The organism is Prosthecobacter sp. (genome assembly GCF_049294395.1).
Classification (GTDB): domain Bacteria; phylum Verrucomicrobiota; class Verrucomicrobiia; order Verrucomicrobiales; family Verrucomicrobiaceae; genus Prosthecobacter.
In genome coordinates, this window is record NZ_JBAQCR010000212.1 from 56,162 (window position 1) to 113,405 (window position 57,244).

A 57,244-nucleotide genomic window follows, 5' to 3' on the forward strand; every position below is an offset into this window, starting at 1 on the left:
ACCTGGGATGCTGAAAAAGATTTCGCCGCGCAGCCGCGCTCTCAGCTCAATGGCTGGGAGCAGTTCGTTCAGGTGCTGATGCTGGCCAACGAGTTTATGTTTGTGGATTGAATCTTATCTTATGACACCCATCCTTACCCGCCGTGATTTTCTGCGCCGCTCCGGCATGGGGATGGGCATGCTGGGGCTGGCGGACCTGCATGCGGCCGCGAGTGCTAGGAGCAGTGCGCACTTTGCGCCGAAGGCGAAGCGCGTGATCCATTTCTTTCTCAATGGCGGGCCGTCGCATGTGGACACGTTTGACTATAAGCCGGCGCTGGCGCGGTATGAGGGCAAGGCGGTGCCGAGCCATCGGCTGACGGAGCGGAAGACGGGCGCGGCGTTTCCTTCGCCGTTCAAGTTTCAGCGCTATGGGCAGAGCGGGATTGAGGTGAGCGAGCTGTTTGCGAAAACGGCGGCACACATTGATGACATCGCGGTGATCCGATCCATGCAGGCGCAGGTGCCGAACCATGAGCCGTCGCTGATGCTCATGAACTGCGGTGACTCAGTGCAGCCGAGGCCGAGCCTGGGATCGTGGCTGACGTATGGGCTGGGCAGTGCGAATGAGAACCTGCCGGGCTTCATCGCCATGTGCCCTGGCGGCATGCCGATCAAGGGAGCGGAGAACTGGCAGTCGGCGTTTTTGCCGGGGGCGTTTCAGGGCACGTATGTGGACTCGAAGCACCAGCAGGTGGATCGTTTGATTGAAAACATCCGCAGCCCGCATGCTGATGCGCGAGTGCAGATGCGACAACTGGAGCTGATGCGGAGCATCAATGAGGCGCACCGGCAGGATCGTGGCGACCCACGGCTGGAGGCACGTATTCAGAGCTTTGAGCTGGCGTTTCGCATGCAGATGGAAGCGGCGGATGCGTTTGATGTGACGCAGGAGCCAGCGCACATCCGTGCGATGTATGGCGAAGGTGTGCATGGGCGGCAGACGCTCATTGCCCGGCGGCTGCTGGAGCGCGGCGTGCGCATGGTGCAGCTCTGGCATGGCGCGGGCCAGCCGTGGGACAACCATGACAACATTGAGACGAACCACCGCAGGCTCGCGGGGGAGATCGACCAGCCCATCGCGGCGCTGCTGCATGATTTGAAACAGCGCGGTATGCTGGAGGACACGCTGATCATCTGGGGTGGGGAGTTTGGCCGTACGCCGACGGTGGAGCTGAGTGGTGGAAAGTCCAAGCTGGGGCGCGATCACAATCACTATGGGTTTAGCGTGTGGATGGCGGGTGGGGGCATCAAGGGAGGAACTGTGTATGGCAGCACGGATGAGCTGGGCTTTGCGGCGGAGCAGGACCCTGTGAGCGTGCATGATCTGCACGCCACGATTCTGCATCTGCTGGGGGTGAACCACGAGGAGCTGACGTACCGCTATGCGGGCCGGGATTTCCGGCTGACGGATGTGCACGGGGAGGTGCTGCGGCGGGTACTGGCTTGATTTGTCTGTCGTCCGCGAATGCATGGCTGGGTGCGTCTGCTTTGGCATCGCCGCACTGGCTACTAAGTACACGATCAGGCTGCGTAAGATGGCTGCTTGATTCGACTTTGGGAGGCTGCGAATCTTGGGCATTGCCTTACGCTGGTGGACGGGCGGGCTGTCGCCACGCCCATCCTACGTCCGCGCATGCCGCGCCAATTGTGGAACTCGTTTGTTCGGGAACATGTCTACTGCTTCAAGTACGCGATCAAGTCTGCCATCTGCTGGGGGGTGATGGCGGCTTCGAGGCCTTCGGGCATGAGGGAGATGCCGGGGCTGGTGAGGGATTTGATTTCGCTGCGGAGGACGGTGTCGGTGCCGCCGTCGGCGCATTTGAGGGTGAGGTTGCCGGCGGTCTCGCTGGTGATGAGGCCGGAGAGGGCGCGGCCGTCGTTGGTTTCGACGATGTAGAGCGCGAAGTTGGGCGAGACTTCGCGGTTGGGGTCGAGGACGTTGGTGAGGATCTGTTCTGCGGTCCAGGCTTTGATGGTGCCGAGGTTGGGGCCGACGTCGTTGCCGCGATCAAGATGGCGGTGGCAGACCATACAGAGGGTTTCGTAGATTTTGGCGCCGTGGGCGGGGTCTCCAGTCATGGAGAGCACAGGCTCATACTTGGTGATGACTTCCTTGCGATTTGAGGAGCCGCCATCGCCGATGAGTTTGGCGATGCGGTCGGCGAGGGCGGGAGCTTTTTGGCGGCCGAGCGTGGCTTTTGTGGCGGCACTGAGCTGCGAGGGGAGGATTTTTTTGGCTTCGATGGCGTCCAGCAGCTTTGCGATGCGGTCGGTGCGGGAGAGGAGGATTGAGGCGGCTTTGTCGCGCAATGCTGGCGTAAGTTTCGGCCATGCGTCAATGAGCATGTCTGCGACGGCGGGTTCGCGATAACTGCCAAGGGCTTCAAGGGCGGCGAGTTGGAGCTCTGGAAGCTCGTCTGGTTTGATCAGCGACATGAGTGTCGAGATAGCCTTATCAGGAGGAACCATTGCCAGAAGGGGGATCTGCCGATTTCGCTCATCCATGGACTCTGCTCGATTGCTGAGCTTGGACACTGCCATTGACGCCCTCGCGGCCATCCAAGCTAAAACTCGTTCCGAGGGATTCAATGATTGCAGCTTTGCACCCTTGGATCCCAAACCCACGCTTAGTCCGACAAGAATGTGTTCGATGATCGCGTCAGGGACAAAAGCATGCCCTTCGACAGGCTGGCGGTCGGCACACACGTGGTCGAGGAACTCAAGTACAGATTTGCAGTCCTTTGGCGACCGAGCGATTTGGGCAGCCGAATTTCGGATGATTCTGTAGTATGCAAGTGGCGCGCCGGTAGCTGGTCCAAAGGCGAACAAGCCAAGGACTTGGGCAGGACTCATCGAAGCAGCAGAGAGTTCTGCTGCAATTCCAAGCCACGGATCACCTCTGCCGTTGCGAATGAGATAGATAAGCCGCTCTGGATAGTAGTCACTTGCAAAGCCAGCTTCACCGAGAGCGAAGGCAGCCCACATGAGTGCTTGAGTTCCCGGTTCGATCCTTGAGGTTCGCATGACGAGAACTTCATCGTTGAACCTTTGGTAGGCTGGAGGTGTCTTGGCGACAAATTCAGCTTTGAGATTCCAAGCGCTCGACGCAAGGTGCTCATTTGTATCCTCTGCATTCAATACTTCATCAAGCAGGAACTGAGGGAGTTGCCCAAGCTGCGCTTTCTTGCGATCTATGCCTTGTGGATCACTCCCTTCCGGAGGCAGAGGTATTGTCCATTGCTGAGATGCTCCATGGTCAAGCCCGTGAAGCCCCCAAAGTGCATGCTCTTTGCCCTGTGGCGTCTTCCCTACTTTCACCATCGCCCGCAAAGGCTCCACCGCCGCTTTGTCCTGCTTCTCAAACAATAAGCGCTGGGCGGTTTCGCGATGCCAGGCGTTGGGATGATCGAGAAGGGCGACGAGGGCTGGGGTGGTGGCGGTGCTGAGTTTAGGGGTGGGGCGGGGTTGGAACGTCTTTGGGGCGAGGCGGAAGAGGCGGCCTTGGTCGCGGCCGCGGAGGAGGTCGACGGCGGCGTGGATGTCGTCGGGGATGCTCCAGGGGTGCTCTATAATTTCGCGGTACATGTCGCAGACGTGGAGGCAGCCGTCGGGGGCGTTGACGAAGTTGACGGGGCGGCACCAGAGGTCGTCGCTGGTGCAGAAGTTTTTGTTTCCATCCACCTGCACGGCTTTGAAGGTGACGCCGTCGGGGACGAGTTTCATGCGGTAGAAGAGATTGCCGGCGACGTCGGCGACGAAGACGAAGTCGTGATACTCGGGTGGATAAGCATCGCCACGATAGACGGTGATGCCGGCGGAGGAGGTGACGACGCCGGCGCCGACGAGTTCGCTCTTGGGCAGGGTGCTGCCTTCCTGCACCCAGCGTTTGGCGCGGAACTCGCGCCAGGGCTCGGGGGGGCTGGTGCGATAGACGGGGAGCTGATCGCCGGCCTCGGCGCAGTCATTGAGGGCGCTGGGGACGACGAGGTAGGGATTGCGCGCGAGATAGCGGTAGGGCAGGACGACGTGCTGGCAGGGGTTGCGGATGTTGCAGAGGAAGCGGTTGCCCCAGTCGTCGAAGGTGTTGCCGAAGCGTGCGCCGCCGCTTTCGAGGCGGACGTCTCCGGTGCTGGGATCGAAGCTGAAGTCGTTGCGCTTGATGGACAGGGGTTTGAAGTCTGCGGGAAGCGGCATGACGGACTCGCTGCCGGGGGCACGCTGGATTTCGCCGCCGTTGCTGCCGCCTGCCACATAGATGCGGTGGTCGAGGCCCCAGATGGGATTGTTCATCACGGCCTGGACGTTGAGCTTTTTGAAGCCGGTGAAGACTTTTTGCCGCACATCGGCCACGCCGTCGCCATTGGTGTCCTTGAGGTACCAGACGTCGGGGGTGGCGGTGACGAAGATGCCGCCTTTCCAGCAGGCGGCGCCGGTGGGCCAGGAGAGGCCCTCGGCGAAGACGGTGGCTTTGTCGAAGACGCCGTCGCCATCGGTGTCGGTGAGGAGGCGGACTTTGCCGATGGACTGATCGGTGGGGTTTTCCTGCGCGTGCTTGTGATGCTCCTTGTCGGTGTAGGGGTAGTCGTTCATCTCGCACACGTAGGCGCGGCCATCTTCATCGTAGGTGATGGCGACGGGATCGGTGACGAGAGGCTCGGCGGCGATGAGCTGCATCTGGAAGCCGTCGAGGACATGGAAGGTCTTCGCGGCGTTTTGCGGCTCGGTCGGCGGCGTGGTGGGGAATTTTAATTCATCCGCAGCCTGGCAGATGAAAGAGGCACACGATGTCAAAGCCAGCCACGCGATCAGTCTTCTTTGCATGCAGAATGGACGGCACAAAGGTCCGCTTTCTTGCCTGACGGAACCGCCTGCGATACAGAAGAGGCGTTATTCGGCCTCGCCCGAGACATCCATGACGCACTGCACCCAGGTGAAGACGGGGGTCTTGGGCGCATAGAGATGCTGCAACTGCGCGAAGCTTTTATTCCCTGGAAGGCTGTAGGGGCCGGTCTCGCTCATGGTCAGGTCTTCGCCGGGGCAGTGCTGCAGGCCCAGCACGTGGCCGATCTCATGAGGGAGCCATTTGGTGATGGGATCGCCGATCAGAGCTACTGATTTGGTGCTCCACCATTCGGAGGGGTCGAGGTAGATGTGGCCGCGGTCGCGGCTCCATGGGAAGGACGCATGGCCCATGCTGCCGAGCTGGCCATCCCAAGCTCTGCCGGGAGGGGTGCCAAAGCTGATCTTGATGTCAGCGGTTTCCCCGGCCTTGGCCTGAGCAAAGGTGAAGACACCGGCGGCCTCCCAGCTTTTGAAGCTTTCGTCGATCTCGCGCTGGAGCTCTTCCGCAGACAGACGGGTGGGGATGGGGGTGGTGGTATCGAGCTGCCAAGTGAGGTGCCGTTTGTTCCAGAGCTGAGGCTTGGTGTAGCTGACCGGCTTGCCGGTGCCGAGAGGATGGGAAGACGGGCTGATCTCATTCTTCTGCCAGGCGACCTCATGATAAGCACAGTTGCTAATCAGGCAGGCGGCCCATAAGGAAAGACTTAGAGAGAATGCATTTTTCTTCATGGCAGATTGAGATTCGACAATTTTGAATCTCAACCTTGATATGCTTTCTCATATGTAAGAATTGTAAATGATTATTCAGGGCGATGTCACAGGTTCGACACTGTTTCGACGCTCTTGCATCCCAGCCACGACTCGCCACACTGCCCGCCCTTTTCCCCGCCATGGCCTACATCAACGAAAACTACAACAAGCTCAAAGCCGGTTACCTCTTCCCTGAAATCGCCCGTCGCGTGAAGGTGTTCACGGAGGCCAACACGGAAGCGGCCAAGCGCCTGATCCGCTGCGGCATCGGTGATGTGACCGAAGCGCTGCCAGAGGCCGTGCGCACGGCGATGCACAAGGCCGTGGATGAAATGGGCGACCGCGCCACCTTCCGCGGCTACGGCCCGGAGCAAGGCTATGATTTCCTGCGCAACGCCATCGCCGAGAACGATTTCAAGGCCCGCGGCATCCAGGTGGAAGCCGATGAGATTTTCATCTCCGACGGCAGCAAGTGCGACACTGGCAACATCCTCGACATCTTTGGTGCTGGGAACAAGATCGCCATCACCGACCCGGTGTACCCTGTGTATGTGGACACCAACGTTATGGCTGGCAATACGGGCGATGCCGACGAAAGCGGCGCCTACGCGGGCCTGCACTACCTGAAATGCACGCCTGCCAACGGCTTTGTGCCTGAGATCCCCAATGAGCCGGTGGATCTGGCGTACCTGTGCTATCCGAACAATCCGACGGGAGCGGTGGCCACACGTGCTCAGCTTGAAGCCTGGGTGAAATACGCCCTGGCCAATGGCACCACGATCCTCTACGACGCGGCCTACGAGGCCTTCATCCGCGATCCTGAGCTGCCGCGCTCGATCTATGAGATCGAGGGTGCGCGTGACTGCGCCATCGAATTCCGCAGCTTCTCCAAGAACGGTGGCTTTACCGGCGTGCGCTGCGGCATCGTCATCATTCCGAAGGGCCTCATGGGCAAGACCAAGGCCGGAGGCAAGCAGGCGATCCATCCGCTGTGGAGCCGCCGCCACAGCACTAAGTTCAACGGCACCAGCTACATCGTCCAACGCGGTGCGGAGGCGATCTACTCAGCCGAAGGCAAGGCGCAGGTGAAGGCGCTCATCGAGCACTACATGGGCAATGCGGCGCTGCTTGTCGAGGCCTGCAAAAAGGCCGGTCTGCAGGTGTTCGGGGGTGTCAATGCACCCTACGTGTGGGTGGGCTGCCCAAACGGCCTGACGAGCTGGCAGATGTTCGACAAGATGCTGAATGAAGCGAATGTGGTGATCACCCCTGGCAGCGGTTTTGGCAGTGCTGGTGAAGGCTACTTCCGCATCAGCGCGTTCAACAGCCGCGCGAATGTGGAGGAAGTGTGCCGCCGGATTGCGAAGCTGTGATTTGAGGCCTCATTCAATCCACCATGTCGGTTCTTGAAGCCATCGAGAATGACATCAAGCAACTCCCGCGTGATGCAGCGCTGGAGCTGCGTGACTGGCTGGCGGATTATCTTGATGATCAGGAGGAGCTTTCTCCTGAGTTTGTGGAGTCAATTAAGCGTGGAAAAAGTGATCTTGAAGAAGATCACGTGCGTGTGTTTCGTTCCAGCAACTCTTGCACTCAGTAAGTGTACTGATCGTGTTCTGTGGAAATACCGGGTGCGCTCAAATCCTGGGCAGGTGCGCGGCGTAGCTGGTTGCAGACGCTGCTGGTAAGCGGTGTGTGCGGCGGTGCGATGGGTTTGCTTCCCGGATTGAACTGCCAGTACCCAGGGTCGCCTCGCTGAGGCTCGCCTGACCCTGGGCTGTATTACGCAGCTCCGTTGGAGCTGGTGTGCAGCGGTGCGGACTGACGGAAGATTGCTTCATCCTGTTTACAAGTCAGACCCAATGCCGGAAGCGAACCCGAATCATCTATAATTTAGGTCTTTGGAACATGTGAGCTATCTGATGGCGATGAGACACCATCGTGAAGCTTACATATGACCTCTCTCACACAAAATCCGTGATGGAGCCGAAGTCTGCGTCGAAGAGGCGGCGGTAGGTGCGGAAGGCGAAGTGGTCGGTCATGTTGGCGATCCAGTCGCAAACGAGACGGGCACGGGCGGGTGCATCGGCTGCGGCTTGGATGTCTTTTTCGATGGCGGCAGGCATCAGGTGGAGGCCTTTGGGCTGCACGGTGTCGATGTAGCGTTCCTTGAGCACGCCAAAGACGCGGGTGAGGATGAAGTCGGCCTTGTGATCGAGCTGCTGGAGCTGGGGGCTGAGGAAGACGAGCTCGAGGGCGATCTTTTTGTGGAGGTCCGCACGGCGGCGCAATGCGGGGTCGATTTCCAAGGCAAACTGATGTCTGCGGGTGCTCTGGCCGAGGAAGTTTGCGGCGGGCACCAGTTTCGTGGCGCGGATGCACTCACCAATGAGGCGGTTCAAGCGGCCTTCGACGCGGTTTTCACGGACAGCTTTGCAGAGGAACTCCAAGTCGGCCTGATCGGCCGCTGAAAGCTCCTGATCCCCTGCCCAACGCTCCATCCGCTGCACGTTGATGAATCCAGCGTGGATGCCGTCCGCAATGTCATTGAGGGAGTAGGCGGTGTCATCCGCCCAGTCCATGATCTGGCATTCGATGCTGCGGAAGCCGTTGCGCACTTTGCCGGGGGTGAGTTCCAGCGGGAAGGCCTGGCCGCCGAGGGTGAAATCGAGCCAGCGTTCCTGTTCGTCGTAGAGGTAGTGGTGTTTTGCCTGCGGGGTCTCGGTTTGCAGGGTTTTGTATTTCAGCACGCCGTCCAGCAGCGCACGGGTGGGGTTCATGCCGCTGCGGCCTTCGCTGAAGAGGGTCTGTGTCAGGATACGAAGGGTCTGCGCATTGCCTTCAAAGCCGCCGTAGGGGGCCATGAGGTGGTGGAGGGTGCGCTCCCCGGCATGGCCGAAGGGAGGGTGGCCGAGGTCATGGCTGAGGCAGGCGCTTTCGACGAGATCGGAGTCGATGAAGCACTCATCATCCAGATACTGGCTCTGCTGGGTGAGCCAGCCGCAGATGCTGCGCCCGATCTGCGCCACCTCGATGCTGTGGGTCAGGCGGGTGCGGTAGAAATCGTACTCGCCGGACAAGAAGACCTGGGTCTTGTTTTGCAGGCGGCGAAAGGCGCTGCTGTGGATGATGCGGTCGCGGTCGATCTGGAACGGGCTGCGATACTCACCGGGGTGAGCAGGGCGTGAATCGAGCGTTTCGAGATCGAAGGAATTGTAAAAGCGGTTCGCGGGCATGCGGTGGGTACCGCGATGCTAGCAGGTCGTGGCGGGCGGGCAAGGCTGCTGCTTCAGCGAGGTCTGCGGAAGGCGAACTGCTCAGGAGGCACCTGGTTCTCGTCGGTTGCATCTCTTTGGCGACGTTTGCCCTCCACGAAGGCCGGCTTGAAGGGCAGGTGCTGGACCTTTTCGATCTCTTCGTCGGTCACGCCTTTGGCACGCAGACGGCTGCGTTCGTAGAGGCGGAATTTTTGGATCTCTAACATGGGGGTTGTTGACTTAGACTCCCAAGCGAGGAGCCGCGTTCAAAACTGCCCCGTGTTTAGCAGCACCAAGGTGCAGGCTTCCTCGCAGGCAACTCCGGCTTTTTGCAAAGCGTCTGCCAGCGAGGCATTTTCTGCGCCAGGATTGAAGATGATCCGACGCGGCTTGAGCGCGATCAGCTTGTCCTGCAATCCGGATGAGATGGCTGCGCCAACATACATCGTCACGGTATCCACCGGACCTGAGATCAAGCCCAGATCGGCCACCACGGGGATGCCCTCGATCTCAGCGAGTTTGGGATGAACCGGCACGACTTCATGCCCGTGCTTCCGCAGCAGGAGCAGAGCGCGATGGCTGTAGCGCTCAGGGTTGTTGCTGGCACCTATGATGACGACTGTTTCTTTGTTCATGATTTTTCGTCCTCCTCATCGAGATGAAAATGATGCAGGGCACGATGCGCCGCCGGCGCGAGCACGATGCCCATGACGGAAATGAACACGAGCCCGCTGAAGAGGGCGTAGAAGGAGGCAAAGACTTTGGCAGCATCCGATGGCAGGTCTCCCATGGGGCCCATGCCGCCCAGGATCATCGAGGCGTTTAAAAGACTGTCGATCCAACTGAATTTGGCGATGTAATGATAGCCCAGGATGCCGATGCCCAGCGCCACACCGATCACGATCAGCGCGATAGCGGCATACTTGATCACCCGCTGGATGAAAACCAAACGCGGGGCGAGAGGATCGGCGCGTGATTCAAACATGGCGGTTTACCATCCCGGCGAAGCCACGAATTGCAAGACCGGCTCCGCCTTTCCGAGTTCGTTGATGCGCACCGTGCCATCGTGGCAGCCGGTGATGATGCGTGTGAGTTTGTCGATGCGTTGCAACAGCAGCACATTCACGCGGTCTCCATACAGCGTGATCTTGTCCTTCGTTTTGCGGGCTTTTGCATCCATCGAAACCACCGAACCGCTGCCCATGGCGGCGAGAGGCGTCCCGGCATCCAGAAAGCCCAGCGCCAGCATTTCGGTGCGGCCGCCCGGCCTCAGAGCGCCGTCTTTTTTAGCATCGCCGTTGTGATCCCAACGGCGGATATTACCTTCGACATCGCCGCTGAGGGTTTCCTTGCTATCAGGGGAGAAGACCACGCTGAGCACCGCAGAGTCATGGCCGGTGAAGGTGGCCTCGATTTCTCCTTTGGCAGCGTCAATGCGCTTGGCGGTGCGATCACGGCTGGCGGTGGCGATGTGCAGGCTGTCTGGAGAGAAGGCCATGCCCATGATCCAGTCTGCGTGCGGCTCTGTCTGCCATTTCAGTTTGCCGGAGGGAAGTTCGAAACAGCGCACTTGATTGTCGGCACCGCCACAGGCGAGCAGTTTGCCATCCGGACTGGCCACCATGGCGAGCACGCAGTCGCGCGCACTCATCAGACGCCTGTGCTCCTGCGGCTGCGAAGGATTGATCAACCATACCTCGCCTGAGCGCCCGGGGACGCCGCCAGCTACGGCGAGCTGCACCTCGGAGATCCAGGCCAGCGCGAGGATGCGTTCGGGCATGCCGTCAAGGCGCGCAGTGAGTTTGCCTGATGCCACATCCCAGAGGGTTGTTTCAAAATAACCGCTGCAGGCGAGCGTGCTCCCGGCGGGATTCAGGGCGAGAGCGGTGACTGGGAGAGGCCGTGGGTACTTCGCAGGTGCGTGAGTTTTTTCTTGTTCGGGAACGATGGTCCGAAGAGCCGCCTTTTTGTCGGCGACGTCCAGTTTGGCACCGCTGGCGATCCAATCGCGGATCAGCTTTGTTTCCTTTTCGGGGAGGGCATCGGCCTTCTTGGGCATGCGATCGTCTTCCTCATGGGTGGCGATCAATCGGTAGAGCTCGCTTTCGTCCGGCTTGCCCGCCACGACGGGCGCAGCATCGCTGTCGCCCGCCTTGAGCATGAGTTCGAGGGTGTCCAGACGGTAGCTGCCCTTGGCCTTGCCGGCGCGATGACACTCCACGCATTGATCGATCAAAATCGGCGCGATTTGCCTGGAGAATGAAATTTCGGCAGCGGAGGCAAAGGCTGTCAGGGTGAGAAAAAGCAGCGTGCGAAGCATGGGGCGGAGAGAAACGTTCCTTGTGGCCGAGTTTGTCGGACGTTGCATCCATCGTTTGCCTCTTTTACATGCCCCCCATGAGCCCGAGACCTTGGATCATTGCCGAAACGAACTGGAAAAACGTGAAAGCCACGCGCTATGAAGCCGCCGTGCTCCCATGGGGCGCCACGGAGGCGCACAACTGGCACCTGCCCTACGCGACGGATTCGCTGCAAAACGACGCCATCGTCGCCGAGGCGGGCCGCATCGCGTGGGAGGCGGGAGCCAAGGTGGCCATTCTGCCGAACATGCCTTTCGGGGTGCAGACGGGACAGCTTGACGTCCCCTTCTGCATCAACATGAATCCGACCACGCAGATGATGGTGCTCGAAGACGTCATCAGCAGCCTCGAAGGCGTGGGTGTGATGAAATTCGTGATCCTCAACGGGCATGGAGGCAATGACTTCCGCCAGATGCTGCGTGAGCTGCAGGCGAAGCACCCGAAGATGTTTCTCTCCACGGTTTCCTGGTTCAATGCGGTGAAAGGCGATGACATTTTCAACATCGTGGGCGACCACGCTGACGAACGCGAAACCAGCCTCATGCTGCATTTTCATCCTCATCTGGTGCTGCCGAAAGAGGAATGGGGTCCGGGCACTGACAACCGGTGGAAGCTGAAGGCCATCAACGAAAAGTGGGCCTGGGCGCAACGTGCCTGGAGCAAAGCGACGAACGACACCGGCTCGGGTGATCCGCAGCACAGCACGGCGGAAAAGGGCCGGCGCTACTTTGAAGCGCTTGGGGCCAAGATCGCGACTTATCTGATCGAACTCGCCGCCGCTGACATCAGCGATCTTTACGAGAAAGCGAAATGATCCGCTTCATTGTCAGCCGCATCGTGCAGGGAATCATCGTGATCTTCGCGGTGATCACCATCACGTTTGGGCTGCTCAAGCTTTCGCCGACCGGACCGTTTCAATCTGAGCGCGCTTCTTCACCGGAAGCACTGCAGGCAAAGATCAGCTACTATGGCCTGGACAAGCCGGTCTATGTTCAGCTCTGGCGGTACTACACTCATTACGCGACGTTCACTTTTCGGGAGTCCAAAACCTTTCAGGGAAGAGGTGTGGATGAGATCATCGCCTCCGGCTTTCCGGTGTCTGCAACGGTGGGTGGGGCCGCTCTGCTCATCGCGCTGAGCATCGGGGTGCCGCTGGGTGCTTTCGCGGCTCTGCGGCCCAACACGTTGGAAGACCGCAGCAGCACTCTTGCAGCCACACTGGGCATCTGCACTCCCAGCATGGTGCTGGGACCGCTGCTGGCGATGCTGTTTGGACTGAAGCTGCGCTGGTTCAACGCGTCCGGCTGGTTTGATTCTTCGGACTGGGTGCTGCCCGCGCTGACGCTGGGGATCATCTACAGCGCCTACATTGCGCGGCTGACGCGAGGGAGCCTGCGCGAGACACTTGCGCAGGAGTTTATCCGCACAGCACGTGCGAAAGGAGCGAGTGAAAGCTCGGTGGTCTTTTTTCATGCGATGAAACTGGCGAGCCTGCCGGTGCTCAATTTCCTCGGCCCTGCCGCAGCGGGATTGCTCACGGGTTCGTTCATCGTTGAAACGGTGTTCCAACTGCCGGGGCTTGGTCAATTTTTCATCGCGGCGTCTTTCAATCATGATGATGAGCTGGCGATAGCGATTTCGGCTTTCTACGCCGCACTCATCGTCAGCTTCAATCTGCTGGTGGACATCATTCAGGCAGCGCTCAACCCACGTATCCGACTCCACGCATGAGCAGCGGAACGAACCAGAGCCTTTCACCGATGCGTGCGGCGTGGCGGCGTCTCATGAGGAACCGCCTGAACGCATGGGCGTTGGGGTTCCTGGCCGTGCTGGTGGTTTTGTGTGGCATTGGCCCGGAGCTGTCGCCTTACGATCAGTCACTGCAGAATCTCGAACTCAAAGCCACGAATCCCAGCCTGGCACACTGGCTGGGCACGGATCCGCTAGGACGGGACATGCTCACGCGCATCCTGCATGGGGGGCGTGTGTCCCTGGAGGTGGGATTGCTGGCCACAGCTGTCGCTGCGATCATTGGTGTGTTTTATGGCATGGTCTCCGGCCTTGCCGGTGGACGCACGGACGCGGCGATGATGCGCATCGTGGACATCCTGTATGCGTTTCCCTTCATCAATTTCGTCATCCTGCTCATGGCCATAGTGGGGCGTGAGTTCTGGCTGATCTTTGTGGCCATCGGCGCGGTGGAATGGCTCACGATGGCCCGTGTTGTTCGTGGGCAGGTGCTGGCGCTGAAGAATCTTGAGTTCATCATTGCGGCGCGAGCCAGTGGTGCGGGCTTCTGGCACATCGTCTGGCGGCACCTGCTGCCGAATGTGGTGGGGCCGATCATCATCTACGCCAGCCTCACCGTGCCGGGAGTCATGCTGCTGGAGGCCGCGCTGAGCTTCCTGGGACTCGGCATTCAGCCACCGGATGCGAGCTGGGGTGTGCTGATCCAGGAGGGCGCCAGATCGATGGAGAGCTATCCGTGGCTGCTACTCTATCCGGGCATCTTTTTTTCCACCACGCTGCTAGCGCTCAATTTGCTGGGCGATGGTCTGCGTGATGCGTTTGATCCCAAATCGATGTCGCAGCAGTAAGTGAAAAAATATTTCAAGCGGGCTGAATAGTCTTGAAGCAGCCACGTCAGAGAGTGCGGACACCAATTCCACACACTCATGAAAACACTCTTCTCAGTCATCGCTGCAGCCGCAGTTTTTGGTTTTGCAGCTCCCTCCAATGCCAAAGCTGAATGCCAGGGCCAGACCCGGGTCGTAGGCTACACCTCCTGCGGCACCCCCATCGTGGCCGTTTACCAGATCGTCGGCTATGACGGCTACGGCCGCCCCATCGGTCAGTGGGTGACTCAGGGTGCGCAGGGTGGCTACGGCTATGGTGCTGTGCCGCGCCCCATCATTGTGCGGCCCAGCATCAGCTTTGGCTTTGGTGGCTTCAACCCCGGGTGCAATACCGGCCATGGCTACCACCACGGTTCCAGCCATCATCATGGTTTCCGCAGGTAGTAGCGTGGAAACCTGATTGATTGCTGCATCACGCGGCCCCGCCAGTGCACGGCGGGGCCGTTTTTTTGATGCCTCGTTGCACGAATGAGGTGCCTCGTGTCATGTTTGGGCATGCGCTGGATATATCGTGCTCTCATTCTCATCGCCTTCATCGGGGGCGTTGCGTGGTTTCATCACATCCGCACGCACCGGCCCACACGTGTCGAGGTAGCCAATCGCGCTGGCATTCTCCTGGCTGGTAATGGCAGCGAGCCTGCGACGCTTGACCCCCACCTCGCCAGCGGTCAGCCGGAGCATATGATTTTTCATTCGCTCTTTGAAGGTCTCATCGCCCCGGCACCTGACAATCCTGACGGCGATGCCCCTGGAGCCGCCGCTTCATGGAGCGCTGAAAACTTTACGGTTTGGACGTTCAAGCTCCAGCCTCAGGGCATGTGGAGCGATGGTGCACCGCTCACCGCTGCTGATTTTCTGTACTCGTACCAGCGCATCCTCACCGCGAAGCTGGGTGCTGATTATGCGAACATGCTCTACCCCATTCTAAACGCCGAGGAATACCACAAGGGCAAGATCAAGGATTTTTCACAGGTGGGAGTGAAGGCGCTCGATCCGCTCACGCTGCAAATCACGCTGAAAGGACCAGCGCCCTATCTGCTCAGCATGATCAAACATTACGCGTGGTTCCCACTGCCGAAGCATGCCATCGAAAAATTTGGCAAGATGACCGACCGCAACACACGCTGGACACGGCCAGTGAACATGGTCTGCAACGGCCCCTTCAAACTCAAAAGCTGGGAGGTCAATCAAGCTCTCGAAGTCGAGCGCAACCCGCATTACTGGGACGCCGCCACGGTCAAACTCAACGGCATTGTATTTCTGCCCATCTCCAGCGACACGACTGAGGAGCGGGCCTTCAACGACGGGCAGCTTCACGTGACGCTGACGATGCCGCTGTCCAAGATCCCTGCGTATCGCGAGAGCAAGTCACCGTACTATCACAACGATCCGCTGCTCAGCGTTTACATGTACCGCTGCAACACCACGAAGAAGCCCTTCGACAATCCGCTGGTGCGGCGTGCGCTCGCCATGGCCATCGACCGTGAAAGCATCACACGGAACATTCTTCGTGCGGGACAGCAGCCGGCCACAGGCCTGACTCCTCCCGGCTGCAACCCTGACTACCATGTGCCCAACATCATGCGCTTTGACCCCGCCGAAGCACGACGGCTGCTTGCCGAGGCAGGCTTTCCAGAGGGAAAAGGCTTTCCTGCGTTCGACATCCTCATCAACACGAGCGAGTCACATCGCGCGCTGGCCGAAGCGGTACAGGCCATGTGGAAGGAGCATCTCCATATTCCTGCCGGTGTGTTGAATCAGGACTGGGGTGTGTACATCGAATCGCAACGCAAGCTGGACTATCAAATCGCCCGCTTTGGCTGGGTGGGTGATTATCTCGACCCTTCGACATTCCTCGCCATCTGGCAGACCGGGGATGGCAACAACAACACCGGCTGGGGCAGCAAGCGCTACGATGAACTCATCCATCAAAGCTTTCAGGAAGGTGATGTCGCCAAGCGTCTGCAAATTCTCAGTGAGGCCGAAACCCTCATGCTTAATGAGGCTCCGATGCTGCCGATCTATTGGTATACACTTTCGTATTTGATGCGCCCTGAGGTCAAAGGACTGAAGCCATCGTTGCTCCAACACCGCTGCTACAAGGCGGTGGAATTAAAGCCGTGAGGGGAAAACAAAAAGGCGCGGGATACGATCCCGCGCCTTGAGTTTGTTTGTTAAATGGAGGCAGCCGTCAGTCCGACTTGCGCCAGATTGTCGTCAGCGTGCCGCGAAAGGTGATCTTTACCGCCTGGGTCGTCATGAGTTCACGAAAGTGCGGCGAAGCCTCACGCTCCACGATCTCCCATTGTTCAATGGCATCGCCGTTCAGTGTCGCATGCACCGGAATGGATTCCGCGTGATGGCAGACGAAGCCGTTCTTGCGTTCATGCTCGATGCGCCAGCCGGGTGCAAGCTGCCACGTCACCACATGCGAGGCTGCAATGCCGACATCGTCGCAGATTTCTACATAATCCTGAGTGACATGGACAGCACGCTTTGTGCGATGAGCATCACAGGCAATGCTCATCACGCAAATGTCGCCGCTGATTTCGAGTCCCGGCTTCACGTGATGTCTGGCCCATAAGAACGGCCCCATGCGCCGGGGAGAGGAGCGGCCAGCGACCGGCACGGGTCCATTGTGTGCGTCCCATGACGCCAGTTTCGTCCGCAGTGCCGGGTTGCTGTAATAAGCGCCCGTTCCTGGATCAATGATGAGTGCGTGCTGCTCAAACCAAAGCGACACATGCAGTGCATCGAGATGGCCATGAGCCGCCATGCTGCCCAGACCGAGGGGGGAAGCATCTGCCCGGACAGTCCAGCGTGCATCACGCCAGATGGCCTGCCCGCTTTGCTCATGGGTGAGCCACTTGCTGCGCATGGCTGCTTTAATGCCTTTGGGCGGCTCGCCCAGCCAGAAACGAAGCACTGCGCCGTCTGCTCTATTGAGCAGCCAGCCGCGAAACTCTGCGGCTGCATTGGCACGTTTTAGCGGCAATGGTAGCACCTGCGCATCATCGGAGTCGCCAAAATCCCAGCACTCGGGTGATTCGACAACATCAACGAAGTATTGCGCCGCCAGAGTCAGACGCTGCTGCACTTCCGGCCTGAACCCACCAGCCGCCATGCCTGCATGCCAGCACATTTCCCAGGCAAACAAGTGGTAATGCAAGGCCTGCTCTTTGTTGCCGCCATCGGTGGCGAACTGCTGCAAAATTTCGTGCTCCAGCAGATTCACCACGTGCTGTATGGGACGGATCATGCGGGCCAATGCGGGCCAGCGCGCAAGTGCCAGCACAAGCGCACTCAGTTCACCGATGAGATGATTGTTTGCTGAGGAGCCGAACGAACGACGGCGCCAGATCCACCACGCGTGCGTGGGAACGATGCGGGCGGTCAGCTCCTCCTGCCTGCGGGCCAGTTCGGGATCATTGCAGCCGCGAACCAGAGCATCGAACCAGCAGAAGTTCATCAGCCGCAGCCCCGCTTCCAAAGGGCTGGTCCAGTTGATGCCAAGTCCCGGAGGGTTGCGATCACACCAGTCCTCCAGCCAGAGCTGGGAAATTCGGATCGCATGTACATCACCATTCAGAGCGCTTTGCATGGCCATGCGCGTCATTTCACTCCAGCGATTGATCTCCCAGATGGCGCGAGCATCCGCATCATGCTCGAGGTGGCGATGGTCCAGCTTTCGTGAGGGAATGTCTGGATCAATCACAACGCCCAGAGTTGCATCGCGGTGCCAGCAAGGTGGTGCCCCTACCTCGACGAGCTTCCAGCCAAACAGCTCCCACTCGCCACGCATCAGCTTCTCAGCATCGAAGGCCAGCCGTTTGCGCAGTTCGGGAGGAACGCGGTCGCGCCAGGGTAGTTTGGGAACATCGGTGAATGTGCCGTCCCATGGTTTGCGCGAGATGCGCCGGAGGCTCGCAATCTCGCTTCGCCGTCCCAGGCGCTCAGCCACGCGACGAGCGATCTCGCTCACACTCATCGCGCGCAAGCGCTGCATGTACCAGCCCAGGCTCATCACAATGCGATGCTTCGCCCTTCGCGAATGGACTCCAGCACTGCGAATGTCAGGCGCATGCTCTGCCGCGCTTGTTCATAGGGCAGCGGATGTGGTGCTCCGTCCTTCAAGAAGGCCAGCCATGCCGCCATTTCTTCGGCGTGTCCCTTTGAGGCGAATTTCTTCACGGTCTCTTTGCGCTGTTTGAAGATCGACAGCTTCATGAAGTTCTCGCACTCACATACTAAGCCACTCGCGAACACACGAAACGTTTCCTTGGGATATGCCAAGTCACCTTCGGCGGAGTAAATCACCTGCGCCGACGATCCGTCTGCAAATTCGATCTGTGCCGTGACTGAATCTGGTACCTTGGGCCGGCCTATCGTCTGCGCGGTGACTTTCACCGGCTTGCCGAGGACGTGGCAGGCAAAGTCAAAAAAGTGACAGGCCTCACCAAGGACGCGTCCGCCGCTTTCGGCGACATTCGCATACCAGTGATCCGGCGCGAGCACGCCTGCGTTGACTTGAAATGAGAGTGTCTTTGGGCCAGAGACCGTTCTCAGGACTTCCATCAATGCCACTGTGGCTGGGGCGAAGCGCCGGTTGAAACCCACCATCACGCCGCCCTTTGATTCGAGCATGGCTGTGTCGATCTGGGTTAGTTCCTCACATGTCAGACAGAGCGGTTTTTCGACAAACGCCTGCTTCCCGGCTTGCAGGGCTTTCAGCACCAGCGGTGCATGCAGATGATGGCGGGTGCCGATCATCACTGCGGCGGCTTCGTGATCGAAGACTTTCGACGAATCTGTCTCCGCATGAGCGAAGCCAAACTTTTCCATCACATGGCGTGCTGAGAGACCCGTGGCATTCACGATTGTGCCGAGGGCGATTTTCCCTTTCACATGAGGGAGCAGCATCGTGCGCGCGAAATTGCCTGCACCGATGACATCGAGGGTTTCGACGGTAGATTGCAGAGTTGTCGTTGGGAGATTGGGAAACTCCGATGCTGCTTTGGGTTCCCCGTTTCCCGACCGGCTAAAGCCGGGACTACAATACTCGATCACCACTCCGAGCTCGCTTTCCAGCTTATCGTATATTTCCAAAACATTGCCAAAGACTACCCTGCGCGTGGTGACTGGATTCAAATTCAACTGCCCGGTGCGCATCAGCTCCAGGCAGGCTTCGAAGTTTCGGTTCTCGGTCCAGCGCACGTGGCCGATGGGATAATCCTGCCCGCCCCATTCATACTGCGGATCGTAACGACCCGGGCCATAGCTGCGCGAGTAGCGCACCTGAATGTCCTTCATGTAGGCGGTCTTCCATGACAACTCTGCATCGTAGATGCCCACAATCACCATCACACCTCGATCACGGAGGCAGGAAATCGCGGTGTTCGCTGCGTCGCGGCCTTTGCCGCCGACACAAAGCAAGACTGCGTCAACGCCGTGGCCATCTGTCCATGCGCGCACTTCGTCTTCGAGCTTTGATTGTGATGGATTCACAATGCGCTCTGCCCCCATGGCGAGGGAAGTTTGCAGACGATCTGCGACAAAGTCCGCGCTCATCACGCGTGCACCGGAAGCCTTCAGCAGACCCGTTGCCAGCAGACCGACGAGCCCCTGCCCCAGCACGAGCACACGCTCACCAAGTCGGGCGCCGCTTTGGCGCACGGCTTCCATGGAGATCGAAGTCAATGTCGTATAGGCTGCCTGCCAGTCTTCGACGCCGGTGGGAATGGGTGAGGCGAGCAGATCTGGCACCGCGATCATCTCCGCATGAAACGCACACTCCGCTCCGCCGCAGGCCACGCGATCGCCCACATGGAAACGTGAGTTCAGTTCATCCACCGCCACCACGATTCCCGCGGCGGAGTAGCCCAGAGGGGTTGGTGATTCGAGACGGTTGCGCACCTTTTGCAGGGCGGCTTTCCAGCCCAGGGTCTTCGCTGTATCGATCACTTTCTTGACCTGATCCGGCCGCGCCTTGGCCTTTTGCAGAAGCGACATCCGGGCCTGCTCCACCTTCATGCGTTCCGTGCCGGGCGAAATCACCGAGCACGTCGTCTGCACCAAGATGCCTCCCGGCGGTGGCACAGGTGCAGGAACGTCCTGCAGTTCGAGGCGTCCGTCTTGGTATTGGGCGAGTTGTTTCATCAATGAGCTTTTCAATTCACGATCTTAAATGGGTCACCAGCCACTTGTGCTTGCCAGCGCTGGTCTTCTCCACTTCCGACACCTGCTGCAAGGTGAGCGTGAAGTCGTCACCCAGCTTTTGTAACAAACCTGTCTTTATCGCTTCCAGGTTACTTTGCCATTGCGGGCCGGGTTGAAAGCGGCATTCCACAGCACCTGCGTGTTCTTGGAAGAACTGGACGGCGAGCAGGCCATCGAAGATGCGGTCATGCATGTTGATCGCGGTGAGAGAGATGCGGCGGCCGGTGGAGCTGACGAGGAACTCGTAATCGCGGCCGACGATTTCAGAAGCCACGCCGTCCGTGATTTTTGCATAATCTCCAGTGCGATACCTGATGAACGGCATGACATGATTATGAAAAGAGGTGCCGATGATTTCGCGATTTCCTTCGTCATCTGGATCGCCGAACTCCACGAAGCCGTACGTGGGCCAGAAATGGAGATGATTGGAGGTGCGGGTCTGCGCGGCGAGGACGACGCGCTCGCTGTGGCCGTACCAGTGAAACACGGATGCTTTGAAAAAGTGCTCCAGATATTGCTGGGATTCTGCGGTGAGCTTTTCCGAGCCGCAAAGAAGGGAGGTCAGCTTGAAGTCAAGTTTCAGGCCTGTCTGCTCGAGTCCGCGTGCAAGCATCAGTGCAGCGCTGGGATAGGCATGCAGGTGCTGCGGACGGAAGCGGTTCAATGCGGCCACATACTCGGGCAGGCGCTCAAGCGTGAGATGATAGGAGGAGAGAATGAGCCAGTTTCGTGTGGCATCGTAATAACTGATGGCACCACCGGCTTTGCTGGAGGTGACGCTCCCGCGAATGACGGCCACGCGGTCTCCGGTGCGATAACCACGCCGCGACCACTGAGCCTCCAAATAGGCTTGCTCCTTCGGACGACTCACGCCTTTGTGCAGATAAAATCCGACCGGCACGCCGCTTGATCCGCCTGTGGTGATGTAGAGGCGGTGCTTTGCATCGAACTCTGGATTGACCATCTGCTCACGCTGCAAAATCACATCCTGCTTTGTGAGCAGCGGATAATCGGCGAGCTGCTCCAGTGTTTCGAACTTGGCCGGATCGACGCCACTTGCTGCAAAGCGTTCGGCATAAAATGGGGCCTTAGCTGCCGCCATCAGAGACTCGCGCAATGCTTTGATCTGATAGCGTTGAATAGTCTCTGCATCCCATGTCTCAACCTCATGTGCTTCGTTTTGGAATCGTGTGTAGGCATGGCCGTAGCGCAGGGACTGGGGAAGTGCCCGATACATGCGGCCTGCCAGTGACTTCACGGGCTGCGGTGCTGCCTCGTAGAGCTTGAGCAGCGGGTAAAGGGCGTCTTCGAGAGACATTTCAGTTGGCGGGCAGGCCTGCCCGCAAGCACTAGATGACAGCCACGTCCCGATGCTGCAGGTAGAGATTGCCGTCAAAGGGCGCGACTTCGACATAACCAGCATCCATGAGAAGTTGGCGGAGCTCGGCGAGGCTTGAACCAAACTCCGCGAGCTGGTTGTCATATCCTTCGATGCAAAGAGCGGGGCGGTGCTTGGCAAGCAATTCAGGCATTCCCTTCAATGCGAGCACTTCCGCACCTTCGACGTCCATCTTGATGCATCCCACAGGGCTGGCAAGCGGGTGTGCCTTCACCCATTCATCAAAGATGACGGCATCCACCTGGATGAGGTCCGCGCCCGTTTCTCCAGTGGCGATGCGGGAGTGGCCTGAGTTGATCGTGTCGACTGAAAAAGACACTGCCCCGACCTTGTTTGACACGGCCTTGCGCACCACCTTCATGCGGGCGCCCAATCCGTTTTTCTGTACAGACTCGCTGAGGCAGAGTTCGACAGGCGGATTCGGCTCGAAGGCAACCACATGAGCCTGCGGCACTTTGGAAGCAACGAGCAAGGCGAAGTAGCCAACGTTGGACCCGATGTCGAGAAAGGTCTCGCCAGCCTTCATGTTGTTGAGAATGAAGCGGCCGGTCTTTGGCTCGAGATTGCCAAACAGGCGGAGCATGAAGGAAGTGTAGTCAAACTCCGGGCCGACCTTCATCTCGAAGCCTTCCCGAGTCCTAACCCATTCTAGCCGAGCCAGCAGCCTTTGCCGGATGCGTGGATTGGAAATAGAGATTCGCATGAACCGGTCGCGTCCGCGAATGAAAGGCCAGCGGCGACACAAGCCCACCCATGCCTTGAATGCGATGCTATCGTGATTCATTCTGTTGAACGGAGCTTGAGAATGCGGAGCGCAGCCACGGCGGCACCGAATCCATTGTCTATATTCACCACGGTGAGTCCGCTGGCACAGGAGTTGAGCATGCCTAGCAAGGCGGCAATGCCGTTCAGATTTGCACCATAGCCCACACTGGTTGGAACTGCGATCACCGGCGCAGCGACAAGTCCGCCGAGAACACTGGGCATCGCGCCCTCCATGCCAGCAATGGCGATGACCACACTGGCGCTGCGCAAATCATCGAGGCGTGCCAGCAGGCGATGGAGCCCGGCCACGCCGACATCGGTGATGCGGTTCACTCGTGCGCCGGCGAATTCGAGGGTCTGAGCGGCTTCCTCGGCAACCGGTAAATCGGAGGTGCCGGCGCACACCACTGCCACAGGCGAGGATTGGAATGAATCATTCATCCGCCCGATGCAATAGAGGCGCGAAATGTCGTCGTAGCTGCCCGTGGGAAAACGCTGCGACAGCGAAGAGGCGACTTCAATGCTCACACGGGTCGCTAGCGCGCAGCCATGGGCAGCGACAAGGGCAGTGAGGGCATCCGTGGTTTGGGCGAGCGTTTTCCCTTCGGCATACACGGCTTCAGGAAAGCCCTGACGGATCATGCGATGTGTGTCGGCCAGCACCTGGCCTGATTCAGCGAAAGGAAGGGTGCGAAGGCGTTCCAGCGCCTGGTCAGGAGGCAATGTACCTGCGCTGACTTGAGCGAGAAGGTCGGCCAGTATTGATTCATTCATACGGAGCGGGCCTTGAGCACTTCGTTCATGCTGCCGGAGCGCAGCCCGGCGAGATCAAGGGTGATGTAGGTGTACCCAGTGGCACGCAGAGCTGAGGTGATGGCCTCGCGCTGCTGCAAAGCGCGCAGCAGATCGGCCTCGGGTACTTCAAGGCGAGCGACATCGCCATGATGACGCACGCGCAGCTCACGGAAGCCGAGGTCAAAGAGTGCGGCCTCGGCCTGCTCGATCTGCGAGAGCAGTTTCGGTGTGACGCTTGTGCCATATGGCACACGGGAGGCGAGGCAGGCAGCGGCGGGTTTGTCCCAGTTCGGCAAACCGAGGGCCTTGGCGAAGTGACGCACGTCTTGTTTGCTGAAACCGAGGTCGTGCAACGGGCTGAGGATATGCAGTTCACGAGCGGCAGCGCGGCCGGGGCGAACGTCGAGCGTGTCCTCAGCATTCATGCCATCAAGCACGTGGTCGATGCTGTTCTGCTCTGCGAACTGACGCAGGGCGCGATAGACATGGTCCTTGCAGAAGTAGCAGCGATTGGGCGCGTTCGCCTGATAGGCGGGATCGCTGACTTCTGTGGTCGGCAGGAGCTCAAGCCGGGCACCGAGCTGTTGAGCAAGTGCGACTGCTTCGTGCTTTTCGCTTTGCGGCAGGCTGGGTGAGACGGCGAGGAGAGCGATGACATTTTCCCTGCCAAGGGCATCCAAGGAGGCCTTCAGCACGAGCGTGCTGTCCACACCGCCTGAGTAGGCGACTGCGACGCGACCCAAAGGCTGCAGATGATCTTTGAGTTTTTGAATCATAAGGATTGCATCAGTGTTTTCTGGAACTTCGGAGCGAGGCTGTGAATGAGGGAGAGAATCATTTTTACCGTTTCCTCATCATCTCGACGACGTTCCCCCCATTGCTGTGGTGTGAGATTGTCCGTGACGAATGCCATAACGGAGGGGTAGGCCCAGCGGTGGTTCACGTTGCGCAGCACGCTGTCTCTAAAGCTGAGCAGCTGACGCTCCAGATTGCTGGGCGTGCTGATGTCGCTGCCCACGAACCAGTAAATGTAATGCGCATGCAACAGCAGCTTGGACCGGTCTGGTCTGAGCTCTTCACGCTGGATGGCCAAGTCGCGCACGCGCAGAACAGCGCCTGAGATCATCTTTACCTCGCGCACGGTTGAACTCGTGATGGTCCAGCCCTGACCATCGAGGCAGACTTCGGGGCGATGGATGCTGCGGGTGTCATTGCCAGCGATGACGAGCGAAGCATGCGCGATATCGCGAGTTTCAATGGATCTGCCGGGCGTGTGATATTTGCGTTTTTTGATGATCGTGTCTGCAGGGAGAAGATCGCGCTCCCTGGCACTGGGATCTTCACTTTCGCCGACAAAACCGCCCGCCACCATGGGCAACTCCTCCAGCACGCCTGCTGCTTCCCCGCCTTTGGGCTGAGGAGAAAACTGGCAGAGCAACAACGTCATGCCGCAGAGCAGCAGAAGAATGAAAGCACGAGCAATCATATGACAGGGGCAACCACCTGACGTGAGACAGTGCGCGAGTTTTTGAAGCCCGGACCGCCGCACGAACGATCCAGCAGCCAGGAGGCGAACTGCAAAAGAAGCAGCGCCACCAGGAAGACCACGATGCCGGTGAATTCGTGGAAGGCGGACACTTCCTTCTCGGCATCGCCAATGGCCCATTGCTGCCCGAAGACCATGGCCGTGAATATCAGGACCAGAATGCGCGCCATGTTTGCGACGATGGCGATGGGCAGAATCATGCTGAACAGTGCAAACCTGCGCCACATGAAACGCTGGCGGAAATAGCTGAACAACGCGCCGACGACGAGCAGCGCAAACAGTGAACGCATGCCAGAGCATGGCGCGGCGATGCCCACGCTGAACAAGTCGCCCGCCTTGCGGCCCAAGTCGATGTTGGGCATGGACTGCAGAGCGGTGCCGGAGACGAGGGAATCGACGCCCACGGCATTGAGGACAAAGCCTGTCGACTTCACCATGAGAAGCCGCATCTGGTAGCCGATGCTTTCCTCCAAAAAGGGCAGCGGCCACATGAGCCCGAGCATCAGCCAGGCGAACAACCTTGCGCGGCTGCGCTGAGCGCCTTCCAGCCACAGCGATGCGCCTGCAATCAAAGTCATGATGCCCAAGTAGCCGCAGTAGAAGTTGTTGGCGCGAAATCCTGCGAAGTAGAGGAACAAAGCGAAGAGGATCAGCGCCAACCCCGAGCGATTCGATGAGACTGGAAGCTGTGCGACCTCATTTTGACGCCGCCAGAGCAGAAAGCCGACAATGAGCGGCAGCAATGCGCCGTGCTGCCAGGTCGGGTCCTTCCACTGCATGAGGAGTTCGGAGAGAATCGTCCGGCGGAAGTGACCGTAACCGGCCGCATAAGGCTGAATGGCAATGAGGAGCAAGCCACAGGCCGCCAACAACGCCAGCACGAGCCATGATGAACTGCGTAAACGACTCATGATGATTGCTTGAGAAATGAGCCGTGAAAAGAATCGTCAACGCCCGGCATGGTCAGCGGTTTCTTTAACTGCTCCTTCCATTCTTGAATTTCATTGAAGGTAAAAGTCAGCGGTGCGATGGTAGAAGTCTCGTAGATGCTATGATGGGCCATGAGGTCGCATCCAAGCCAGTCAGGCTGAATCATTGGGATAGGATTCAAATCGAAACGGATTCCAGGACAAGCCTGTCAAAACATTCAATGCTCAAGACACTGCTCATTTCCAAAGTAAACCAACTCGGCGACAACGTCGTGTACCTGCCCGTCGTGCAGTCGCTTGTGGAGGCGTATCCGGACTGGCGCATAGTGGTGCTGACGAGTCCGACAGCGGCTAGATTGTATGAAGTCTGCTGCCCTGAAGTGGAAGTCCATACTTACGCAACGGCCGAGTTTAATGGTGCCTGGCGGCATCCCGCGCGCCTTTGGCATTTTTGGCGGGATATTCGAAGCATCAAGCCGGACGCATGCCTGCTCGGCAGTGATCAGGGAAGTGTGGCGCACTTCCTCGCAAGGTTCAGCGGCGCCCGTTTCGTAGTCGGGCCGCTGTCCGAGCGGGTGAAGCTGAATGCACTCCTGAATCTCCGTCTGCCCTCGAAAGGTGATGAACATGTGGCGATCCATAACTGGCGCATCGCCCAGGCACTGATACGCCATTTGAAGCTGCCGGCTTTGCCAGAAAACATGCCGCCTCCGGACTTGAGCGCCTTTGGCCGTGAAGAACATGGGTCGGTGGTGATGCATGCGGGGGCGAGCCGTGCCTACAAGCGCTGGCCGCTGGAACGCGGCATAGAGCTGGTGAACCGGCTGTCTGCCCAGCATGCAGTGACGTGGTTCGAACAGGGTGAAGCCGGTGAGACAATGCTGAAGCCGCAGGTGCGGAGAGTAAAACCGGGGTCCTTGGATGAACTGGTACGCGTGATGGCAGGTGCGAAGTACTTCATCGGCAACAATTCGGGACCGATGAACATCTCCTCGGCTCTTGGCGTTCCGGGCACGATCTTCAACGGTCCTTCGACCTCCAACTGGGATCCGCCCTGGCATACGGACGGTTTTGACATTCTGCGTGATCCCAAGCTGGCCTGCCAGCCGTGTGACCTGCTTTCGCACCCGGTGAATGCCTGCCAGAACAAGGAGCGGCCTATGGCCTGCATGGACCGCTGGAGCGTGGACGAGGTGCATCGGAGGATCGAAACGCGGCTAGCTGCGGCTTGAGTCCGTCCACTGCCGATTGACGAACAGATGAACGTCATCGCAGGCGGTTGAGGTTTTGATGCGTTCAAAACCGTGGCTCGCAATTTTTCTGCAGAGGGCGTCCTGCTTCGCCGGCTCTGCAGGGTGAATTTCGATGATGAGGTAGTGAACACGGCGAAGACTATCGGCGGAGTCACCCAGCAAGACTTCGTACTCAGCGCCTTCGACGTCCATTTTGCAAAGATCCACGGCTCCGTCGCCAAAGCCGCGATGTATGATTTCGTCCAGCGTAAGCACCTCGATAAGAGCATCCTCATTCGCGGTGCCATCCGCCGCGCCATAGATGGAAAAGCCGGTGCCACCTGATGGAAATGAAAGCGTGAGTTCACGCGGATGACCGCCAATGGCGACATTCAGGAGCTTTGGTCGAAGCCCGATGTTTTGCCTGATGTTGAGAGCGAGCCGGGAATGAGTGAAGGGATTGACCTCTACACACGTGAGGGCGGAGAACTCGAAGCCGAGGTCGAGGCAGAGCAGCGGGAAACCGCCGCCATTGGCACCGAGGTCCAGCAACCGTAACTGACGCGGCAACTGCATTTCCTTGAACAGCTCCCGATACATCGGGCCCGTAATGCAATCACGAGTACCGTTTTGATCTCCCGCCAGATGGTCGATGAGGAACTTTAGCCCGCCCTTCGAATAGATCGTCCAGCCCAGCCGACGGCCCAGCAGTCGCTGGCATAGCGTGAAAAACACCCGATCGAACCGGGTGATAGCGCGCAGGCCAGAAAGGGCATTGGAGAACTTTTGAAGCATGAAATCAGGCTTTCGAAACTTCGCCGCAGCGATCTGTCCTGACCGACGCAGGGGTGAAGAAACGTTTTGAGCAGATGACGCGACCACTGCTCATGCGGCGAGCTGGTGCTGAATGAATGCGGCCCATTGAGCAGCGACGGCGTCATTGGTGTAGAGCCTGCGAGTGCGTTCGAGCTGGCTCTGAGCGATGGTGGAACCATTCATCACACCGCGAATTCGCTCAGCAAGCGCCCCAGCATTTCCATGAGGAAAAACGGCTTCTTCATGACCGATGACTTCGGGGATGGCGCCGCTGTCGGAGCCAAGAGTGGCAACACCGCAGGCCATGGCTTCAATGAGGACATGGCCGAACTGTTCTTCCCAGCAGAGCTGCATGGTGTGCACCGGCTTGCTGGCGAGTACGAAGACATCAAGGCAGCGCAGGAAGGCAGGAATTTCGAAATGCGGACGGGAAGGCAGCAGATGCAGCCACGTCCGTGTTTGCTGCTGCTCTTTAAGCCAGGGGTCGAGACTGCCGGAGCCGACCATGGCAAGATGAACGTTCTGCAAAGACTCACATGCCTGAAGCAGTTCGGGGAGGCCTTTTTCTTCGGTCATGCGACCGCAGTAACCGATGATGAAAGCGTCTGCGGGCAACCCGCAGTCCTGGCGCAATGCGGCGCGCTCGGCAGATGAAGCCGGCAGATGATTGTCCAGATCCACCCCGAGTTGCGGAGCCACGAGTACTTTGTCTTCACGCGCGCCACGCCGCTGCACGAGCTTTGATGCGGCTTGATTGCCCGCGATGATAAAATCGGTCGTGGCAGTCATGGCCCGATAGATGGGAGCGAGAAGAAGTCCCTTCCAGCTGGGACGCTCGACGTTTTCCCAAGTGAACTCCCCGAACAAAGCATGCGATTGAAGGAGGGATTTCCAAAACCGAGCCTGCCAGCAGACACGGGCCCAGGGTTCATTTTCGACGAGCACCACATCAAAACGTCGCGAACGCATGACGGCGGCGAGGCCTGAGTAGTGAAAGGTGGTACTAGATCGACCCGAGCGCGGCAGGCGGATGAGCTGGTAGTTGCGCGTGGAGGCGTCGGAGTCGTTGTCGTAGTCGGACGAGGGGCGCCCAAGTACCAGATGCTGCTCACGGGTGGAGGTGACGCAGACGAGATCGAAATGTGCGGCGAGCGCCTGCAACTTCTTGCGATTCTCGAGCGCGGCATAGGTGTGGCTGATGAGCAGGAGGCCGGGTCTCATGCAGGGGATGAGGCTGCGCCGAAGGCTGCTTCTGAGATGGCAGAATCAGCGGTAGATGCCTCGGCAAAAATTTGCTCCCAGTCTTCACCCGCAGGCAGGATGCTGTGGCGTTTGAGGAGCAGCTGGCGTGAGTTATCCAGAGCGGCAAGGAAGTCGGGGGAGTCGCGCTGGTCTTCGATTTGATGACAGGCCTGCGCCCAGGCATCGGGATCGAGATTGTGGAGCATCGGCACGGGATAGTGGCACTCTGAAAAGAGTTCGGTGAGGCCCATGCTGTGATTGGCGAGCACTGGCACGCCGGCGGAGATGGCTTCCATCGCAGCGGTGAGTCCCGCAGGGTTATCACAGGGCACAATGGGGAGCAGCACCATGGGGGCCGCATGCAAATGCTCCAGGTACTCACGATGCGAGGCGTTCATGACGAGCTCAAAGCGCGGATTGGCAATCTCGTCGGCAAAGCGGGGGAGCAAAGACGGAATACGAGCCATGCGGGTGATGGAAAGACCGCCATGCAGCAGCGGGGCAACCATGGATTCGTCACGACTGATGTTGCCAGGGAGCAAGATGCGGGTTTTTGGCACATCGTCTGGAGGCTGAAACCAGCCGGTGTCGATTTTCCACGGACGTAGAATCACCCGGCGGGCACCTAATTGCTGCGCTGTGGTGGCGAACTGCTCGGATGTGATGCAGTCGAGCTGAAAGGCGGGCGAGGCATTTTGCAGGCTGGAGACGAGTCTTTGAAGCGCGGTGTCGTGGTAGGCGACACGACGAATGATTTTTCCTTCGGTAGAAAACAGGCCGCAGCGGGACAGAAGGAGCAGGACCGTGTAGTGCATGCCATTGAGGCAATAGATCATGCGCGCCCGGCGGAGGGTGCCATAGTGCTTCCAGACAAGGCGGAAAGCAGCGCCGAGGCGGCGGAGCGCACCGCCTTGTTTGCGGCTGTAATCGCATTCGAGCTGCTCATCATTCTGAAACCATGCGCCGACAATGGCCCGGCCATGGGACGGCATGGGCACTGCATCCAAGAAACGGCGAGGCCTGCCGCTGTAATCATACAGTGCATGAGGAGCCAGGACGACCAGTTGTGACGAATCAGCCATTGGGTAGATTTCGGTTGAACGGTGACGTGGCTGCATGCGCGAAGCAAGGGTGACGCATGTGGGGTGGAGGTTGTTCCGGCAGCTGCTTTTTCACCCGCAGTCCTTCCTGATGAATGATGCAGGCATTCAGCCCCCCGGCGATGAACCAGCAGAAGAAATTCACCGGAAAAGTCGAGGTGACATTGCCGGCAAAGATGTTGTGGACAAGGAGACCGAACAAGATGCCAACCATCCACAGGCAGATGCTGAAGACGGGCGTGCCACGCAATCCGAGCACGCTGCGGTGAAACGAATGCAGGGCCAAAGCCGCAATGATGAGGAGGATGCCGAGCGGCAGCCAGCCGATTTCCAGCAGAAGATTGGAGATGAGGTCATGGCTGGCAACGAGGTGTGCCTCATGCAAATCTGCCGCGCCTTTGGTGCCGTAGCCAAACATGGTCCACATGAGAGGGTTGTGCGCAATGTCATGCATGCCGTCGAGGCGGTCACAGATGGTCCAGAAGCGCGAGAACTGCACGCCGATGGCGGTGCCGCCAAAGTTTTCGAGCGCCCAGAGGGTGAGCCTGGTGACGGCATTGATCAGTTCCTGAGCAAAAATACAGGCGGTGACAAACATGGTGGCCACGGTGGCGTAAAGAGTCGCGGTGCCACGTGCGCTGCGCAGCACCGGCAGCAGCAGGATAGGCAGCATCCAGTTGAGGTTGGCGATACGCGCCATGCTGGCGATGCAGGCAACGACGAAGAGGGCGAAAAGCACGAAACTCATGCCGCCCCAGGCCCGGGTGCCGGTGTCGCGATGATGGCGACGGACCATGAGTGCCAGGCAGGCGCAGACTGCGCAAGTGGTGCCAAAGGGCGAGCTGTCCACCAATGTGGAGAATGGGCGTGGACGGACGTCATCGAGATGCTTGGAGAGCACGGTGAGACCGGACTGAAGGTATTCGATTTCGAAGTCGCTCAGGCCGAAGATCTGCTGCTTAATGCCATACAGAGCGACAGGGATGAAGACGATGAGGCAGTATTTGATGAAGGCGATGATCTGCGCCGGAGTGCGAAAGATGCAGGGAACCACAAAGAGCAGGAACATGTAGGCCGCGCCGTCCGCGAGCTGCGTGGCGGCCGCATTGAAGCCACTGCCACTGCGCAATGCGGAGACACCGGAAACGATGAAGCCGAGGAAGCAGACGAGCAGTGAAACGAGCTTGCGCCGGTGATGCAGGCTGCCGTCATGGAGTGAACGAACCAAGGTCCCGATGCAGATGCCAGCCAGCGTCAGCGGGCAAAGCGCGCGCACCCACAGGATGTCGTTCATGGTGACATGGCCGTCGAAGACCATCATGCGCTTGAGCAGGTCGCTGTAACCGGCATAGAGCACCATGAGATAAAGAGCCAGGCGCGGCTGGAGAACCGCGAGGATGAAGGAGCCGATGGACAGAAACTGGGCCAGCGCGCCGATGGTGTTGCCACCACCGAGCAGCACGGACAGCATGACATAGACGGCGCCGAGGCCGCCGAGGAAGATGATGAAAGCCCTGCCTTGCATAAAAAATCAGGAGTGCAGCAGCGAACGCATGCGCAGCCATGTGAAGCGTGGCAGCCCCAAGAACGCACGAGTCATGAGGCCTGAGACGTTCAGACGGAGCCAAGGTGAGAGATAGGTCCACACCACCCAGGCCAGCGTGTAGGAAACCAGCGTGGCCCATGCCGCGCCGACACCGCCATGAGCGGGAATCCAGAGCATGTTCAGCGAGGCGTTCACGGCGACGGCAACGACGACGGAAGGGAGGTTTGCGGCCAGCTTGTCCTCCACTGTCAGAACCTGTGTGCGGGCGATGCCGATGGCGTACGGAATGAAAGCCCAGGCATGCACGCGCAGCATTTCAGAACTGCGGGCGAAGCCTTCGCCAAATGCCAACGACATCCAGGGGGATAGCAGCAGCAGTCCGGCGGCCACGGAGCAAGCGAGCACTGCGGAGGCGGAAAAGTAATCGACCACGGTTTTTTCAAAGCGCGGAGTTCTGTGCTGGCGATCCTGCAACAGGCGCGGCAGGAACAGCGTGGCAAGAATGCCCGGCATGAAATAGGCCATTTCAGAAACGCGCACTGCAGCGCCATAGATGCCTGCCTCTTCAGCCCCCCGCAGCCATTCTATCATCATGGTATCAAGACGGAACAGCAGGATCAGCGCAGCTTGGGAGGCAAGCTCCGGCCAGGAACGGGTGACAAGTGCGAACGCGCGTGAAAACTGAAAGGCACGCCATTTGACGCTGCCGCCGCAAAGATGGAACACAAATGCGCAGAGCGAGATGAAGATCCAGCCTTCCAGCGCATAAGTCAGGGCAAAAAACCACAGCGGCGCCCGATACCAGATGCCCGCTGCAATGCAGGCGGCGCTGACGATGAAGCCGGTAAACTGGGCAATGACGGACTGCGACACACGCCCGTGAGCCTCCAGCCAGGAGAGGATTTCAGTGGCGGGATTGGTAAGCAGCTGCAAGCCGTAAACGACGAGCAGCAGCGTTCCTTCCGGTTTGCGCCAGCCGATCCATGCGATTAGACCGGCGAAGAGAGATGCGGAAACGATGAACCGGGCCGTGATCGTGATGCCGAGCACGGCGGACTGGTCTGCGCCCTTCTTCATGAGTTCGCGGACGGTATAGCGGGCGAAGCCGAGCTCGCCAATGCTCGAGAGCACCGACACGGCGGCCATGGCGACGGCGATTTGGCCGAAGCCACTGCCGCCGAGATAACGCGCAAGCGCGCAGGTGAGCGCGAAGCTCAGCGCAAGGCGGACCACGCGCAGCGTCGTCGCAAGCGAGAAGGTTTTGAGGATGTGACTGCCAGCGGCCATGAAGGACGCGAAACGCGGGCTTAAGCCGCCGCGAAGCTTTGCTCCGCCACATCGCAGAGGAGATGCCCGATGAGGAGGTGGCATTCCTGAACGCGTGCGGTGATAGCGGAGGGGGCTTTGAAGCTCAGTGTGGCTTCAGCCGCGCAATCCGCACCTTTTTCACCGGTGAAGGCGATGGTGACACAGCCGCGTTTGTTCGCAGCCTGAAGGCCGAGAAGAACGTTTTTGCTGGTGCCTGAAGTGGAGATGCCGAGCACGACATCACCTGGCTGAGCGAGTGCCTCGATCTGGCGCGAGAAGACGGTGTCGTAGCCGAAATCGTTGCTGTGAGCCGTAAGGATCGAGGTGTCGGTGGTCAAGGCGAGACCTGCGAGAGCCGGGCGGTTGATGCGGTAACGCACAACGAGCTCGGCGGCGAGATGCTGTGCATCGGCGGCGCTGCCACCGTTGCCGAAGAAAATGATTTTCTTCCCGTCCTTCAACGCGGCAAGCCAGGCGGCGGCCAGCGGAGCGATCTGATCGCTCATCGCATTCAGTTTGGCGATAGCATCCTGATGCTCGCTGAGATGTGTTTTGAAAAGAGAGGCGAATTCGGTGCTCATTTGGATGAGAAGGCTGCCAGCAGCTCGGCTGGTGTCAATGTGGCGGTGCCGAGCTTGCCAACGACGATGCCGCTGGCGTGGTTCGAGATTTCGGCGGCTTCGCGCAGGCTGTGCCCGCTGGCGAGAGCGAGTGTAAGCAGGGCGATGGCGGTGTCTCCAGCGCCTGAGACATCGAAGACTTCACGTGCACGAGTCGGGATGTGGTGCGGAGGCTGGCCGCGCTCAAACAACATCATGCCCTGCTCCCCGAGGGTAACGAGGACACTGGCGACGTTCCATTTGGCGAGCAGCACGCGGCCCACCTCGAGGAGCTCGTTGTTTTCGAGTGGGGCTTCGGTCAGCAGGTGGTCTTCGAGACCTGCTGCAGCAAAGGCTTCGAAGCGGTTTGGCTTCACCAGCGAGACGCCGGCCCAGGGCAATGGATTGCGAGGGGAGGGATCGACGGTGACGATGAGCTTGTGCTCGGCAGCGATTTTCGCGACCACCTGCATGAGCTTTTCAGTCATGAAGCCCTTGCCGTAGTCTTCGAGGATGATGGCGTCGAGATCAGGCGCGAGGTCACGCAGGCGCTGCTCCACTTCGATGAGCTCGTCATCGGTTAGCGGCAGCAGTTTTTCGCGATCGACACGAACGATCTGCTGCTGGCGTGCGGAGACGCGTGCTTTCGAGATCGTGGGCAACGTGGGATGGACGAGAAGCGGAGCGGGATCAACCTTGTCTTCGATCAGGAGCGCGCGGAGCTTGTCTGCGGCCATGTCCTTGCCGACGCGGCCCATGAGATGGGTGTTTGGTGAGAAGGGCGAGATGTTGCGGGCGACATTGGCAGCACCACCGGGATAGAATTCCTCGCGGGTGACTTCGACGATGGGGACGGGCGCCTCCGGCGAAATGCGGCGAACATGCCCCCAGATGAAGTGATCGAGCATGACATCTCCCACCACGAGGATACGGCCTTGCGCGAGGCGTTGGAGATGATCGCGGGTGAAGGTCATTTGCGGCGGCGTGCGCGGACGGCGGCGGCGAGTTCGTCGAGCATGTCTGCCGTGGTCTCCCAGGAGACGCAGGCATCGGTAATGCTCTGGCCGTAGGTGAGGGGCTGGCCGGGCTTGGTGTCCTGGCGGCCTTCCACGAGATGGCTCTCAATCATCACGCCGGTGATGGCGGTGCTGCCTGCGGCGATTTGTTCGGCAAGTGAAGCGGAAGCGATGGGCTGCTTGCGGTAGTCCTTGAGGCTGTTGCCGTGGCTGCAATCCACCATGACACTGGCGGGCAGGCCACGGGCGGTGAGTTGATCAGCGACGGTCTTGATGGAGGCCGCATCGAAATTCGTACCCGCTTTGCCACCACGCAGGATGACGTGGCAGGCGTTGTTGCCTTTGGTGTTCACGATGGCGGCGACGCCGTCTTTGGTCACGGAGAGGAAGCAGTGCTGGCCTTTGGCGGCCTCGATGGCATCCAGCGCGACCTGAATGCCGCCGTCGGTGCCGTTTTTGAATCCCACGGGCATGGACAGGCCGGAGGCGAGCTGGCGGTGCACCTGGCTTTCTGTGGTGCGTGCCCCGATGGCGCCCCAGGCGACCACATCGGCGATGTACTGCGGGGTGATCACATCCAAGAACTCTGTGCCGGCAGGGACGCCGCGTTTGGTGAGTTTGATGAGGAGATCGCGTGCGCCACGGAGGCCTGCGTTGATGTCGAAGGTACCGTCAAGATGTGGATCGTTGATGAAGCCCTTCCAGCCGACGGTGGTGCGCGGCTTTTCAAAATAGACGCGCATCACGATCTCGAGATCAGCGGCGTATTTCTCGCGTGCCTGAATGATGTGCTGAGCGTATTCGAGCGCCGACTTGGTGTCGTGGATTGAACAGGGGCCGACGACGACAAGCAGGCGGTCATCCTTCAAGGTCAGGATGGCTTCGGCGCGTTTGCGCGAGTCTTCGATGAAGGCGGATTCCAACTCACCCAGACGGAACTCATGCATGAGCAGGGCTGGCTGAATGAGGGGAAGGATTTCGGCGACGCGAAGGTCGTCAGTGGGATGGGTGCGGCTCACGGCAAAAAAGGGGGGCAAAAAGCGGGCGCGCAGAATGGAGGAAACTGGCGGCGGTGGAAACCGAAAGTTCAGAGAAGATGCGAAATCTCAGTCATGCGGCAAGCTGCCGCCCGTGGTGCCCATCACAAAGGCACCATCGCAGGTCGATGGGATTGGAGTGCGCACAGGACGCAGGCATGTGAGGCCAATTGTGGGTGTCCACTCATAGCAAATATGCCAATTACGGAAATTTGCATGGTTTGGGTATTTTAGCAAAGCTAAATATCCGGCAATCCTTCACGAAACACCTGTGCGAGGCTCTCGGATTTGCTGCGTGAACAAGAAAAAAGGCGGTCGTTGCCGACCGCCTTTCGTGAGTTGTTGAAGGAGCCGAGCTCTTAGAGGTCTTCACCCACGGCGTAACGCACGAAGCGGCGCACGACGAGGTTTTCGCCCAGTTCGGTGATCTTGCCTTTGATCAGATTCGCGATGGTGATTTCGGGATCTTTGATGAAGGCTTGTTCGAGCAGGCAGTTGTCGGCATAGAATTTCTCCATTTTGCCGTCCACGATTTTGTCCACGATGTTCGCGGGCTTGCCTTTGACCAGTTCGGCGCCGATCTCACGCTCCTTGGCGACGAGGTCCGCAGGGACGTCTTCGCGCTGGAGGTAGCGAGGGTTCGAGGCGGCGATGTGAAGGGAGATGTCCTTCACCATGGCCTGGAAGTTGTCATTGCGGGCGACGAAGTCGGTTTCGCAGTTCACTTCGATGAGCACGCCAATGCGGCCTGCCATGTGGATGTAGGAGGCGATGATGCCTTCCTTCGTCTGGCGGTCGGCCTTTTTCTCGGCCTTGATGGTGCCGCTTTTGCGGAGGATGGTTTCAGCCTTCTCAAGGTCGCCGGCGGCTTCCGTGAGAGCTTTTTTGCATTCCATCATGCCTGCGTTGGTCTTTTCGCGCAGGGTCATGACGAGTTTAGCGGAGATTTCAGCCATGTGTCGGTTGGGGGGTGAAATGGATTACTTCTTGGCTTCAGCGGTGGCGACGATGACGGGGTCGATCAGCTTCTGCAGGATGATGCGGATGGAGCGGATGGCGTCGTCGTTGGCGGCGATCGGGTAGTCGATGATGTTCGGGTCGGCGTTCGTGTCGACGAGGGCGACGATCGGGATCTTCAGACGGCGGGACTCATGAACGGCGATGTGCTCGCGGGCGGAGTCAACGATGACGACAGCGTCAGGGATCTTGCCCATGTGACGGATGCCGCGAAGATTGCGCTCAAGCTTGATACGCTCACGGTTGAGGCCGGCGAGCTCCTTCTTGGACATGAGCTTGAACTCAGGCTTGCTCTCAATCTCTTCGAGGTAATTGAGACGGGCGATGCTCTTCTTGATCGTCTCCATGTTGGTGAGCGTGCCGCCCAGCCAGCGATGATTGACGTAGTACTGGCCGCAAGCTTCGGAGGCCTGCTTGACGGCTTCCTGAGCCTGGCGTTTGCAGCCGACGAAAAGGATTTTTTTGCCGCGGCGAGCGAGGTCGGCCAGGAATTCAGCGGCCGTGTCGATCTGCTTGACGGTTTCCTCGATGTTGAGGATGTGAATCTGGTTTTTGGTGCCCATGATGAAATTCTTCATCTTGGGGTTCCAGCGCTTGGTTTGATGTCCGAAATGGACTCCGGCTTCGACGAGCTCGGCGAGGATCTGTGTTGACATGTATTTGGTATCTAAAGGGCCTGTCTTCCGCACGTTTTGGGGGCAAAACGCTCAGCCACAAGGGCTGATCCGGTCGAACGGGCTTAGGTTTGAATCCTTTGGCCTGACCAACATGGCCCGGCAAAAGGGGCGCGATGTTACCGGCATCCCCAGCTACGGCAAGCAGTTTTTCTCCTGCGGAATCGTCACACAAGGGCGATTCTCCACGGGTCAGCACTGAAAACGCAGCCGCCTAGGCCCGCCTGCGGTGCATCCATAGTGGCAGGATGCCCAGCAGCAGGAGCAAAGCACGGGCGGGTTCAGGAACGACGACCAGGGTCAGCGATCCACTGCCGCTGAAGTCGAGGATCTGCCAGGTGAGGCCATAGGTGCTGAGATCAGGCAGGTCCAGATTGCCCTCGTTGCCGATGTTGGCCCCCGTGCGGTTGTTGGTGCCGGTGCTGAAAACGGAGGTGGTGCCTGTGTCGAGCACCGTGTTCCAGTCCAGCAGCACGAAGGTGTCGCCGAGAGTGGGATTGTAGGTGTCACCATTCACCACGATATTGCTGTTACCGTTCAGGGTGAGCGCGCCGCCAATGAGAATTTTGTCTGAGGCGAGGGTGGACGTTCCGCTGGAACCCGTGATCTGGAGCTCGATCACGGTGGTGGCAGTGACCGGGGTGAAGATGAGTTCGCTGGTGGTCAGTGTCCCGACTGCGGTGCCGCCGGCGTCACCGGGACGGACGGTGCCTTGAGTGACAGTGGTGGTGCCTTGAACCTGGCCTGTGCCCGAAAGCACCGCATCGGCACCATTGAGAATGATCTGGCCGGTGCCTGTCTGGCCGCTGCTGGAGACACCCACTTGAAGATTGCCTGCGGTGACGCTGGTGGTGCCAGTTTGTGTGCTGGTGCCGCTGAGCACCAAGGTGCCTGCACCTGTCTTGTTCAAAGCACCCTCTCCGCTGAGGGAGCCGCTGACGGTCAGGGTCTGGCCCGAGGCGACATCGAGGGTGCCACCGTTGCTGCCGAGAGTGATGTTGCGCTTGGCGCTGCCGCCGTTGTCGAGCGTCACCGAGGCGGTGGCGGAGAGGGTGCCGCCATTGAGGTTGACTGAAGCACCCGTGGCGACGGCCCCGAGATTGGCATTGCTGCTGATGCTGGTGGTGCCGCCATTGAGATAGGTGGCACCGGTGTAGTCATTGGTGCCGGAGAGGATCAACTGGCCGCCACCGCTTTTGGTGAGGCCGACAGCACCCGTCAGGGTGGCATCCACCGTGAGGGCGCCGCCAGCGGTCGTGTTGTTCTGGATGATGATGATGTCCTGGCCGTTTCCAGAAGTGATGGAGCCACCGGTGATGCGGGTGGCATTGCCAGCGACGGCCGGGGTGACGAGAATGCCTCCGCTGTCGATGGCGTGAGTACCGTTGAGGCTGAGTGTCGTTGGGGTCGTGCCGTTATTGAACCGGATGCTGCCGACGGTGACGTTGGCATTGAGGGTGACACTGGTGGTGAGGTCGAGATTGGTGGATGCGGTGGTGGCGGCGGTATTGGAGTAGGACCCAGAGGCCAAAGCGACGATTTTGCCGCCAATGAAGGTGGCCCAGTCTGTGGAATTGGTTAAGGTGCCGCCCCCATTGTCGAAATAGTAAGTGGCGTAGCCGCCGATGATGCCGGAGGCGGTGTTCGTCCCTGTGGCTGCAAAGCCCACACTGCCGCTGCCATTGGCGCTGAAGGCTACGGTGCCACCGGTTTCGCGCGTCACTGAGCCGAGGGTGAGCATCATTGCGCCTCCTCCCACCCGGATTAGATTCACCACGGACGATCCCGCGCGGACGATCACTCCGTTCAGAGTTTGAAAGTTTGGCCCCACCGTGCTCTGCTGCTGCAAAAATGTGCCGCCGCCGAGGATGAGCGTAGAGCCGGAGTCAATTATGTTGTTGGCTGGCCCACCACTGCCGAAGAGAATCTTCAAAGTGCCACCATTTACCGTCGTTGCCCCCGTGTAAGTCTGGGCGGCGCTGAATGTCTGAATTCCTGCGCCCACCTTGGTGAGGGCACCGGATCCGCTCAGGACACCGGAATAGGTTTGTGAAGTGCCGTTGTTTCCTATGATGAGTGTCACGGCACCGGAGGCATTGTCGGTGAGCGCAAGGTCAGTCGTGCCACTAAGGCCGCCAAAGGTGAAGGTGTGGCTGGCGACGGATGAATCGAATATGATACCGGTGCCACCGGTGGTGACGGTGCTGCCTTGCAAGGCGAGGCTGTGGGCGAGGACGAGACTGCCGGAGGTGACGGTGGTGGCTCCGGTGAAGGTGTTGGCTCCCGAGAGAGTGAGGACCGAGTCTGCCGCGCCATTGAGGGTGAGGGCCAGTGTGCCCGTACCGCCATTGCGCAAGGTGCCGGCATAGGTGTTGGTGATGCCGGTGCCGAGAGAGACGGTGAGAGTGCCGGCGGTGGTGGAGCCGTTTTCCACAGTGGCGGTGCCGGGTGTGGTGGCATCCGTGCTCAAGCCGGTGACGGTGAAGCTGTTGCCGTTGAGCTGGAACTTGGTGCCCGAGGTGGCGGCCGCGCCGAAGGCGAGTGCGCCATTGGCGGTGCCATAGGCCGTATTGGCAGCAGGCGTGCCGAGTGTCAGGATACCGCCAGCATTGATGGTGAGCGGTCCGCCAAAATTGATGGTGGAGGTGCCGGAGCTGCCGCCATTGGTCTGCGGAGAGAGGTAGGTGCGGGTGCCCGCAGAAACGGTGATCGCATTGGCCAAGGTGAGCGAACTGCCCCGGGCCACGCCAACCTGAAGAGTGCCGCCACTGGCCTGAATGGCGCTGTTTCCTGCGGAACCAGCATTGAGCAGCAGCACGGTGCCACCGCTGAGCGACAGGCCGTTGGTAATTGTGTTGACCGCAGAAAGCGTCAGCGTGCCGCTGGTGACGTTCAGATCGGTGAGAGTGATGGTGCTGGCCAAGGTCTGGATGGCTCCCGAGACAGTCAGCCTGCCACTGCCGGTGAAGGTGCCGCTGTAGGTCTGGGTGCCGGAGGAGAGGGTCAGCGTCTGGCCCGTGGCAAGATTCACCACACTGAACGTCGCGGAGCCGCCGCTGAGCGCACCGATGATTTCGCTGGTCTGAACATCGAGGGTGTTGGTGGATGATCCGGTGCTCATGGCGACGAGCCCTGTGTCCGCTATGGCAGAACCGCCCATGATCTGGAGGGTGGAAGCACTGATTGTCGTGGCTCCGGTGTAGGTGTTCGTTCCTGAAAACACCAGCGTTCCTGACCCGCCGATCGTCACGCCACCAGCGCCGGAAACATTGCCACTGATGTGAAAGCGGCTGCCGGCGACGGCTGTGCTGAGCATGGCGGTCTTGCCACTGGCGATGGTGATGTTTCCCAGCCAGGCGACGGACAGAGTGATGTTGGTGGCGATGTTGGTGCCGAGACTGCCCGAATTGACGAAGTTCAGCGTGGTGCCGGAGGCGTAGTTGTAGTTGGTTGACCCACCGGTGTTCTGCCGGATGTCGAGGCCGCTGCTGTTGATGTTGATGGTGGACAGGCCATTCAAGGCGCCGCTATTTTCCAGCAGAGTGGCGGCACCGGTGGTGTTGACGTTGAGAGTGCCGCCTCCAGCGAAGGATGAGTTGTTAAGCCAGATGCGTGTTCCCGTGAGGGTGACAGAGCCGGTGGCGATCAGCGCGGTGGAAATGGTGGGGATGACTCCGGTGACGTTGTTAATAATGGCACCGTTACTGAGCGTTATGGAAGTGCCACCGCTGAGGAAGACCGCACCCTCTTCAAAGTACAGTCCATTGGCAGACTGCGCGCCGCTGACGGTGATGGTCCCAGTGGTGCCATTGGTGCCGGCGGAAAAGTGCAGGTCGTTGGTGCCGTCGGTGGTGCTTTGAAAGGTGTTGTTCACGCCGGCTGGATCGGTGTTCCAAAAAAGACTGCTTCCCCAAGTGCCGGTGGCGGCACCTGAGCCGTCGACGGTGCCGTTGGTGTCCCAATAGAGGTCATTGGCAGCCTGAAGATCGACATTGAGACAGAGCATGACGCTCCAAGCGATAACCATGAAATTCCGCTTCAGGCACGGACACTGAACACGCAGCGATAACGCTGCAGTCTGAGGAGGAGTGACTGAAGATGAAAAACGGAGGGCGGCAGCTGGGGTAAAGGCGGCTTTCAAATCAACGAGGTTTTTTTTACCAGACATGTGTCCTGGCAGAGGTGGGGGGGAGACGAGTAGCATACGCTACAAGGCCAGTATTTTCGACAGCAAATGCCGCTCCAAGACCTGGAGCAAACACAGCACCGGATTAATCTCGTAGAGCACCCTGGCGGTGAGCGCTACACCAGCTTTGCAAGTGCGTCTGGCAGGGGCAAAACAAAGTCCATTTTTTCCTCTGTCGCGGGATGGATGAAATGGAGCTCGCTGGAGTGGAGACCAAGGCGTCTGGCGGGATCGGTGGTGGCACCGTAGGGCTTGTCTCCGACGATGGGATGGCCCATGTCGGAAAGGTGGACACGGATTTGATGGCGCCGTCCGGTTTCGAGCTTCAGCTCGACGAGCGTGGTGTGATGCGTGCGTTTGAGAACCTTAAAATGGGTGATGGCCTCGCGGGTGTCTTCATCCGGCGGGACGCTGCGGACGCGGAGGGAGAACTCTTCATTGAGATGGCAGCGCAAGGTACCGGAATCCCGTTTGATGACGCCTTCGGTGATGGCGAGGTAGGTTTTGTCAAAAAGGTGCCAGTTCTGCTGCAGGATGCGCTTGAAAGGCTCTGTCTTGGCAAAGACGATGAGGCCGGAGGTGTCGCGATCCAGGCGGTGGACGATCCAGACGCGGTTGCGGACATCGGTGCCGCGCACGTGGTCGGTGAGTGCGGCGTAGGCGGTGCGGCCACTGCCGGAATCTGTGGCCACGGTGAGCCAGCCTGCGCCTTTGTTCAGCACGATGAGGGCCTCGTCTTCATACACGATGCTGAGACCGGCAGGCAGGGGCTTGACGTTGGCACGCGGGGCGCGCTCCACCTTGATGGTGATCTTGTCGCCGGGCTTGAGCTTGTGGTCGTGGCGGGTCACGGCGTGGTCATTCACGCGGACGCTGCCGTATTTGAGCCACTGCTTGAGGCGCGTACGCTTCATGTCCGGCCAGTTTTCAAAAAGAAAAGGCAGGAGTTCGGTGGCTGCGGTGACGGTGCGTTGCTCAGGCATGGGGTCACATGCCACGGAAAAAAGATGCTGGCTAAGGAAAAGCGGGATGGCACGTTCCTGCTGAGCTCAAAAACGCGCCTTCCATGTCCCTGCTCCGCCCTTCCCTGATCGTTTCATTCCTAGCTGTCTCATCCGCCTTTGCGGCGGATTTCCAAAAGGACATCCAGCCCATTCTGGAGCGGAACTGCTATGAATGCCACAGTGAGAAAACCGGGAAAAAGAAGGGGGGCTTTGTCTTTGATGACCTGAAGACCTTCAAAATGGACATCGCCGACAATGACGTGGCGCAGATCCGCCCGGGAAAACCTTCGGAAAGCCATTTCCTGGAAGTCATCGTCAATGACGGCAAGAACCACATGCCGCCCAATGAAAACCTATCCGGCGCAGAGATCAAAAAGATCACGGAATGGATCAGCGAAGGGGCAAGCTTTGACAAGGATGCGCCGAAACTGACCCCGACAGTGGTCAAAAAATCACTGCCACCGATCATGAGTTGGACCAGCACCGAGGGCAAAACGATCAAGGCGGGCTTTGTGCGGCTGGAGGGCGAATACGTGGTGCTGCGCATGCCTGCCAACGGCAAGGAGGCATCCGTGGCGCTGACGAGGCTGTCCGAGGCCAGCCAGAAGCTGGCGCGTGATTGCGCAGCGCCTTGACCTTACATTTCCGCAAGTGCGTCACTCACGGCGGATTCCAAGGGGCGTGAGCCGCTGCCGCCGAGACGTTCGTCGAGAGCTTCAAGACGCTGGATGAGATCCGCCACGTGCTTGCGTGGATACATGCCCCCGGCCTCGGCACAAAAGTGGGTGCGGCAGCCAAAGGGGCGATTTTTGTAGATGGTGCAGCGGCCATCGCGACCCAGCAGGGGGCAGGCGCCGTCGGGATGAGGTTTGAGCGCCTTGCGTCCGCTGGCACGGACTCCCTGGGCTGCATATAGAGCCTCCCCCCGGGTGAGCATGGGGGTGTGACCTGCCAGCCGGAAGTGGCAGCAGCCGGTGCGCATTTCACACTGTCGGGGCAGCGGCCGACGCTCCAGCTCGGCGTAAATCGCCTCGATTTCATGGCGGTGGTCTGGCTTTGGTGGTTTCATGCGGGGGGAACATGCAGCATGGCTGCGCTAGCAGGGGTGGCACGCGATTTTTGCAAAGCGTCATTTTGAGATTTGAGATTTCCCATTCCGCCCCCATCGTACGTGCCCGTGATGCCTTTGCAGTCCAGTTTTCGCGCCACCCGGGGTCAACAACCACCTACTAGAGACACCTGAATCACGCATGAGTCTGCCTGAAATCGCCGGACATGAATTGCAGGACCTAGTCGGCAGCGGGCGGTGTGGTGCCGTGTATCGGGCGGTGTCCAGCAATGGCAAAGCCTGTGCCGTGAAGGTGTTTAGTTCGATGGCGATCAATCGCAAAGCGCTGGCGACGGCCTTCCGCGCCTTGCAGCAGATGCCGCACCATCGCGGTGTGCTGCCGGTGGAAAGCTACAGTTTTGACAGAACGCCCTACTTTTGTGTGATGCCGCTGGTCGGCGTGATGACGAAGGACAGCCATGGCCGCCGTCAGTGGCAGACACCGACGCTGGAATCCGCCTGCAACGGCCTGCCACCGGAGCAGGCCTGGCGCCACATCTATGAAGTCGCCGATGCCCTCTCCTGGCTGCACAAGCACGGCATCCCGCATGGCAACCTGCGCCCATCAAACATCCTGCTGGAGGATGATGCGGAGTCTTCGATCCGTCTGACCGACATCGCTCAGGGCTGGGTGGGGGGGATTCATCATCTCGAACTGACGGATCACTTTGTGCATCTCTGCCCCGAACAGGCGGAAAACCCGGATGGGGTGTTTGCAGGCTATGGGCCGTCGTGGGACGTGTACAGCTTTGGCGTGCTGGCGTACCGTCTGCTCAATGGCGTGCTGCCACGCGGTGCTGACATGTGGGCGAGCGAGGTGGAACGTGCCCAGAAGCAGGCGGCATCGGGGCTGGCGGTGCAAGTGAACAGCAATGCGCTGCTGGCCGCCGTCAAAGCGCAGCCGAAAATCTACTGGCCGCAGGAAGCACAGTCCAAATGGGAGGAGCGCCGCCGCAGCATCATCGAGCGGGCCTTGGATCTGAACCCGGCTGCACGCTGGGCGGACATGCGCGAGATCGTGCGTGAGTTTGAGGTGCTGGAAAGCGACTACCTGCTCGAAGAATCGCGTGAACAGACTGTACGCGAGCGTCAAAAACAGGCGAAGAAGCTGCTCACGTGGCAAACCGCAGCGACCTTACTGCTGATCATTTTCGTGCTCTGCTTTGTTTACGCCTTCAAGACCCAGCGACAGCTGAACAAGGCGGAGAACACCATCTCCAACATCCATGAGGTTAATAAGATTAAAAGTGATGAGCTCCAAAGCCGCATCGACCTGCTGACAAGTGAGCGCGACAACGAGCGCAGCGCCAAGGCGATGGCTGATCAAAATCTGCAGAACTCGCAGAACGCGGTGGACCAGTTTCTGACACAACTACTGCAGACCCCCACGGGCAATGAGATGGAGGCCAGCTTTCAGAAGGAGCAGCTCCATGACGCGCTGGCCTACTGCATGCGCGGGCTGCCTGCGTTGGAACAATCCCCCGCACTCGGCATCGAACGGCTGCGTGCCTATGGCAACATCGGCCAGCTGCACCTCAAGCTGCGCAACAGCGTGCAGGCGGTGGTTTACCTTACCAAGGCGCGTGATCAGGCCGCTGAATTGATCCGTAAAGCAACCGGAGAAGGAGCCCAGACAGCACTCTACCAGCAGTGGCTGGGCCGCTACAGCCTGCTGCTCTCCGACATCCGCGGACGCGAGGGCCGCCATGTGGAATCCCTCACCCTTCTCAAGGAAGCCACGGTCAATCTGGACAAGGGTCTGGCGGCTGATCCGAAAAACCGCCTCGCGCGCAATGAATGCGCCCGCGCATGGCTCGAATACGGCCTGCGCACGCTGCGCAATGGAGATGTGGCCGACTCCGAGCAGGCGCTGGCGCGCGTGCCGACGATTCTCGATGCCAAGATGATCGGTCACGACCTGATCAACGACGAAAAATTCATCCTCGCACGGGCCAAGTTTGCCAAAGGCATCAGCCAGCGTGATGCGGGCAAGGTCGAGGAGGCGCTCAACACGCTGATCGATTCCGTGAAGGACATGGGAGAACTGGTGCTCGGCAGCAGCCCGCGCAACCAGGACCAGGCGTTGCTGCTGGCGGAGGCCTACACCGAACTGGCAGAACTGATTGGCCGTCACTTCAGCGGTACGGATGCCAAAGAGGCGCATAACCAGGCCGTCCCGATCCTGCTGGAACTCAATCGTCTGCTTCCAGAGTGGGGCGAGGTGAAGTACCTGCTCGCCCGCAATTATGGTGCCCTGGCTTCACTATCACGCGATGCTGGCAACCCGGCTGAGGCAAGCAAGAAGAAGCAAGACGCCATCGAGCTGGTGAACGAAATCCTCGCGGACGACAAGGAGAATGTACGCTACGGCTTTCTGCTGGCCAAACTGCGCGGGGAATACGCCGAACTGCTCGCTGACACTGGCAAAACTTCCGCCTCACTTCCGATTGCAAAGCAGGCCGTGGAATCGCTCGAAGCACTCATCAAGGCGCAGCCTGCCAATGACAACCTCACCCCGGAGCGACGCATGTGGGCCAGCCAGCTGGCACAACTCTATGGCTCGCTGGGCCACACCAGCGAGAGCGCCGGCAAAAAGACCGAGGCAAAGGCTGCCTTTGCCAATGCCGTGGCGATCTGGGAAAAACTTGCCTCCGCCATCGCCAATGACGAGGCCATTCAGACGGGCCTCAACTGGAGCAGGGGCCGCCTCGCGAAGTTGAAATGAGCCTTGATGACAAACAGCAGTCGCTCATCGACGACCTGAACATCATTCACGACCCGCACGAACGTCTGAACGCGGTCGTCATGCGCGGGCATGCGATGAAGCTCGATGAGGCGCAAAAAACTGAAGCGAATCTTGTACCCGGCTGCGTCTCGCGCGTCTGGCTGCATGGTGAACTTGTGAATGGCCGCACACGCTTCCTCTGCGATGCCGAATCCCCCATGGTGAAAGGTCTCGCCGCGCTGCTCTGCGAATTGTACACCGATGCCGAACCTGCCGAAGCCGCTGTGGTCGAGCCTCGTGTGTGGGAAGCCTGCGGCTTCACGAAAATGCTTTCGCCCACGCGTTTGAACGGACTGGCCAACATGCGCCTCAGGATCCGCGACATGGCGAACCAGTTTATCACTTCCAACTCGTCCCTCTAAGCATGCTGCGCCTGCAAAACTTCCATGGTGCTGAACTGGCACCGCATCTCGATGCGCTGGGCGAACTGCGAATCGCGGTGTTTCATGAGTATCCCTACCTGTATGCCGGCACATTGAAGCATGAGCGCGAGTACCTGGGAACCTATGTGAAGTCCAGTGGCAGTCTGGTGGTGCTGGTGTTTGATGAGGAGCGGGTCGTGGGTGCCACTACCTGCCTGCCCATGGTTGATGAAGGGCCTGAATTTCAAGCGGCGTTCGTGCAGGCAGGGTATGATCTCTCCACCATCTGCTACTTCGGTGAATCGATCCTGCTACCCGCCTATCGCGGCCAGGGCATTGGCAAAGATTTCTTCGTGAGGCGAGAAGCTCACGCTCGAAAGCTGGGCATGAAACTCAGTACGTTCTGCGCTGTTGACCGCCCTGCCGAGCATCCTCTGCGCCCGCAGGGCTATCGACCGCTGGATGAGTTGTGGCGCAGCCAGGGCTATTCAAAGCATCCGGAGCTGCAGGCGACGTTTGTGTGGAAGGAGATCGGTGAAGAGACCGAATCTCCAAAGACATTGACGTTTTGGATGAAGGAGCTGGCGTGATGGCGTGAGCTAGGGCCTGGGCCAGTTCAACTGCTTGTGCAGGAAGTTGAAGGTCCCCTGCCCGTTGATGGTGTGGCCGCCATTGAAGAACTCAATCTCTGTTTTTTCCTCCATGCCAAACTGGGCGTAGAGCCAGCGGGTCTTGGCATATTCATAGGCGACCCAGGGGTCGATGGAGACGCCGTCGTGATGACCGCGCTCGACCATGAACGGCCGTGGAAACATGAGGTAGGTGAGCTCGGCGTAGCTGAAAGTGCCGCCCATGTTGAAGTAGGGCATCTCCCACTCGTCCGTGAACATGAAACTGTGCTTGTCCTCGGTGGTGGCGACCTTGCGTGTCCAGTCGTTGAAATCACCGGAGCAGATGGAGAGGCAGTAGCCATCGAGCAATGGCGGAATACGCACAGCGGACTCCCCGCCATAGCTTAGCCCGTAGAAGCCGATGCGTTTGGCGTCCACCTGAGGGAGATCAGCGAGCCATTTGAGCCATTGCTGGTGATGGCGAAGCATGACGGAAAACATGGAGGCTTTCACTGTGTTGCCTTTGCGTGAGAGGGTGCGGTACTGCTCCTCTTCCTTGTACAAATTGTGCGGGGCGAGCGTGATGAAACCGCGCTCAGCGAGATGGGCGGCAAAGTCGTGATACGCGGGCTTGTCGCCTTCGATCACGTCTGATGGAATGCCATGGCGTCCATGCTGACAGACGACGACGGGACGCTTCTCTCCGGGCTGCAAATCTTTGGGCAGAAGAAGAACTCCCCAGGCGAAACCTTCACCACCGACATCCAGCACGACTTCGTAGCCGGTCCATTTGGGTTTGTCGTAAATCTTGCGCGTGCGTGGCCTGGGCGTGGGCAGCGGCGTGTCAATCCTGCCTATCACTTCGTCCCAGAACGTCTTGCGGAAGCCTTTGGCCGCAGCAATGAACTTGTCGGGCTTTTTGTCGGCAAACTGCGCGTAGGTCCAGGCATCATTGCGGAACTCCGGCATGGCCTTGAAGAGGAAGAAATCATTTCTGACCTGATCCGATCCACGGATCAAGCGCTGCACATGAGCCTCGATTTCCTTCATCTGAGCAAACTGGCGCACGGCAGGAAGATAAGTTTGGCGCAGGTTCTGGGGCGGCTCTTTGGACAGCGCCATGTTTGCATCGTGCTTGAGCAGCTTTGCGAAGGCGTTAGCCGCAGCAGCATCGCCGCGCACGAGTGAACGACGCTGCAGGCTGGGCGGCACCAGTGAATCAATGCGCAGATACTCCTCCTCCACCTCGTCAAACTCGGGCGTGCTCAGCCTTCCGGGCGCAGCCTGGCTCTTTTTGCCCTTGGGCTCCGGCGGACCGTCCACACTGGGTTCTTCCGCATACTGAATGACGAGTCCTCGGGGGGCGATGAGGGAAGCGATTTCGGCGTCGCCAAATTCGGCGAGGAGGCCCCACACATTGCGATACAGCGGCTCGCGCCAGGTGCGCTGGCGTGATTTGAAGTAACCGCTCACCAGTGCAGCGTCGATGCGCGGATCCACAGCGGCTGCGTACATGGCGATGAGCCCGCCTTCGCCATAACCTGCGATGCCAATCTGCTCGTTGCGATGAATGTTGATCCAGTCCACCAGCGCCAGCACCTTCTGCACCTCGTAGCCGATGATGTGCCGGCCCATCATGTAGGCCTGCCGGTGAATCCATTCACGATGAGGCATGTTCGTCATGAGGATCTCCGGATTGCCTGAGCCTGCATCACTTCGATTGATCAAGACCGGCACGATGACGGCGAAGCCATTTTCCACGAAACGACGGGCGATCTGCGCCTCTGGTGCCACACCCGAAGTCAGACCGGCGATCTGCTCCGGTGTCTGATCCGCATCCGGCAGTGCGATGATGTAGCCGCGAGGCTTGCCTTTCGGTTCCAACAGCAGGCCTTCTCCAGAGACTTGCTCCAACACCGGCCAGCGGACCTGATAGATGCGGTAGGTTTTCGTCTTGCCCACCAGCGCCAGGTTGGTCTCATCCCCGTAACGTTCCAGGGCCACCGGCACACGCTTGTCCTTGAGGCCGATGATGTGCTTGAAGTGTTCACGATTCTCGTGGACCGACTCCGCATAGGCTTGCGGAGTCGATACGTTGCGGTGCCAGTGCTGCGCTCGCGTTTTAAGCGAGTTGGCAATCAGCCGGTCCATTTCCTCCAGAGCTGCAGCGTGCATCTGCTCGGAGATGTCACCTTCCTTGATCAGAGGCTGTGTCTCAGGCAGTGTTTCCGGCTGCTGGGCCATTGCACGTGCTCCCAGCAACAAGGCAGCAAGAACGAGCGAAAGTTTCATGGAAATTAATCAACGCTCATCATGCCAGTCTTGCAAAGATGGTGGAATGAGAACAGCCTGAATTAAAGGCGGCGTTTGCCCGATGGGAGGGAGTGACACACCCCGGAACCAATTCACGACCGTACCCAGTCATCCTCACAAGTGATGGATTTTATTACCTTGGCGGGGATACCTGCAGCAATGCTTCGTGCGGGAATGTGTCCACGCATGATCGCCCCTGCCGCGACAACTGAATGATCACCAATGGTGGATCCTGGAAGGACCATGACACGAGCTCCGAGCCACACGTTTTTCCCAATGGTGATGCACTCCGACCTGACAGGCTCCGAGGGCTCAACTGCGTGAAAATCCGTGTCGTACAGCACCACCCAGTCGGCGATTTTTGTATTCGGCCCGATGGTGATGCCAGTCGAGCAACAGATGTTTACTCCATCGTTGATAAAGCAGCCATCACCGATGCTTAACTTGGCGTCTTTAAAAACATCGATCCTTGTCTGGGTCCGAAACGATCGAAAGCAGACACCACTCCCCAGATGAAATGCCCCTTGGTTGCGTATCACAGGCCAGCGGCCATCCACGTAGCCTCGTCCAGGTGTGACCACCTTGTGCATTTGACAGTATCTGGTGAAAAGAAGATTTCGAACCTTGTTAAGATACCGTTTCATGGTCGGAAGACTGCCAAGGGGTCGGTTGAATTGAAAGGACAGATTCCTGTCCCGCTCTTCAACGACACGACACCCGGCTGTTTTTCCGGAACATGCCAAGTCTCTATTTATAGGACCTTCTTAGAAGGATCCCATCTCGGTCTTCTGATTCAAGTGCCGGTCCAGTTCATACTTCCCGAGCGCCAGCGCACCAAGAAGGCCTGAGCGAGCGCCCAAGCCAGGAGAGACGATGAAGTCATCGATGCTGCGGCCGAGCTCGGGGATGCGGAGGTAGCCGTTGTTGAGCCTGTGGAGCTGGCCGCGGATGAGCGGAAGGATGTGCTCCTGACTCATGACGCCACCACCGAGAATGATGCGTTTGGGCGAAATGCTGAGGGTGAGGTTCATCAGCGCATGAGCCATGACATCAGCCACTTCTTCCCATGCGGGATGGTCGGGAGGCAGTGCGTCGGCTTTGACACCCCAACGAGAGGCGAGAGCGGTGCCGCTGACGTAGCCTTCAACGCAGCTTTTGTGAAACGGGCAGTGACAGGCCTGCTGAATCGCGGAAGAGTTGTGCGGTGGTGGCACCAGGAGGTGGCCAATCTCGGGATGCAGGGCACCGTGCAGCAGCTGACCGTTGATCAGCACTCCACCACCAACCCCCGTACCGACGGTGATGTAAATGAGCGGATCCGTATCCTGCCCGGCACCCCAGAGGTATTCACCGAGCACGGCGGCGTTCACGTCAGTGTCCCAGGCGATGGGCACGTGATAGCGGTCATGCAGCTTGGAAACGATGTTGGTGAACTGCCAGCCGGGTTTTGGCGTGGTGGTGATGTAGCCGTAGGTTTCGCTTTTTTTATCGAGATCGATCGGACCGAAAGAGCCGATGCCGATGGCGGCGATGGAGCCGTACTTCGACTTGGCCATCGACAGAAAGCGGGTCACCCCGGCGAGCGTGTCTTCCGGCGTGGTGGTGTCAATGCGCGTGACGTCCCGGACATCGTGAGGGCCGGTACCGACAGCACAGACGAACTTGGTGCCGCCGGCCTCGATTGCGGCGATGAGGGGGGCTTCTTCGCTCATGAGTGTGGACGCACGGCGGCGGAGTCACGAATGCCGAGACTGGAGTAGATCTCGCGCGTGGCGTGGGATTTGTTCAGGGTATAGAAATGGATGCCGTCGACGCCGTGATCGAGCAGATCGTGGCACTGCTCGGTGGCGTAGTGAATGCCGACCTTCTGCACGGCGGCTTCGTCACCACCGCAGCGCTGGATGGCGCGGAGGAGCTTGGCGGGGTAGCGGGCACCGGCGGCGAGTTCCGCCATGCGGCGCATACCTGAGGCGCTGGTGATCGGCATGATGCCGGCGATGATCGGGATGTTGATCCCGGCCAGCTGGCAGCGCTCGCGGAAGTCAAAAAAGTCGTGATTGTCGAAGAACAGCTGCGTGCAGATGTAGTCCGCACCAGCATCGACCTTGGCCTTGAGATAATCCATCTCCAGCACGCGGTTCGGCGTGGTGGGATGACCTTCGGGGAATCCGGCGACACCGATGCCAAAGCCACGCTTGTCAGGATGTGCACCACTGTCGTTGAACTTCTTGATGAAGGCCACGAGGTCGGCGGCGTGCTGGAAGGCGTCCTTCGAGCGCTCGTAGTTGGCGAGATTCTTTGGAGGATCTCCGCCGAGTGCGAGGATGTTGCTCACACCTGCCTTCGCGTAGCGTTCGAGGATGGCTGCAATGTCCGCCTCGCTGTGACAGACACAGGTGAGGTGCGGCACTGCATCGAGACTCGTAGTGGTTTTGATGCGCACGACGAGATCATGCGTGAGCTCACGCGTGGAGCCGCCCGCGCCGTAGGTGACGCTGACAAAGGAAGGTTTGAAAGCCTCGAGTTCGCCGATGGCCTGATACAGAGCTTCAAACGCCTCGGCGCTCTTCGGCGGGAAGAACTCAAACGAGAGTGTGGGACGCTGGTCTTGGAGGATGTCGGCGATGTGCATGTCGATAGTGCGCAGTTCTCAGCTAATTCAGGCAATGTGCTCGCCTTTGAGGACGTCTTCGAGAGTCTGGCGCTCACGCACGACGGTAGCCTTTTCATCATCGACCATGATTTCAGCAGGCATGGGGCGTGTGTTGTAGTTCGAAGCCATGGTGAAACCATAAGCTCCGGCGCTGAGCACAGCGAGGTATTCACCCTCTTTGACGAGAGGGAGCTCGCGGTTCTGGGCGAGGAAGTCGCCGGATTCGCAAATTGGACCGACCACATCGACTTTCTCGACGGTGGCGTTCGCGGGCTGCTTGAGCGGCACGATCTGATGCCAGCCTTCGTAAAGCGTCGGGCGGATGAGGTCATTCATGCCGGCATCGACGATCTTGAAGACTTTGGCGGAGCCGCGCTTCTCATAGAGCACCTTGGTGAGCATGACGCCGGCGTTGCCGACCATGAAGCGGCCAGGTTCGCAAAGAATGCGCAGACCCAGCGGTTCGAGGTGTGGCACCACGGCTTCGGCGTAGGCCTGAATCGTGAGCGGATGGACTTCGGCATTTTCCTGCCACCATGCCGAGTCACCGGAGTCGAGGCTCTGCTTGTAGTTGATGCCGATGCCACCGCCGATGCTGAAGAACTCGATGCCGTAGCTCTTTTTCACCTGAGTCACGAGCGGGATGACCTTCTGCACGGCTTCCAGGAAAGGATCCACATTGGTGAGCTGTGATCCGATGTGCATCTGCAGGCCTTTGATGATCAGATTGGGGCAGTCGGCGGCCACGCGGGCATAGACGTCGATGATCTGGTCGAAATCGATGCCGAACTTGTTCTCGCTCTTGCCGGTGGTGATCTTGGCGTGCGTCTTCGCATCCACATTGGGGTTCACGCGGACGGCCACGGGGGCCTGCATGCCGAGCTCGCCGGCGACCTGATTGATGTAGTGCAGTTCCGCCTCGGATTCGGCGTTGAAGCAGTAGATGCCCTGCTTGAGGGCGTATTCGATTTCGTCGCGAGTTTTGCCGACGCCGGCAAAAGTGCATTTGGCGGGATCGCCACCGGCCTTGATGACACGGTAGAGTTCGCCAGCCGAGACGATGTCAAAGCCGCCGCCGAGTTTGGCGATGGTGTTGAGCACAGCGAGATTCGAGTTTGCCTTCACTGCAAAGCAGATCAGGTGATCCAGCTTTGCCAGAGCAGCGTCCAGACGGGTGTAATGTCCGGCGATGGTGCTCTTCGAATAGACATAGAGCGGCGTGCCGTATTTCTCGGCAAGGGACTGAAGGGGGACGTTTTCGGCAAATAACTGGCCTTGGTGGTAGCGGAAGCTGTGCATAAGCGGGCGGCGTAAATAGGCGGGATTCACGCCTGCGCAACCCCGCTAAGGTTCATCCTTGGTGCATTTCCACGAGTTTTCTCCCGGACGAAAGCATCTCCACGAGCCACAAACGCATGGCCTTGAAGCCTCGCAGGAGCGCCCCGTCCATGACTTCCTGGCAGCCGAAGTGCCGGGCGATCGTGTCTTCCAGCCTGCGATAACGAGGCAGCAGAATGAGAGTACTACGAACTGCAGCGGACTCTGAAGCAGGGCGATGAACCAGCGAGGGATGCAGCAGCCCTTTGCAGATGACCATGTTGGCGTCTGCCAGAGCAATGCGGCGCTCAGGCAATACCAGCCACGGATGATAAGTAAGAACGGGCTGACCTGCGGGGTCCTGCTTCATTCTGACCAAGGTGCGCACGGGCACTCCCTCGGTGCGGCGTGCGAGGAAGCCTTTTACGCCGGTTTCCACATCGGCGGTGGTGGCGCGCTTATTGAGCAGAAAATCACTGCCCATGAGGGTGCCGAAAAGGGTCAGGCGAAAGGACCAGCCGGCGAAGAGCAGGCCGATAAGAATCAGCAGGAGGGAGACAGCCGCACCAGCATAGGGATGCATAAGAGTGCTGCCTGCCACCAGGGCAATGAGGCCCAGTTTGACGATTTTGAGGCCGGCATCGACGATGCCAAAGGGAGAGAGCGCGATGAGGACATTGAGAGCGTGCGAGCTGAGCCAGACCACTCCGAAGGCCACGATGGCGACGGGGATGGAAATCCAGGGAGTGTGGACGCCAAAGTCGATCACGCTGGCCAGTGGCATCACGGCCAGTCCTGAGCCTGCCAACTCATGCATGGCCTGCGGTGGCTCCTTATTGAAGTGCGCCATGGCGAGGGCCACGAGAGGTACGAAACCGACGCTGGCGACGAGTGCGCTGAGTTTGTTTTCGAACAGCTCGAGAAAATCGAGCGGCTTTTTGACCAGAGGTGGAGCGGCGGTGCCGAGGAAGTCTTTGAGAAAGCAAATGAGGATCAGCGCCAATCCCGTCCCCCACACGCCGGGGTGGCAGTACCAAGGCAGGCGATGGCGCAAATGGGGCTCGGTCTTGTAGAAAGTCCATACGCCCATGGCGCTGACACCCAGCAGCGGGCTGATGGCGACGCCGGTGATTTCAGAAATTCCTTCCGACAAAGAAACGCCGGGCAGCAGCATGGATTCACGCAGCTGCTTATCCGGTGCAGTCTCGGCAGCTTTGAGCAGCGAAGGGCTTGCAAAGGCCATGAGCATCATGACCAGCAAGCAGCGGCGAAACAGGGTATTCATGACAGGTGTGGGTTGGGTCTGCCGCATGGCCGAATGCAGCCTGTCCATGATGCACTGAAATCCACCGCAGGCGCTGACAAAAAATCACGCGGTATGGAATGGGCAAACCACCCACCCAACTCACTTGGTCAGGGCCTTGCCGATCTCCTCAGCGACCTGTTTGGCTAGGTATTCGCTGCCAGCAAGAGTATAATGCACGTCTCGCGGATTCTGCATCGTGGCAAGTTGGGGAGTGATGTGGGCGTTCAGGTCGTCGATGGAGACGCCGTTTTCCGCCATCACCCGGGCAGCGATGTCGTTGTATTCCTTCACCTGTCCAAATTTGCGCGGCGGATTGAGCTCGCCTTCGGGGATGGGTGTTGTCGTAGCCCAGATGAGCTTGGCACCGGTCTTCTTCAAAGTGGCGACGAGGCTGCGGAGATTGGCCTCGTAGTCGGCGGGTTCGACCTGGCGTTTGCCATCGGACATGTATTTGAGGTCGTGGATGCCCCAGTTGAAGTGAATCACGTCCCATTTGCCTGTTCCAAGCCATTTGGCGATGTTGGCGACGCCGTTTTTGGTCGGACCGCCGTTCGTGGGGATGCGGTGTACGTTGGCCTTGCCCTCCAGCAGTTTCCGCACGGGCAGCGTGTAGCCGATGGAAATGGAATCGCCGATCAGCAAAACGCGCGGCAGGCCCGCGACATCCTGAATCGGGTCCATGGCCGGATTCGGGGCGCGTTTGGCCTTGGCGGCTGGTGCTGGCTGCTGAGCGGTGGCGCTGAGCAGGACGAAGAGGAATGCGAGGGAAGGAAGGAGGCGGTTCATAGAACTCCCCTTCACTGCCAAAAAAGCGGAATCTTTCAGACGATCTCCACGCTGACTTGGGCGCTGGTATCCATCTCACCGATGATTTTGGCGTCTTTGCCGCAGGTGAGAGCTTTGTCGGCATCTGCCGATGAGACGATGGCGACCCAGCCGAGGCCCATGTTGAAGGTATCGATGGCATCTTTCTGGTCAGCATGACGCAGGACTTTTTGCACTACATCGTTCTGCCAGAACGGAATACGGAGGTTTGCACCCAGGCCGCGCTTCAGGAACATGCGGCCGAGGTTTTCCGGCAGACCACCACCGGTGATGTGGGCCATCGCCTTCGGACGGATGCCAGCGGCTTTGAGAGCAGCCGTCTGCTCATGATAGAGAAGCGTAGGCAGCAGCAGAGTGCGCATCTCATCCTCGCTGAACTGGATGTTCTCCTTTTCGATGATGCGGCGGACGAGACTGAAGCCGTTCGCATGGAAACCCGCGCTGGGCCACCCGATGAGCACATCACCGGCAGCGATGGTGCCGGGATCAAGCATGTCTTCTTTCTCGCAGGCACCAATGGCGAAGCCGCTCAGCTCCACCATGCCCTCGGGCACCATGCCGGGCATCTCGGCAGTCTCGCCGCCGGCGAGGATGCAATTGCAAGCCTCCAGGTATTCGGTCATGCCGGCGATAATCCGGGTGATCTGCGTCTTCTGAATTTTCGGGATTCCCACGTAATCGAGGAACATGATGGGATCAGCCCCGGTCGTGAGCACGTCGTTCACATTCATGGCCACGAGGTCTTTGCCGGCGGCTTCCAGCTGATCGTGCTTGAGCAGCAGCTCGATCTTCGTGCCGACCCCGTCACAGCCTGTGAGAATCATCGGATGCTTGTAGCCGCTGAGGTCGTAGGCGGCGGCAAACAGACCAAAAGGATTTGCCAGCTTCCGCTTCTGCTGGGTGCGCTTCACCAGCACGCCGATGTCATCGACCAGCGATGCTGCTTCGTGAATATCGACGCCTGCTTGTTTGTACGTGTGTGCGGAGGGGCTGCTCATGGAAAATGGATGGCCGGTTGCCTAGCCCGAAAGCGGGGGCGGCTCAAACGGAAACTCACCATTGAGGCTCCGCAGGCAGTTTCCCCCCTCCCCCCCCTCGGCAGCGATTTGCCGGGACAAAGCAAGGTGAGCGGTCTCGCGACGTAGGTTCTTCAGCCTTCTGCCCTCCCATTTATGAAAACCACTGCCACTCCCTCACCGAGCATTTCGCAGGCTTTCAGCCCAGTGAGCGGCGATTTGCTGCGCATCGGCTCGACCCGTCGCGGCTTTTTGCAGACCGGGCTTGCAGGTCTGGCCGGTATTTCAGTCCCCTCCCTGTTTCAGCAGCAGGCCTTCGCCGCAGCGGCAGGACAGGCCACGCGAAAGACGAATGTGGTGCTTTTTTGGCTCTCGGGCGGTCCCAGCCACATCGACATGTGGGATCCCAAACCCGCTGCGCCGAGCGAGATTCGCGGCCCCTTTGGCCACATCCCGACCAAAGTGCCGGGCATCCATGTTTGTGAGCATCTGCCGCTGACCGCGAAGATCATGGACCGGCTCACGCTGGTTCGTTCGGTTGATTGCAGCGCCAGCGATCACACCCCCATCACCATGCAGGCCTGCAATCCGCTGGCGCGGCGCACGAACGATGGTCGTGATGGCGGCGGCTACC

The 57,244-nt window shown here is 59.2% G+C and carries 52 protein-coding genes (2 of these 52 cut by a window edge); 15 read left to right on the forward strand and 37 right to left on the reverse strand.

The window, feature by feature from the left end; translation table 11 throughout:
• Positions 1–111, forward strand: the end of a protein-coding gene (locus WAW39_RS14420) for a DUF1549 and DUF1553 domain-containing protein (protein ID WP_422319899.1). It extends 2,499 nt beyond the left edge of the window; 111 of the gene's 2,610 nt are visible here — the last part of the coding sequence; its start codon lies off the left edge, out of view; the stop codon is at positions 109–111.
• Positions 112–121: 10 nt separating this feature from the next.
• Entirely contained in the window at positions 122–1,489 is a 1,368-nt protein-coding gene (locus WAW39_RS14425; RefSeq protein WP_422319900.1) for a DUF1501 domain-containing protein, read from the forward strand.
• A 227-nt stretch (positions 1,490–1,716) separates the two neighbouring features.
• Here WAW39_RS14425 and WAW39_RS14430 read toward each other — a convergent pair whose 3' ends face one another.
• Entirely contained in the window at positions 1,717–4,863 is a 3,147-nt protein-coding gene (locus WAW39_RS14430) for a PVC-type heme-binding CxxCH protein (protein ID WP_422319901.1), read from the reverse strand.
• A 66-nt stretch (positions 4,864–4,929) separates the two neighbouring features.
• On the reverse strand, positions 4,930–5,613 hold the full coding sequence (locus WAW39_RS14435; protein ID WP_422319902.1) for a matrixin family metalloprotease: 684 nt from the start codon (positions 5,611–5,613) through the stop codon (positions 4,930–4,932).
• Positions 5,614–5,774: 161 nt separating this feature from the next.
• Between WAW39_RS14435 and WAW39_RS14440 the strand changes: the two genes are divergently transcribed.
• Together WAW39_RS14440 and WAW39_RS14445 are read left to right on the forward strand one after the other, a co-directional pair.
• Positions 5,775–7,007: an LL-diaminopimelate aminotransferase gene (locus tag WAW39_RS14440; RefSeq protein WP_422319903.1), complete on the forward strand. Its 1,233-nt coding sequence runs from the start codon at positions 5,775–5,777 to the stop codon at positions 7,005–7,007.
• 23 nt (positions 7,008–7,030) lie between these two features.
• On the forward strand, positions 7,031–7,234 hold the full coding sequence (locus tag WAW39_RS14445; protein WP_422319904.1) for a hypothetical protein: 204 nt from the start codon (positions 7,031–7,033) through the stop codon (positions 7,232–7,234).
• A 364-nt stretch (positions 7,235–7,598) separates the two neighbouring features.
• Here the strand turns inward: WAW39_RS14445 and dgt are convergent, their stop codons facing one another.
• From dgt to WAW39_RS14470, 5 genes are read right to left on the reverse strand one after another with little or no spacing between them, the layout of a single operon-like run.
• Positions 7,599–8,870: a dGTP triphosphohydrolase gene (gene dgt / locus WAW39_RS14450; RefSeq protein ID WP_422319905.1), complete on the reverse strand. Its 1,272-nt coding sequence runs from the start codon at positions 8,868–8,870 to the stop codon at positions 7,599–7,601.
• Positions 8,871–8,923: 53 nt separating this feature from the next.
• A complete protein-coding gene (locus WAW39_RS14455) occupies positions 8,924–9,118 on the reverse strand; it encodes a hypothetical protein (RefSeq protein WP_422319906.1) in 195 nt (64 codons plus the stop codon).
• A 39-nt stretch (positions 9,119–9,157) separates the two neighbouring features.
• On the reverse strand, positions 9,158–9,526 hold the full coding sequence (locus WAW39_RS14460; RefSeq protein ID WP_422319907.1) for a CoA-binding protein: 369 nt from the start codon (positions 9,524–9,526) through the stop codon (positions 9,158–9,160).
• Positions 9,523–9,876: a hypothetical protein gene (locus tag WAW39_RS14465; RefSeq protein WP_422319908.1), complete on the reverse strand. Its 354-nt coding sequence runs from the start codon at positions 9,874–9,876 to the stop codon at positions 9,523–9,525. Before WAW39_RS14465 ends, WAW39_RS14460 begins: the two co-directional genes overlap by 4 nt.
• Before the next feature lie 6 nt (positions 9,877–9,882).
• A complete protein-coding gene (locus WAW39_RS14470) occupies positions 9,883–11,211 on the reverse strand; it encodes a c-type cytochrome domain-containing protein (protein ID WP_422319909.1) in 1,329 nt (442 codons plus the stop codon).
• 77 nt (positions 11,212–11,288) lie between these two features.
• Here WAW39_RS14470 and WAW39_RS14475 point away from each other — a divergent pair, with 77 nt between their 5' ends.
• From WAW39_RS14475 to WAW39_RS14495, 5 genes are all read left to right on the forward strand, one after another.
• Positions 11,289–12,065 carry a creatininase family protein gene (locus WAW39_RS14475; protein WP_422319910.1) on the forward strand — a complete coding sequence of 259 codons (777 nt, stop codon included), beginning with the start codon at positions 11,289–11,291 and terminating at the stop codon, positions 12,063–12,065.
• Entirely contained in the window at positions 12,062–12,982 is a 921-nt protein-coding gene (locus tag WAW39_RS14480) for an ABC transporter permease (protein WP_422319911.1), read from the forward strand. Before WAW39_RS14475 ends, WAW39_RS14480 begins: the two co-directional genes overlap by 4 nt.
• Complete coding sequence (locus WAW39_RS14485) at positions 12,979–13,848, forward strand: ABC transporter permease (protein ID WP_422319912.1); 870 nt, start codon at positions 12,979–12,981, stop codon at positions 13,846–13,848. Before WAW39_RS14480 ends, WAW39_RS14485 begins: the two co-directional genes overlap by 4 nt.
• A 78-nt stretch (positions 13,849–13,926) precedes the next feature.
• On the forward strand, positions 13,927–14,271 hold the full coding sequence (locus tag WAW39_RS14490; protein ID WP_422319913.1) for a hypothetical protein: 345 nt from the start codon (positions 13,927–13,929) through the stop codon (positions 14,269–14,271).
• Positions 14,272–14,382: 111 nt separating this feature from the next.
• The gene (locus WAW39_RS14495; RefSeq protein WP_422319914.1) at positions 14,383–16,011 is read left to right on the forward strand and encodes a peptide ABC transporter substrate-binding protein; all 1,629 of its coding nucleotides are present in this window, start codon (positions 14,383–14,385) and stop codon (positions 16,009–16,011) included.
• A gap of 67 nt (positions 16,012–16,078) precedes the next feature.
• Here the strand turns inward: WAW39_RS14495 and WAW39_RS14500 are convergent, their stop codons facing one another.
• The 9 genes from WAW39_RS14500 to WAW39_RS14540 all read right to left on the reverse strand — a co-directional run bounded on the left by WAW39_RS14500 (position 16,079) and on the right by WAW39_RS14540 (position 25,704).
• The gene (locus WAW39_RS14500; protein ID WP_422319915.1) at positions 16,079–17,911 is read right to left on the reverse strand and encodes a heparinase II/III domain-containing protein; all 1,833 of its coding nucleotides are present in this window, start codon (positions 17,909–17,911) and stop codon (positions 16,079–16,081) included.
• Positions 17,911–20,043: a bi-domain-containing oxidoreductase gene (locus WAW39_RS14505; RefSeq protein ID WP_422319916.1), complete on the reverse strand. Its 2,133-nt coding sequence runs from the start codon at positions 20,041–20,043 to the stop codon at positions 17,911–17,913. The genes WAW39_RS14500 and WAW39_RS14505 overlap by 1 nt, the downstream gene beginning before the upstream one ends.
• A gap of 16 nt (positions 20,044–20,059) precedes the next feature.
• The gene (locus WAW39_RS14510; protein ID WP_422319917.1) at positions 20,060–21,421 is read right to left on the reverse strand and encodes a phenylacetate--CoA ligase family protein; all 1,362 of its coding nucleotides are present in this window, start codon (positions 21,419–21,421) and stop codon (positions 20,060–20,062) included.
• Positions 21,422–21,452: 31 nt separating this feature from the next.
• The gene (locus WAW39_RS14515; protein WP_422319918.1) at positions 21,453–22,085 is read right to left on the reverse strand and encodes an FkbM family methyltransferase; all 633 of its coding nucleotides are present in this window, start codon (positions 22,083–22,085) and stop codon (positions 21,453–21,455) included.
• 197 nt (positions 22,086–22,282) lie between these two features.
• Entirely contained in the window at positions 22,283–23,041 is a 759-nt protein-coding gene (larB, locus tag WAW39_RS14520) for a nickel pincer cofactor biosynthesis protein LarB (RefSeq protein ID WP_422319919.1), read from the reverse strand.
• Positions 23,038–23,838 (reverse strand): ATP-dependent sacrificial sulfur transferase LarE, encoded by an 801-nt coding sequence (larE, locus tag WAW39_RS14525; RefSeq protein ID WP_422319920.1) that lies wholly within the window; start codon positions 23,836–23,838, stop codon positions 23,038–23,040. The genes larB and larE overlap by 4 nt, the downstream gene beginning before the upstream one ends.
• Positions 23,835–24,548 carry an exosortase-associated EpsI family protein gene (locus WAW39_RS14530; protein WP_422319921.1) on the reverse strand — a complete coding sequence of 238 codons (714 nt, stop codon included), beginning with the start codon at positions 24,546–24,548 and terminating at the stop codon, positions 23,835–23,837. The genes larE and WAW39_RS14530 overlap by 4 nt, the downstream gene beginning before the upstream one ends.
• Positions 24,545–25,519, reverse strand: a complete 975-nt coding sequence (locus WAW39_RS14535) for an exosortase/archaeosortase family protein (RefSeq protein ID WP_422319922.1) — start codon at positions 25,517–25,519, stop codon at positions 24,545–24,547. The genes WAW39_RS14530 and WAW39_RS14535 overlap by 4 nt, the downstream gene beginning before the upstream one ends.
• On the reverse strand, positions 25,516–25,704 hold the full coding sequence (locus tag WAW39_RS14540; RefSeq protein WP_422319923.1) for a hypothetical protein: 189 nt from the start codon (positions 25,702–25,704) through the stop codon (positions 25,516–25,518). Before WAW39_RS14540 ends, WAW39_RS14535 begins: the two co-directional genes overlap by 4 nt.
• Positions 25,705–25,758: 54 nt before the next feature.
• Between WAW39_RS14540 and WAW39_RS14545 the strand changes: the two genes are divergently transcribed.
• Positions 25,759–26,769: a glycosyltransferase family 9 protein gene (locus WAW39_RS14545; RefSeq protein WP_422319924.1), complete on the forward strand. Its 1,011-nt coding sequence runs from the start codon at positions 25,759–25,761 to the stop codon at positions 26,767–26,769.
• Here WAW39_RS14545 and WAW39_RS14550 read toward each other — a convergent pair.
• The 12 genes from WAW39_RS14550 to WAW39_RS14605 form a co-directional block, all read right to left on the reverse strand.
• On the reverse strand, positions 26,755–27,564 hold the full coding sequence (locus WAW39_RS14550; protein WP_422319925.1) for an FkbM family methyltransferase: 810 nt from the start codon (positions 27,562–27,564) through the stop codon (positions 26,755–26,757). The genes WAW39_RS14545 and WAW39_RS14550 overlap by 15 nt on opposite strands.
• A gap of 90 nt (positions 27,565–27,654) precedes the next feature.
• Positions 27,655–28,806, reverse strand: a complete 1,152-nt coding sequence (locus WAW39_RS14555) for a glycosyltransferase (RefSeq protein ID WP_422319926.1) — start codon at positions 28,804–28,806, stop codon at positions 27,655–27,657.
• Positions 28,803–29,819, reverse strand: a complete 1,017-nt coding sequence (locus WAW39_RS14560; RefSeq protein WP_422319927.1) for a glycosyltransferase — start codon at positions 29,817–29,819, stop codon at positions 28,803–28,805. The genes WAW39_RS14555 and WAW39_RS14560 overlap by 4 nt, the downstream gene beginning before the upstream one ends.
• An 82-nt stretch (positions 29,820–29,901) precedes the next feature.
• A complete protein-coding gene (locus WAW39_RS14565; protein ID WP_422319928.1) occupies positions 29,902–31,452 on the reverse strand; it encodes a hypothetical protein in 1,551 nt (516 codons plus the stop codon).
• 6 nt (positions 31,453–31,458) lie between these two features.
• Complete coding sequence (locus WAW39_RS14570) at positions 31,459–32,760, reverse strand: flippase (RefSeq protein ID WP_422319929.1); 1,302 nt, start codon at positions 32,758–32,760, stop codon at positions 31,459–31,461.
• Positions 32,761–32,780: 20 nt separating this feature from the next.
• A complete protein-coding gene (locus tag WAW39_RS14575) occupies positions 32,781–33,287 on the reverse strand; it encodes an SIS domain-containing protein (RefSeq protein ID WP_422319951.1) in 507 nt (168 codons plus the stop codon).
• A gap of 71 nt (positions 33,288–33,358) precedes the next feature.
• Positions 33,359–34,354, reverse strand: coding sequence for a bifunctional heptose 7-phosphate kinase/heptose 1-phosphate adenyltransferase (locus WAW39_RS14580; RefSeq protein WP_422319930.1), 996 nt, complete (start codon positions 34,352–34,354; stop codon positions 33,359–33,361).
• Positions 34,351–35,415: a 3-deoxy-7-phosphoheptulonate synthase gene (locus tag WAW39_RS14585; protein ID WP_422319931.1), complete on the reverse strand. Its 1,065-nt coding sequence runs from the start codon at positions 35,413–35,415 to the stop codon at positions 34,351–34,353. Before WAW39_RS14585 ends, WAW39_RS14580 begins: the two co-directional genes overlap by 4 nt.
• A gap of 377 nt (positions 35,416–35,792) precedes the next feature.
• Complete coding sequence (gene tsf, locus WAW39_RS14590; protein WP_422319932.1) at positions 35,793–36,389, reverse strand: translation elongation factor Ts; 597 nt, start codon at positions 36,387–36,389, stop codon at positions 35,793–35,795.
• A 24-nt stretch (positions 36,390–36,413) separates the two neighbouring features.
• The gene (rpsB, locus tag WAW39_RS14595) at positions 36,414–37,106 is read right to left on the reverse strand and encodes a 30S ribosomal protein S2 (RefSeq protein WP_422319933.1); all 693 of its coding nucleotides are present in this window, start codon (positions 37,104–37,106) and stop codon (positions 36,414–36,416) included.
• A 232-nt stretch (positions 37,107–37,338) separates the two neighbouring features.
• Complete coding sequence (locus WAW39_RS14600; RefSeq protein ID WP_422319934.1) at positions 37,339–41,130, reverse strand: beta strand repeat-containing protein; 3,792 nt, start codon at positions 41,128–41,130, stop codon at positions 37,339–37,341.
• Between the two features lie 296 nt (positions 41,131–41,426).
• On the reverse strand, positions 41,427–42,293 hold the full coding sequence (locus WAW39_RS14605; protein ID WP_422319935.1) for an RluA family pseudouridine synthase: 867 nt from the start codon (positions 42,291–42,293) through the stop codon (positions 41,427–41,429).
• Positions 42,294–42,376: 83 nt separating this feature from the next.
• Between WAW39_RS14605 and WAW39_RS14610 the strand changes: the two genes are divergently transcribed.
• Entirely contained in the window at positions 42,377–42,949 is a 573-nt protein-coding gene (locus WAW39_RS14610; protein WP_422319936.1) for a c-type cytochrome domain-containing protein, read from the forward strand.
• 2 nt (positions 42,950–42,951) lie between these two features.
• On the opposite strand, the gene WAW39_RS14615 is transcribed toward WAW39_RS14610, so the two are convergent.
• On the reverse strand, positions 42,952–43,383 hold the full coding sequence (locus tag WAW39_RS14615) for a YkgJ family cysteine cluster protein (RefSeq protein WP_422319937.1): 432 nt from the start codon (positions 43,381–43,383) through the stop codon (positions 42,952–42,954).
• A gap of 181 nt (positions 43,384–43,564) precedes the next feature.
• Here WAW39_RS14615 and WAW39_RS14620 point away from each other — a divergent pair, with 181 nt between their 5' ends.
• From WAW39_RS14620 to WAW39_RS14630, 3 genes are read left to right on the forward strand one after another with little or no spacing between them, the layout of a single operon-like run.
• Complete coding sequence (locus WAW39_RS14620; RefSeq protein ID WP_422319938.1) at positions 43,565–46,147, forward strand: protein kinase domain-containing protein; 2,583 nt, start codon at positions 43,565–43,567, stop codon at positions 46,145–46,147.
• The gene (locus tag WAW39_RS14625) at positions 46,144–46,569 is read left to right on the forward strand and encodes a SufE family protein (RefSeq protein WP_422319939.1); all 426 of its coding nucleotides are present in this window, start codon (positions 46,144–46,146) and stop codon (positions 46,567–46,569) included. Before WAW39_RS14620 ends, WAW39_RS14625 begins: the two co-directional genes overlap by 4 nt.
• A gap of 2 nt (positions 46,570–46,571) precedes the next feature.
• Positions 46,572–47,159 carry a GNAT family N-acetyltransferase gene (locus tag WAW39_RS14630; RefSeq protein WP_422319940.1) on the forward strand — a complete coding sequence of 196 codons (588 nt, stop codon included), beginning with the start codon at positions 46,572–46,574 and terminating at the stop codon, positions 47,157–47,159.
• A 9-nt stretch (positions 47,160–47,168) separates the two neighbouring features.
• Here WAW39_RS14630 and WAW39_RS14635 read toward each other — a convergent pair whose 3' ends face one another.
• The 8 genes from WAW39_RS14635 to purM form a co-directional block, all read right to left on the reverse strand.
• The gene (locus tag WAW39_RS14635; RefSeq protein WP_422319941.1) at positions 47,169–49,472 is read right to left on the reverse strand and encodes a dienelactone hydrolase family protein; all 2,304 of its coding nucleotides are present in this window, start codon (positions 49,470–49,472) and stop codon (positions 47,169–47,171) included.
• Between the two features lie 113 nt (positions 49,473–49,585).
• Complete coding sequence (locus tag WAW39_RS14640) at positions 49,586–50,137, reverse strand: acyltransferase (RefSeq protein WP_422319942.1); 552 nt, start codon at positions 50,135–50,137, stop codon at positions 49,586–49,588.
• A gap of 120 nt (positions 50,138–50,257) precedes the next feature.
• Positions 50,258–51,205 (reverse strand): ROK family protein, encoded by a 948-nt coding sequence (locus WAW39_RS14645; protein WP_422319943.1) that lies wholly within the window; start codon positions 51,203–51,205, stop codon positions 50,258–50,260.
• Entirely contained in the window at positions 51,202–52,125 is a 924-nt protein-coding gene (gene metF / locus WAW39_RS14650; protein WP_422319944.1) for a methylenetetrahydrofolate reductase [NAD(P)H], read from the reverse strand. The genes WAW39_RS14645 and metF overlap by 4 nt, the downstream gene beginning before the upstream one ends.
• Before the next feature lie 27 nt (positions 52,126–52,152).
• Complete coding sequence (gene lysA, locus WAW39_RS14655) at positions 52,153–53,445, reverse strand: diaminopimelate decarboxylase (protein WP_422319945.1); 1,293 nt, start codon at positions 53,443–53,445, stop codon at positions 52,153–52,155.
• A 52-nt stretch (positions 53,446–53,497) separates the two neighbouring features.
• Entirely contained in the window at positions 53,498–54,748 is a 1,251-nt protein-coding gene (locus WAW39_RS14660; RefSeq protein WP_422319946.1) for a hypothetical protein, read from the reverse strand.
• A gap of 120 nt (positions 54,749–54,868) precedes the next feature.
• Positions 54,869–55,555 carry an SGNH/GDSL hydrolase family protein gene (locus WAW39_RS14665; RefSeq protein ID WP_422319947.1) on the reverse strand — a complete coding sequence of 229 codons (687 nt, stop codon included), beginning with the start codon at positions 55,553–55,555 and terminating at the stop codon, positions 54,869–54,871.
• Between the two features lie 35 nt (positions 55,556–55,590).
• A complete protein-coding gene (gene purM, locus WAW39_RS14670; protein ID WP_422319948.1) occupies positions 55,591–56,592 on the reverse strand; it encodes a phosphoribosylformylglycinamidine cyclo-ligase in 1,002 nt (333 codons plus the stop codon).
• Between the two features lie 174 nt (positions 56,593–56,766).
• Here purM and WAW39_RS14675 point away from each other — a divergent pair, with 174 nt between their 5' ends.
• On the forward strand, positions 56,767–57,244 hold the 5' portion of the coding sequence (locus tag WAW39_RS14675; protein ID WP_422319949.1) for a DUF1501 domain-containing protein. The gene runs 899 nt beyond the window's last position; the window shows 478 of its 1,377 coding nt (coding positions 1–478); it begins with the start codon at positions 56,767–56,769; its stop codon lies off the right edge, out of view.

Coding starts and splice junctions, on each gene's coding strand:
- WAW39_RS14425 (WP_422319900.1), top strand. CDS start 122: ATGACACCCATCCTTACCCGCCGTGATTTTCTGCGCCGCTCCGGCATG.
- WAW39_RS14430 (WP_422319901.1), bottom strand. CDS start 4,863: ATGCAAAGAAGACTGATCGCGTGGCTGGCTTTGACATCGTGTGCCTCT.
- WAW39_RS14435 (WP_422319902.1), bottom strand. CDS start 5,613: ATGAAGAAAAATGCATTCTCTCTAAGTCTTTCCTTATGGGCCGCCTGC.
- WAW39_RS14440 (WP_422319903.1), top strand. CDS start 5,775: ATGGCCTACATCAACGAAAACTACAACAAGCTCAAAGCCGGTTACCTC.
- WAW39_RS14445 (WP_422319904.1), top strand. CDS start 7,031: ATGTCGGTTCTTGAAGCCATCGAGAATGACATCAAGCAACTCCCGCGT.
- dgt (WP_422319905.1), bottom strand. CDS start 8,870: ATGCCCGCGAACCGCTTTTACAATTCCTTCGATCTCGAAACGCTCGAT.
- WAW39_RS14455 (WP_422319906.1), bottom strand. CDS start 9,118: ATGTTAGAGATCCAAAAATTCCGCCTCTACGAACGCAGCCGTCTGCGT.
- WAW39_RS14460 (WP_422319907.1), bottom strand. CDS start 9,526: ATGAACAAAGAAACAGTCGTCATCATAGGTGCCAGCAACAACCCTGAG.
- WAW39_RS14465 (WP_422319908.1), bottom strand. CDS start 9,876: ATGTTTGAATCACGCGCCGATCCTCTCGCCCCGCGTTTGGTTTTCATC.
- WAW39_RS14470 (WP_422319909.1), bottom strand. CDS start 11,211: ATGCTTCGCACGCTGCTTTTTCTCACCCTGACAGCCTTTGCCTCCGCT.
- WAW39_RS14475 (WP_422319910.1), top strand. CDS start 11,289: ATGAGCCCGAGACCTTGGATCATTGCCGAAACGAACTGGAAAAACGTG.
- WAW39_RS14480 (WP_422319911.1), top strand. CDS start 12,062: ATGATCCGCTTCATTGTCAGCCGCATCGTGCAGGGAATCATCGTGATC.
- WAW39_RS14485 (WP_422319912.1), top strand. CDS start 12,979: ATGAGCAGCGGAACGAACCAGAGCCTTTCACCGATGCGTGCGGCGTGG.
- WAW39_RS14490 (WP_422319913.1), top strand. CDS start 13,927: ATGAAAACACTCTTCTCAGTCATCGCTGCAGCCGCAGTTTTTGGTTTT.
- WAW39_RS14495 (WP_422319914.1), top strand. CDS start 14,383: ATGCGCTGGATATATCGTGCTCTCATTCTCATCGCCTTCATCGGGGGC.
- WAW39_RS14500 (WP_422319915.1), bottom strand. CDS start 17,911: ATGAGCCTGGGCTGGTACATGCAGCGCTTGCGCGCGATGAGTGTGAGC.
- WAW39_RS14505 (WP_422319916.1), bottom strand. CDS start 20,043: ATGAAACAACTCGCCCAATACCAAGACGGACGCCTCGAACTGCAGGAC.
- WAW39_RS14510 (WP_422319917.1), bottom strand. CDS start 21,421: ATGTCTCTCGAAGACGCCCTTTACCCGCTGCTCAAGCTCTACGAGGCA.
- WAW39_RS14515 (WP_422319918.1), bottom strand. CDS start 22,085: ATGCTCCGCCTGTTTGGCAATCTCGAGCCAAAGACCGGCCGCTTCATT.
- larB (WP_422319919.1), bottom strand. CDS start 23,041: ATGAATGAATCAATACTGGCCGACCTTCTCGCTCAAGTCAGCGCAGGT.
- larE (WP_422319920.1), bottom strand. CDS start 23,838: ATGATTCAAAAACTCAAAGATCATCTGCAGCCTTTGGGTCGCGTCGCA.
- WAW39_RS14530 (WP_422319921.1), bottom strand. CDS start 24,548: ATGATTGCTCGTGCTTTCATTCTTCTGCTGCTCTGCGGCATGACGTTG.
- WAW39_RS14535 (WP_422319922.1), bottom strand. CDS start 25,519: ATGAGTCGTTTACGCAGTTCATCATGGCTCGTGCTGGCGTTGTTGGCG.
- WAW39_RS14540 (WP_422319923.1), bottom strand. CDS start 25,704: ATGATTCAGCCTGACTGGCTTGGATGCGACCTCATGGCCCATCATAGC.
- WAW39_RS14545 (WP_422319924.1), top strand. CDS start 25,759: ATGCTCAAGACACTGCTCATTTCCAAAGTAAACCAACTCGGCGACAAC.
- WAW39_RS14550 (WP_422319925.1), bottom strand. CDS start 27,564: ATGCTTCAAAAGTTCTCCAATGCCCTTTCTGGCCTGCGCGCTATCACC.
- WAW39_RS14555 (WP_422319926.1), bottom strand. CDS start 28,806: ATGAGACCCGGCCTCCTGCTCATCAGCCACACCTATGCCGCGCTCGAG.
- WAW39_RS14560 (WP_422319927.1), bottom strand. CDS start 29,819: ATGCCGTCCCATGGCCGGGCCATTGTCGGCGCATGGTTTCAGAATGAT.
- WAW39_RS14565 (WP_422319928.1), bottom strand. CDS start 31,452: ATGCAAGGCAGGGCTTTCATCATCTTCCTCGGCGGCCTCGGCGCCGTC.
- WAW39_RS14570 (WP_422319929.1), bottom strand. CDS start 32,760: ATGGCCGCTGGCAGTCACATCCTCAAAACCTTCTCGCTTGCGACGACG.
- WAW39_RS14575 (WP_422319951.1), bottom strand. CDS start 33,287: ATGAGCGATCAGATCGCTCCGCTGGCCGCCGCCTGGCTTGCCGCGTTG.
- WAW39_RS14580 (WP_422319930.1), bottom strand. CDS start 34,354: ATGACCTTCACCCGCGATCATCTCCAACGCCTCGCGCAAGGCCGTATC.
- tsf (WP_422319932.1), bottom strand. CDS start 36,389: ATGGCTGAAATCTCCGCTAAACTCGTCATGACCCTGCGCGAAAAGACC.
- rpsB (WP_422319933.1), bottom strand. CDS start 37,106: ATGTCAACACAGATCCTCGCCGAGCTCGTCGAAGCCGGAGTCCATTTC.
- WAW39_RS14600 (WP_422319934.1), bottom strand. CDS start 41,130: ATGCTCTGTCTCAATGTCGATCTTCAGGCTGCCAATGACCTCTATTGG.
- WAW39_RS14605 (WP_422319935.1), bottom strand. CDS start 42,293: ATGCCTGAGCAACGCACCGTCACCGCAGCCACCGAACTCCTGCCTTTT.
- WAW39_RS14610 (WP_422319936.1), top strand. CDS start 42,377: ATGTCCCTGCTCCGCCCTTCCCTGATCGTTTCATTCCTAGCTGTCTCA.
- WAW39_RS14615 (WP_422319937.1), bottom strand. CDS start 43,383: ATGAAACCACCAAAGCCAGACCACCGCCATGAAATCGAGGCGATTTAC.
- WAW39_RS14620 (WP_422319938.1), top strand. CDS start 43,565: ATGAGTCTGCCTGAAATCGCCGGACATGAATTGCAGGACCTAGTCGGC.
- WAW39_RS14625 (WP_422319939.1), top strand. CDS start 46,144: ATGAGCCTTGATGACAAACAGCAGTCGCTCATCGACGACCTGAACATC.
- WAW39_RS14630 (WP_422319940.1), top strand. CDS start 46,572: ATGCTGCGCCTGCAAAACTTCCATGGTGCTGAACTGGCACCGCATCTC.
- WAW39_RS14635 (WP_422319941.1), bottom strand. CDS start 49,472: ATGAAACTTTCGCTCGTTCTTGCTGCCTTGTTGCTGGGAGCACGTGCA.
- WAW39_RS14640 (WP_422319942.1), bottom strand. CDS start 50,137: ATGAAACGGTATCTTAACAAGGTTCGAAATCTTCTTTTCACCAGATAC.
- WAW39_RS14645 (WP_422319943.1), bottom strand. CDS start 51,205: ATGAGCGAAGAAGCCCCCCTCATCGCCGCAATCGAGGCCGGCGGCACC.
- metF (WP_422319944.1), bottom strand. CDS start 52,125: ATGCACATCGCCGACATCCTCCAAGACCAGCGTCCCACACTCTCGTTT.
- lysA (WP_422319945.1), bottom strand. CDS start 53,445: ATGCACAGCTTCCGCTACCACCAAGGCCAGTTATTTGCCGAAAACGTC.
- WAW39_RS14660 (WP_422319946.1), bottom strand. CDS start 54,748: ATGAATACCCTGTTTCGCCGCTGCTTGCTGGTCATGATGCTCATGGCC.
- WAW39_RS14665 (WP_422319947.1), bottom strand. CDS start 55,555: ATGAACCGCCTCCTTCCTTCCCTCGCATTCCTCTTCGTCCTGCTCAGC.
- purM (WP_422319948.1), bottom strand. CDS start 56,592: ATGAGCAGCCCCTCCGCACACACGTACAAACAAGCAGGCGTCGATATT.